The 56024-nt window shown below is 66.0% G+C and carries 48 protein-coding genes and 1 pseudogene; 26 read left to right on the top strand and 23 right to left on the bottom strand.

Features of this window, described 5'->3' with window-relative positions:
• The first annotated feature begins 185 nt into the window (after nucleotides 1-185).
• A complete protein-coding gene (locus EV652_RS43255) occupies nucleotides 186-1358 on the top strand; it encodes an alcohol dehydrogenase catalytic domain-containing protein (RefSeq protein ID WP_132217075.1) in 1173 nt (390 codons plus the stop codon).
• A gap of 6 nt (nucleotides 1359-1364) precedes the next feature.
• Here the strand turns inward: EV652_RS43255 and EV652_RS43250 are convergent, their stop codons facing one another.
• The 4 genes from EV652_RS43250 to EV652_RS43230 all read right to left on the bottom strand — a co-directional run bounded on the left by EV652_RS43250 (nucleotide 1365) and on the right by EV652_RS43230 (nucleotide 4135).
• On the bottom strand, nucleotides 1365-1580 hold the full coding sequence (locus tag EV652_RS43250; protein WP_132217073.1) for a hypothetical protein: 216 nt from the start codon (nucleotides 1578-1580) through the stop codon (nucleotides 1365-1367).
• Nucleotides 1577-2650, bottom strand: coding sequence for a fatty acid desaturase family protein (locus EV652_RS43245; protein ID WP_132217071.1), 1074 nt, complete (start codon nucleotides 2648-2650; stop codon nucleotides 1577-1579). The genes EV652_RS43250 and EV652_RS43245 overlap by 4 nt, the downstream gene beginning before the upstream one ends.
• Before the next feature lie 722 nt (nucleotides 2651-3372).
• Nucleotides 3373-3861, bottom strand: a complete 489-nt coding sequence (locus EV652_RS43235; RefSeq protein ID WP_132217067.1) for an SRPBCC family protein — start codon at nucleotides 3859-3861, stop codon at nucleotides 3373-3375.
• Between the two features lie 40 nt (nucleotides 3862-3901).
• Complete coding sequence (locus tag EV652_RS43230; RefSeq protein WP_206752116.1) at nucleotides 3902-4135, bottom strand: hypothetical protein; 234 nt, start codon at nucleotides 4133-4135, stop codon at nucleotides 3902-3904.
• Nucleotides 4136-4313: 178 nt separating this feature from the next.
• On the opposite strand from EV652_RS43230, the gene EV652_RS43225 reads away from it, so the two are divergent.
• From EV652_RS43225 to EV652_RS43190, 8 genes are all read left to right on the top strand, one after another.
• The gene (locus tag EV652_RS43225) at nucleotides 4314-4730 is read left to right on the top strand and encodes a CBS domain-containing protein (protein ID WP_132217063.1); all 417 of its coding nucleotides are present in this window, start codon (nucleotides 4314-4316) and stop codon (nucleotides 4728-4730) included.
• A gap of 247 nt (nucleotides 4731-4977) precedes the next feature.
• On the top strand, nucleotides 4978-5727 hold the full coding sequence (locus EV652_RS43220; RefSeq protein WP_132217061.1) for an ANTAR domain-containing protein: 750 nt from the start codon (nucleotides 4978-4980) through the stop codon (nucleotides 5725-5727).
• Nucleotides 5728-5964: 237 nt separating this feature from the next.
• Entirely contained in the window at nucleotides 5965-6933 is a 969-nt protein-coding gene (locus tag EV652_RS43215; protein WP_132217059.1) for an NAD-dependent epimerase/dehydratase family protein, read from the top strand.
• Complete coding sequence (locus tag EV652_RS43210) at nucleotides 6930-7874, top strand: RNA polymerase sigma-70 factor (RefSeq protein WP_242002361.1); 945 nt, start codon at nucleotides 6930-6932, stop codon at nucleotides 7872-7874. The genes EV652_RS43215 and EV652_RS43210 overlap by 4 nt, the downstream gene beginning before the upstream one ends.
• Nucleotides 7875-8314: 440 nt before the next feature.
• Complete coding sequence (locus EV652_RS43205; RefSeq protein WP_132217055.1) at nucleotides 8315-8686, top strand: VOC family protein; 372 nt, start codon at nucleotides 8315-8317, stop codon at nucleotides 8684-8686.
• Between the two features lie 176 nt (nucleotides 8687-8862).
• A complete protein-coding gene (locus tag EV652_RS43200; protein ID WP_132217053.1) occupies nucleotides 8863-9732 on the top strand; it encodes an EamA family transporter in 870 nt (289 codons plus the stop codon).
• Nucleotides 9733-9864: 132 nt separating this feature from the next.
• Complete coding sequence (locus EV652_RS43195) at nucleotides 9865-10167, top strand: SDR family NAD(P)-dependent oxidoreductase (protein WP_242002360.1); 303 nt, start codon at nucleotides 9865-9867, stop codon at nucleotides 10165-10167.
• A gap of 391 nt (nucleotides 10168-10558) precedes the next feature.
• Entirely contained in the window at nucleotides 10559-11488 is a 930-nt protein-coding gene (locus tag EV652_RS43190) for a PLP-dependent cysteine synthase family protein (RefSeq protein ID WP_132217051.1), read from the top strand.
• Nucleotides 11489-11508: 20 nt separating this feature from the next.
• On the opposite strand, the gene EV652_RS43185 is transcribed toward EV652_RS43190, so the two are convergent.
• A complete protein-coding gene (locus EV652_RS43185) occupies nucleotides 11509-12204 on the bottom strand; it encodes a winged helix-turn-helix transcriptional regulator (RefSeq protein ID WP_132217049.1) in 696 nt (231 codons plus the stop codon).
• Nucleotides 12205-12332: 128 nt separating this feature from the next.
• A pseudogene (locus EV652_RS46440) lies at nucleotides 12333-12560 on the bottom strand (hypothetical protein); the annotation flags it as partial.
• A 58-nt stretch (nucleotides 12561-12618) separates the two neighbouring features.
• On the opposite strand from EV652_RS46440, the gene EV652_RS43175 reads away from it, so the two are divergent.
• A complete protein-coding gene (locus tag EV652_RS43175; RefSeq protein WP_242002359.1) occupies nucleotides 12619-13338 on the top strand; it encodes a DinB family protein in 720 nt (239 codons plus the stop codon).
• A 116-nt stretch (nucleotides 13339-13454) separates the two neighbouring features.
• On the opposite strand, the gene EV652_RS45655 is transcribed toward EV652_RS43175, so the two are convergent.
• From EV652_RS45655 to EV652_RS43145, 6 genes are all read right to left on the bottom strand, one after another.
• Nucleotides 13455-13625 (bottom strand): hypothetical protein, encoded by a 171-nt coding sequence (locus tag EV652_RS45655; protein ID WP_242002358.1) that lies wholly within the window; start codon nucleotides 13623-13625, stop codon nucleotides 13455-13457.
• A gap of 12 nt (nucleotides 13626-13637) precedes the next feature.
• The gene (locus EV652_RS43165) at nucleotides 13638-14408 is read right to left on the bottom strand and encodes a P-loop nucleotide/nucleoside kinase family protein (protein ID WP_132217045.1); all 771 of its coding nucleotides are present in this window, start codon (nucleotides 14406-14408) and stop codon (nucleotides 13638-13640) included.
• A gap of 45 nt (nucleotides 14409-14453) precedes the next feature.
• Nucleotides 14454-15560, bottom strand: a complete 1107-nt coding sequence (locus EV652_RS43160; RefSeq protein ID WP_132217043.1) for a nucleoside hydrolase — start codon at nucleotides 15558-15560, stop codon at nucleotides 14454-14456.
• Nucleotides 15561-15742: 182 nt separating this feature from the next.
• Entirely contained in the window at nucleotides 15743-17764 is a 2022-nt protein-coding gene (locus EV652_RS43155; RefSeq protein ID WP_132217041.1) for an alpha-galactosidase, read from the bottom strand.
• Nucleotides 17765-17774: 10 nt separating this feature from the next.
• Nucleotides 17775-18560, bottom strand: a complete 786-nt coding sequence (locus EV652_RS43150; protein ID WP_132217039.1) for a FadR/GntR family transcriptional regulator — start codon at nucleotides 18558-18560, stop codon at nucleotides 17775-17777.
• Entirely contained in the window at nucleotides 18557-19876 is a 1320-nt protein-coding gene (locus EV652_RS43145; protein WP_132217037.1) for an L-fuconate dehydratase, read from the bottom strand. The genes EV652_RS43150 and EV652_RS43145 overlap by 4 nt, the downstream gene beginning before the upstream one ends.
• 143 nt (nucleotides 19877-20019) lie before the next feature.
• Here EV652_RS43145 and EV652_RS43140 point away from each other — a divergent pair, with 143 nt between their 5' ends.
• The 7 genes from EV652_RS43140 (at nucleotide 20020) to EV652_RS43110 (ending at nucleotide 30457) form a co-directional block, all read left to right on the top strand.
• Entirely contained in the window at nucleotides 20020-22392 is a 2373-nt protein-coding gene (locus EV652_RS43140) for a glycoside hydrolase family 95 protein (RefSeq protein WP_158441574.1), read from the top strand.
• A gap of 27 nt (nucleotides 22393-22419) precedes the next feature.
• Entirely contained in the window at nucleotides 22420-23412 is a 993-nt protein-coding gene (locus tag EV652_RS43135; RefSeq protein ID WP_132217033.1) for an ABC transporter permease, read from the top strand.
• Nucleotides 23409-24359 carry a carbohydrate ABC transporter permease gene (locus tag EV652_RS43130; RefSeq protein ID WP_242002357.1) on the top strand — a complete coding sequence of 317 codons (951 nt, stop codon included), beginning with the start codon at nucleotides 23409-23411 and terminating at the stop codon, nucleotides 24357-24359. Before EV652_RS43135 ends, EV652_RS43130 begins: the two co-directional genes overlap by 4 nt.
• A gap of 35 nt (nucleotides 24360-24394) precedes the next feature.
• Nucleotides 24395-26077: a type 2 periplasmic-binding domain-containing protein gene (locus EV652_RS43125; protein ID WP_132217031.1), complete on the top strand. Its 1683-nt coding sequence runs from the start codon at nucleotides 24395-24397 to the stop codon at nucleotides 26075-26077.
• 66 nt (nucleotides 26078-26143) lie between these two features.
• Nucleotides 26144-27580 carry an alpha-L-fucosidase gene (locus EV652_RS43120; RefSeq protein ID WP_199238726.1) on the top strand — a complete coding sequence of 479 codons (1437 nt, stop codon included), beginning with the start codon at nucleotides 26144-26146 and terminating at the stop codon, nucleotides 27578-27580.
• Entirely contained in the window at nucleotides 27537-29486 is a 1950-nt protein-coding gene (locus EV652_RS43115; RefSeq protein WP_199238725.1) for a beta-L-arabinofuranosidase domain-containing protein, read from the top strand. Before EV652_RS43120 ends, EV652_RS43115 begins: the two co-directional genes overlap by 44 nt.
• A complete protein-coding gene (locus EV652_RS43110) occupies nucleotides 29483-30457 on the top strand; it encodes a glycoside hydrolase family 43 protein (protein WP_132217027.1) in 975 nt (324 codons plus the stop codon). Before EV652_RS43115 ends, EV652_RS43110 begins: the two co-directional genes overlap by 4 nt.
• A 71-nt stretch (nucleotides 30458-30528) precedes the next feature.
• Here EV652_RS43110 and EV652_RS43105 read toward each other — a convergent pair whose 3' ends face one another.
• From EV652_RS43105 to EV652_RS43090, 7 genes are all read right to left on the bottom strand, one after another.
• Nucleotides 30529-31476, bottom strand: a complete 948-nt coding sequence (locus EV652_RS43105; protein WP_242002356.1) for a hypothetical protein — start codon at nucleotides 31474-31476, stop codon at nucleotides 30529-30531.
• 69 nt (nucleotides 31477-31545) lie between these two features.
• Nucleotides 31546-31686, bottom strand: a complete 141-nt coding sequence (locus EV652_RS44410) for a hypothetical protein (protein WP_158441572.1) — start codon at nucleotides 31684-31686, stop codon at nucleotides 31546-31548.
• A 9-nt stretch (nucleotides 31687-31695) separates the two neighbouring features.
• Entirely contained in the window at nucleotides 31696-31854 is a 159-nt protein-coding gene (locus EV652_RS45650; RefSeq protein ID WP_242002355.1) for a hypothetical protein, read from the bottom strand.
• Complete coding sequence (locus EV652_RS43100; protein ID WP_242002354.1) at nucleotides 31851-32462, bottom strand: FAD-dependent monooxygenase; 612 nt, start codon at nucleotides 32460-32462, stop codon at nucleotides 31851-31853. The genes EV652_RS45650 and EV652_RS43100 overlap by 4 nt, the downstream gene beginning before the upstream one ends.
• Nucleotides 32463-32666: 204 nt before the next feature.
• Entirely contained in the window at nucleotides 32667-32837 is a 171-nt protein-coding gene (locus EV652_RS44405; protein WP_158441570.1) for a hypothetical protein, read from the bottom strand.
• Between the two features lie 127 nt (nucleotides 32838-32964).
• Nucleotides 32965-33624, bottom strand: coding sequence for a DUF2652 domain-containing protein (locus EV652_RS43095; protein WP_199238724.1), 660 nt, complete (start codon nucleotides 33622-33624; stop codon nucleotides 32965-32967).
• A 148-nt stretch (nucleotides 33625-33772) separates the two neighbouring features.
• Complete coding sequence (locus tag EV652_RS43090) at nucleotides 33773-35458, bottom strand: MFS transporter (protein ID WP_158441568.1); 1686 nt, start codon at nucleotides 35456-35458, stop codon at nucleotides 33773-33775.
• A gap of 148 nt (nucleotides 35459-35606) precedes the next feature.
• Here EV652_RS43090 and EV652_RS43085 point away from each other — a divergent pair, with 148 nt between their 5' ends.
• Complete coding sequence (locus EV652_RS43085) at nucleotides 35607-36041, top strand: VOC family protein (protein WP_132217021.1); 435 nt, start codon at nucleotides 35607-35609, stop codon at nucleotides 36039-36041.
• A 31-nt stretch (nucleotides 36042-36072) separates the two neighbouring features.
• On the opposite strand, the gene EV652_RS44400 is transcribed toward EV652_RS43085, so the two are convergent.
• Complete coding sequence (locus EV652_RS44400) at nucleotides 36073-36474, bottom strand: VOC family protein (RefSeq protein WP_158441566.1); 402 nt, start codon at nucleotides 36472-36474, stop codon at nucleotides 36073-36075.
• 123 nt (nucleotides 36475-36597) lie between these two features.
• On the opposite strand from EV652_RS44400, the gene EV652_RS44395 reads away from it, so the two are divergent.
• From EV652_RS44395 to EV652_RS43070, 3 genes are all read left to right on the top strand, one after another.
• A complete protein-coding gene (locus EV652_RS44395) occupies nucleotides 36598-37179 on the top strand; it encodes a winged helix-turn-helix domain-containing protein (RefSeq protein ID WP_158441564.1) in 582 nt (193 codons plus the stop codon).
• Between the two features lie 130 nt (nucleotides 37180-37309).
• Nucleotides 37310-38311, top strand: coding sequence for an aldo/keto reductase (locus EV652_RS43075; protein WP_132217017.1), 1002 nt, complete (start codon nucleotides 37310-37312; stop codon nucleotides 38309-38311).
• Nucleotides 38312-38503: 192 nt separating this feature from the next.
• Nucleotides 38504-39181: a hypothetical protein gene (locus EV652_RS43070; RefSeq protein WP_132217015.1), complete on the top strand. Its 678-nt coding sequence runs from the start codon at nucleotides 38504-38506 to the stop codon at nucleotides 39179-39181.
• Nucleotides 39182-39410: 229 nt separating this feature from the next.
• Here the strand turns inward: EV652_RS43070 and EV652_RS43065 are convergent, their stop codons facing one another.
• Nucleotides 39411-39764 (bottom strand): YciI family protein, encoded by a 354-nt coding sequence (locus EV652_RS43065; protein ID WP_132217013.1) that lies wholly within the window; start codon nucleotides 39762-39764, stop codon nucleotides 39411-39413.
• 133 nt (nucleotides 39765-39897) lie between these two features.
• Nucleotides 39898-40821, bottom strand: coding sequence for a phosphotransferase family protein (locus EV652_RS43060; protein WP_132217011.1), 924 nt, complete (start codon nucleotides 40819-40821; stop codon nucleotides 39898-39900).
• Between the two features lie 382 nt (nucleotides 40822-41203).
• On the opposite strand from EV652_RS43060, the gene EV652_RS43055 reads away from it, so the two are divergent.
• Nucleotides 41204-41791, top strand: a complete 588-nt coding sequence (locus EV652_RS43055; protein ID WP_132217009.1) for a dihydrofolate reductase family protein — start codon at nucleotides 41204-41206, stop codon at nucleotides 41789-41791.
• 82 nt (nucleotides 41792-41873) lie between these two features.
• The gene (locus EV652_RS44390) at nucleotides 41874-42029 is read left to right on the top strand and encodes a hypothetical protein (RefSeq protein ID WP_158441562.1); all 156 of its coding nucleotides are present in this window, start codon (nucleotides 41874-41876) and stop codon (nucleotides 42027-42029) included.
• A gap of 493 nt (nucleotides 42030-42522) precedes the next feature.
• On the opposite strand, the gene EV652_RS43045 is transcribed toward EV652_RS44390, so the two are convergent.
• Nucleotides 42523-44784, bottom strand: coding sequence for a N,N-dimethylformamidase beta subunit family domain-containing protein (locus tag EV652_RS43045; protein WP_132217007.1), 2262 nt, complete (start codon nucleotides 44782-44784; stop codon nucleotides 42523-42525).
• A gap of 372 nt (nucleotides 44785-45156) precedes the next feature.
• On the opposite strand from EV652_RS43045, the gene EV652_RS43040 reads away from it, so the two are divergent.
• From EV652_RS43040 to EV652_RS43030, 3 genes are all read left to right on the top strand, one after another.
• On the top strand, nucleotides 45157-53874 hold the full coding sequence (locus EV652_RS43040; protein ID WP_132217005.1) for a DNRLRE domain-containing protein: 8718 nt from the start codon (nucleotides 45157-45159) through the stop codon (nucleotides 53872-53874).
• 17 nt (nucleotides 53875-53891) lie between these two features.
• Entirely contained in the window at nucleotides 53892-54845 is a 954-nt protein-coding gene (locus EV652_RS43035) for a hypothetical protein (protein WP_132217003.1), read from the top strand.
• A gap of 273 nt (nucleotides 54846-55118) precedes the next feature.
• Nucleotides 55119-55967, top strand: a complete 849-nt coding sequence (locus tag EV652_RS43030) for an RHS repeat-associated core domain-containing protein (protein ID WP_158441560.1) — start codon at nucleotides 55119-55121, stop codon at nucleotides 55965-55967.
• Nucleotides 55968-56024 lie beyond the last annotated feature (57 nt).

Here is a 56024-nt window from a genome sequence, read left to right as displayed (position 1 = left end):
GCCCGAACCACAGAGAGACGGCGTCAGCGGGCAACCACCCCCATTTTCAGCCCGGAACGGGCCGCCCCGACAGGGAGGATCGGAGACTACTGCGGCAACTCGGGCAGCCGCACTTCGTCGTACCCGGTGACCAATGACCGGTGGCAAAGGGCGGTTCACCGGCGGCATTCGGGGTACCTGGGGCCATGAAAGCTTTGACGTGGCAGGGAAAGCGGAAGATCGAGTATTCAGACGTACCGGATCCGGTGATCCAGGAGCCGACGGACGCCATCATCGAGGTCACATCGACCGGGATCTGCGGATCGGATCTCCACCTGTACGAGGTGATGGGCCCGTACCTGGAGCCAGGTGACGTGCTGGGGCATGAGCCGATGGGCATCGTGGTCGAGACCGGCGCGGAGGTGACGAACCTGACGGCGGGCGACCGGGTGGTGATTCCCTTCGGCATCGCCTGCGGCCACTGCTACATGTGCGACCGTGGCTTGCAGTCGCAGTGCGAGACCACACAGGTGCGTGAGGAGGGGATGGGCGCGGCGCTCTTCGGCTACACGAGACTCTATGGACAGGTGCCGGGCGGTCAAGCCGAGTACCTGCGGGTGCCGCAGGCACAGTACGGGCCGATCGTGGTGCCTGCCGGGCCGGCTGACGATCGCTTTGTCTTCCTGTCCGACGTACTGCCGACCGCCTGGCAGGCAGTCGAGTACGCGGGCGTGCCGGATGGTGGAACGTTGGCGGTCATCGGTCTCGGACCGATCGGAGACATGGCGGCCAGGATCGGGCTGCATCGCGGGTATCGGGTCATCGGGATCGATCTGGTGCCTGAGCGACTCAAGCGCGCCCAGGACCGCGGCGTGAAGATCCTCGAGTACTCCGGCGAGGTGGCTGAGCAAGTGCGTCAGCTCACCGATGGTCGGGGTGCGGACTCCGTGATAGATGCCGTCGGCATGGAAGCGCACGGATCGCCGAAGGCACAGGCCGCGCACACGCTTGTCGGACTCCTCCCGGACGGGATCGCCGAGAAGTTGATGGAGACGGTGGGCGTTGACCGGCTTGCGGCGTTCTACCTCGCGATCGAGCTGGTCCGCCGCGGCGGCACGATTTCTTTGAGCGGCGTGTACGGCGGAGCGGCCGATCCGCTGCCGATGATGACGATGTTCGACAAGCAGATCCAGCTCCGGATGGGGCAGGGCAACGTGCGTCGGTGGGTCGACGACATCCTGCCGCTGTTGAGTGACGAGGACCCGCTAGGCGTCGACGGATTCGCGACGCATCGGCTTCCGCTCTCGGAGGGCCCGGCAGCCTACGAGATGTTCCAGAAGAAACAGGACGGTGCTGTGAAGGTGCTGTTGACGCCGTGACGCGAGTTATCGGTCGCCGCCGGGGACGATCTGTTCGGCGGCCATCCATGCGGTGACCTCGTTGTCGTGCTCGTCCTGGTACTGGACGAGGCCGTGCCAGCCGGACACCTGGTTGTCACAGGCAAGAAGCCATCCCGGCCGCCAGCCACCGTGCACCCACACACTCACGTGGGCCGGCAGCTGAAGGTGATCCAGTCGGTGGAGGTCGCGGTGCGCGCTCATGAGGCTTGCGTCGTTGCTGCCGAGACGGCGGTCGGGTGGCGTAGTTGCCGGCCGACTTCGTGCATGTGGCGCAGTCCCTGGGCGTAGGAGTCGATGATGCCTGTCGACAGGTAAGGAACTCCGACGTGCTGGCAATGGGCGCGGACGGCGCCTTGGGCATGCCGCAGGTTGGCGCGGGGCATGTTCGGAAACAGGTGATGCTCGATCTGGTAGTTCAGGCCGCCCATCATCCAGTCGGTGACTGGGTTGCCGTTGACGTTGCGGGAGGTGCGGACCTGCTTCTCGAGGTGTCCCCACCTGGTGTCACCGTCGGGCATCTCCATGCCCTTGTGGTTCGGGGCGAAGACGCTGCCGAGATGGAGCCCGAACAGGGCATGGTGGAGTACGGCGAAGACGATGGCTTTCTGGGGCGACATGATGAGCAGGAGCCCGCCGAAGTACACGGTCAGGTGTACGGCGATCAGGCCGAGCTCGAGGGCGGCTTCGCGACGGGGACGGCGCCCGAGCAGGTAGGTGATGCTGGAGATCTTCAGGCTGATCCCTTCGAGGGTGAGCAGCGGGAAGAAGATCCGGGCCTGGTTGCGGCTCAGCCAGCCGTGCAGGCCGGTGCGTCCCTCGGCCTGGTCGAGTGTCCAGACCAGTACTCCGGCGGCGACGTCGGGGTCCTTGTCAGTGTGGTTCGGGTTGGCGTGGTGGCGGTTGTGCTTGTCGTTCCACCAGCCGTAGCTCATTCCGAGCAACAGGTTTGCGTGCAGTTGCCCGACAGCGTCATGGAGGCGGCGGGACCGGCCGATCTGCTGGTGACCGGCGTCGTGGCCGAAGAACGCGGCCCGGGTCGTGAAGATCGCGGCCGGCACTGCGAGTAGTAGCACGAGCCATGAGTTGCCGAGCAGGATCAGGCCTGCCACGACAGCGGCCAGACAGAGCAGGTTGACGGCGATGGAGACCAAATACTGGCGGGTACGACGCTCCAGCAGGCCGGAGGTCTTGATCTCGCGCAGCAGCGGTGCGAAGTCGCTGCCCTTCGTGCGCTGGGGTTGGCGGTTCAAAACGGCGCCGGTGGATCCCATGGATATCCTCGAATCGTGACGGCTTGGTAGCCGAAAGTGGCTGGCACAGCGGCTGGGGGTGCGCTGGTTACCGGGAAGAGCAGCCCTGCAGGCCTGCTCTGGGTTACGCAGTTCCACCGCCGGAGATCCCTGCGCGGGTCTAGGCGCCGGTCACGACAACGAGAAACGTTGACTCAACAGGTACAACGCTGCGGCAGGGAAGGAAATTCCGGAGCGGCGCTCAGGCGCCCGTCTCAACGACGTACCTCCCGCCGCAACTGAGCGGAGTTCGCAATCCGTTTGATGGCGTTAGGGGACTAGTGCGGTACGGCGGCCGATGGCAAACTGCGGGGTGCCGGCTTGTTGAGCAGTCAGCAGCCGCAGGGGTGGTTCGGGCTGGCTGGAGGATCGATGACAGTCGGTGGCGTTGATACGTACTACGACTACGACGAGAAGCAGTGGAAGAGCCGGAAACTCGGTGGGGGACCGGTGCGTCGTGGGCCCGTCTGTCCGGCGCCGAGGACGGCGTCGCAGGAAAACCACGGCGCCGACACGGCCACCCGTGGTGGACCCGGCCGCACGACGAAGCCGGCAGCGCGCTCGACGGCTTAGCCGGCGCGCACTGCGATTTCGGTCTCCATCCGCCAGGTCAGTCGTCCGCTCTCGGCTATCGGCGTCGCCTTGCCATCACCGGTGCGTCACGGCCGGCGCCAGTCATCTTCTTTGACCTGGGTGGAGAACCACTAGGCCTGCGGTGTGTCGCCGGGCGTCGTGGGTGGCTGCTCGACGGTGGCTTTGATGGTTTCGAGGGCGTGGTGCAGGTAGTCGTCGATGTCCTGGTCGGGGGTGTGGGTGGTGTGGAGGCGGACGGTGAGTCGTGACGTGCCGTCCGCAACGAAGTCGATGTCGAGTTCGCCGTGGTAGTCCTGCTCGCCGGGCGCGCCCCAGCGCAGGCTGCGGTTCTCCTCGACGATGTCGATCCACGCCTCGCTGTGCACCGTCTGATCCGGCTCTCCACCGGCGGGCACGTGAGCGGTCACCTCGACCTCTTCGTGCACCGGCTGCTGGGGTCGACGGGCTTCCATGCCCTGGGCTTCCGCGGGCCGCGGCGCCGCCCGATGTACGTCGGTCAGCCAGGGCAGGTAATCGGGCAGGTGCTCGATGTCGGACAGATAGTCGAACAGGACGTTCGCCGCGACGTCTACCGTCGTCGATGCCTCATGATCTGCCATCCCAGTCGTCCTCCTTCGAACTGTTCGGACACAGCCGCAGTCAGTCGGGCGGTTCGACCGGTCGGCCCTCGGCCCCGGTGGTGACGTCTTGCTCTCGCGGCGGACGTCGTACGGCGTTGGGCTCAGGACCAGACGATCGTTCGCCTTCGTGGTGCTCGACCTCGTCGAAGTCCAGGCCGCCCGTCTCGAGTTCGTCGTTCTCCAACGCCTCGTTCACCTCGGTATCGCTGACGGTCTTGTGCTTGTCGTCCAGACCAGGTCGATCGAAACTCATCATCGCCTCCAGGTTCGGTGGGCATCCCGGTAACCCGCCTGCCGCCTGTCCAATCGGACTCCATCGACGCAGGGCGGGACGGTCGGCGGGTGACAGCGGCATGTGAGCGAATGCGGCGTGGGTGGTGGGGCACCGGGCATCCGATCCACACGGGTCCAGGCAGATGAGGAGTCCGAACATGACGACAGCGCGTGAGTTGATGACGGCCGGCGCCGAGTGCGTCGGTGAGCACGAGACCCTGGTCGACGCCGCCCGCAAGATGAGGGACCTGGACGTTGGAGCATTGCCGATCTGCGGCGAGGACAACCGGCTCAAGGGGATGCTGACCGACCGCGACATCGTGGTGAAGTGCATCGCCGAAGCCGGCGACCCGGCCTCGGCGACGGCGGGACAGTTCGGGGAGGGCAAGCTGGTCACGATCGGTGCCGACGACAGCGCCGAAGAAGCGCTCAAGACGATGAGCGAACACCAGGTCCGCCGGTTGCCGGTGATCGACGGCCACGACCTCGTCGGCATGCTGGCCTTGGCCGACGTCGCGCGCAACATGGGCACGTCCGACACCGGTGACGTCGTACAGGACATCTCGCAACCCTGACAACCAACGAATGGCACTGGTTCCTCGGACTGCTCATCGGCTCGTGGCGCGGCGGCGTCGCGGGCTGGATGCTGACGTTGGTCGTCGCGTTCACCGTGTCGCGGGCGGCTGTTACCTCTGGAAGCCTTCGCTCTGGGTTTCCTCGGTGGCGACCCTTCGAGCCATCCGGTCGTGCCAATTACGCCAGTACCCGTTGGCGATAGAAACGAACCTGCCGACCAAGCGGCGCTGGGGGCATTATTGGTGCATGGAAGAGGCTGCACAGGTGACGCCGGTGGGTGGCGATGCTGGTGTGGACCCGGCTGGGGTCAGGCCAGACGACGCTGCGGGTGCGATGGCTGAAGTGTTCGCGCGGCTCGCGCTCGAGCTGCACGATTCCGGTGGTGTCGGTGAGACCGTGGAGGCAGTGGTGCAGTTCGCGCTGCACGCGCTGAACTGCTCCCATGCGGGCATCGCGTTGGCTGCGCGGGGTCGGCCCGAGGTGCCGGCGGCGACTGATCCCATGGTGGCTGAGATCTACCGGTGGCAGATGGTCGGCGGCTGCGGACCGCTGGTAGAGGCCATGCGCGGCCACGAAACGGTGCGAGTCCGCGACACCGCGGCTGAAGAGCGTTGGCCGGACTGGGCGGCGAAGGTGCTGTCCCTTGGGGTCCGCAGTGTGCTCGACGTTCCACTCACGACGGCAGCTGGAAGCGTCGGTGTCCTCGGGCTCTACAGTGTCGTCCCCAACGCGTTCAGTGCCGACGACGAGGCGATCGCGGCCATCCTCGCCCGGCATGCCTCCGTCGCCGTCGCGACCGCGCGCAACGAACAGAACATGGCCCAGGCGGTCGATGCGCGCAAGCTGGTCGGACAGGCGATGGGCATCCTGATGGAGCGGTACGACGTCGACTCCGACCAGGCGTTCGCCATCCTGAGGCGGTACTCCCAGGACACCAACACCAAGTTGCGCGACGTCGCCGAGCGGTTGATCAACACCCGCCGGCTACCGCACTGAACCAGCCGGCGCGCTACTGCACGGCCTGCCCCGAGGAGTCGCGGGGGATTCAACACAGCGAACGGTCGGTCGACCAGCAGTGACCTGAACCGGCGACCTGCCGGTGGAGTGCGGCGGGGTCGATCACGCTCCGCTTCGGGCATGGATCGGCCGGGTTAGCATCGGACCTGTCACAGCGGGATGTGCTGTCTCGTCTCAGGCTCGTCAGTGAAGCCTCAGAAGTACGGAGATAGTGAGATGCGAGTTTTCGTGGCAGGGGCCGCCGGTGCGATCGGTCGCCGGCTGATCCCGCAGTTGGTTGCGCGTGGCCACCAGGTGACGGCGTCGACACGTGGTTCGGCCAGGCTGGAGCAGTTGCGTCGACTGGGGGCCGAGCCGGTGGTCGTTGACGGGTTGGACGCGGCGGCCGTCGGCGAGGCGATCGCGCGTTCGGAGCCGGACGTGATCGTGCATCAGATGACCGCGCTGGCGGGCAAGGCGAACCTGCGGAACTTCGACAAGTGGTTCGCGACGACGAACAAGCTGCGGACTGCCGGTACCGAGCACCTGCTCGCGGCCGCCGAGGCCGCCGGTGTCAGCAAGTTCGTCGCCCAGAGTTACACCGGGTGGTCGAACATCCGTGAGGGTGGCGCGGTCAAGACCGAGGACGACCCGTACGACCCGGATCCGGCCAGGTTCCAGACCGAGTCGATCAACGGACTGCAGTTCCTGGACAAGGTCGTCCCTGCCGCGCCGCTCGAGGGCATGGTGCTGCGCTACGGCAACTTCTATGGTCCCGGCGGGTCGGAGTCCCTGGTCGAGCTGGTCCGCAAGCGGCAGATGCCGATCATCGGTGACGGTGCCGGGGTCTGGTCGTGGATCCATCTCGACGATGCCGCCGCGGCGACGGTCGCAGCCATCGAGCGAGGCCGGCGTGGGATCTACAACATCACCGACGACGAACCGGCCGCGGTCGCCGAATGGTTGCCGTATCTGGCCGAGGTGGTCGGCGCCAAGAAGCCGCTGCGGGTGCCGGTCTGGCTAGGTCGGCTGGCCGCGGGTGACGTCACGGTGCGCTGGATGACCGAGGGCCGTGGCGCGTCCAACGCCAAGGCCAAGCGCGAGCTCGACTGGCAACCCAGGTGGAGCACCTGGCGGGATGGGTTCCGCCATGGTCTGACCGACTCCGGTTCGGCCCAGGCCGGCGAGCGGCAGGAGACGGCGTGACGCGAAAGGTCGACGGGCGCGGTGACTCAGAGACGTTCGAGGAGCTGCGCCCGTTGATGTTCTCGATCGCCTACCGGATGCTCGCGAGCGTGACGGAGGCGGAGGACGTCGTACAGGAGGCCTTCGTCCGTCATCAGCAGGCACTCGATCAGGGCGTCGACATCGCTTCACCGAAGGCATACCTGTCCACAGTGGTCACCAGGCTGTCCATCGACCTGCTGCGGTCGGCGGTGAAGCGACGGGAGTCGTACGTCGGCCAGTGGCTGCCCGAGCCGCTGTTGACCGACGACGACGCGGACCCGCAAGCGCATGCTGAGCAGGCCGACTCGCTGTCGATGGCCTTCCTGCTCGTGCTCGAGCGGCTGAACCCGGTCGAGCGTGCGGTGTTCCTGCTCCACGACGTCTTCGGCTACGGGTACGACGAGATCGCGGCGGTCGTCGGTAAGAGTGAGACGAACTGCCGGCAGCTCGCCGCCCGGGCTCGCAGGCACGTCAAGGCGGAGAAGCCGCGCTTCCAAGCTTCCGCCGAACAGGGTGACGCCCTGGCCGCCCGGTTCTTTGCCGCCTTCACCCAGGGCGATCTCGACGGCCTGGTCGGGATGCTCGCCAAGGACGCCGTCGCGTACGGCGATGGTGGCGGGAAGGCGCCGCAGTGGAGCTTGCCGGTCGTCGGTGCGGATCGCGTCGCGCGGCTGTTCGCCGGCATGAGCCGAGAGGTCAGGACGCACCGGATCACGGTCGAGCTGCATCAGGTGAACGGTCAGCCTGGCGCCGTTCTGCGCACTCCGGACGGCCAGTTGGTGAACGTCTTCGTCCTCGACATCGTTGACGGAGTGGTGCAGACGGTCCGCTCCGTCATCAACCCGGACAAGCTGCGCCACCTCGGTCCGGTGGCCGATGTCCGTGCCATCCGCGATGAGCACCGAGTGCGCCGCGACTGACCTTCATCAGGAATCCAAGGAGCTTCCTGGCCGGCCCCGACGCCCGGTGGGTCACCGGCCAGAACATCGCCGCCGGCGGCGGCGTCTTCTGATCCCGGCTACTGTCGTCAGCGCCTGCCACGACGTCGGTCGCCCGGTGGCTGCTGGTCAGTATCTCGTCCGCACCGACGGACGGCCGGTACGAGATCCACGTACGGGACCGCGGCGGCGCACTGCGCACCGTCGGCACCTGCCAGTTGAAGGACCGCTCCGCCACAACCGGGTACCGGCTCGACATCGCGGTGGCACACGTCGCTGAGATACAGCTCACCCAGGACAACCAGGTCCGCCTCACAGCAACGATCCCGAACTGAGCGAGCCGGCATCGACCTCGAGTGTGGTGGAGCCGTGACGATGAAAATGGCCAAACGAGCGGTGGCGCCGACGATACCGTTGACGACATGCCTGTCTCTCTCCACCACATTGTCATCGATACCCATGACTTGCCGACACTCGCTCGGTTCTGGGCAGAAGTGTTGGACTGGCGCATCCTGTCCGAACGCCCACGTGAGGTCGTCATCGGCCCGGAGGAGTCAGCGCCGGTCGGCATCTGCTTCATGCCGGTCGGGGATGCCAAGATGGTCAAGAACCGCCTCCACCTCGATCTGACTTGTGGTCCCGAGGATCGAGAGGCGGAGATCGACCGCATCCTGAGCCTCGGCGGCCGTCGCGTCGACATCGGCCAGTCCGGGACGGAGTCGTGGACTGTGCTCGCAGACCCCGAGGGAAACGAGTTCTGCGTAGTCCGGCCGAAGCAGACACTCGTGTCCTGACCACGCCGCCCTACCCCCCGTTGGCTCTATCGCAGCAGCTTCCTCGGGGACGTCGATCACGGATTTGTCGTTCCGAAAGTGTTTTGCCCTCCACCAGTGGATTCCGAAGGCAGCAGTCCTCCGTTTGCTCCGGTTCGGCATGGCGGAGGTTGGACCTGCATTCCTAGGGTGAATCCATGACTTCGCCGGTGAGGCGATCGGCGCTGGACGCCGTGCCGGCGCATGCCTTTTTCGTCGTCAGTGCTGTGTTCCACTATCTCGGCCCGGCGCTCGCGGTGTTGCTGTTCGCCGCAGTGGAACCGCTTGGTGTGGCTTGGTTGCGGATCGCGTTGGCGGCTCTGGTGTTCTGGCTGTGGCGGAGGCCGCTGAGGGTCTGGCGCGCCTTGGACAATGGCGCCCGATGGTTGTTGGCCGGGTGGGCGGCTGTGCTGGCCGCGATGAACTGCTGCTTCTATCTCGCGATCGATCGGCTGCCACTCGGCACCGTGGCGGCGATCGAGTTCGCCCCCGTCATCTTGCTCGCGGCAGTCGCCGTGAGGACCCTGCGCAACCTGGCGGCGCTCCTACTGGCCGTCGGCGGGGTGTACATCCTCACCGATGTGCGACTGTCTGGCGACTGGCTCGGCCTGCTCTTCACCGCGCTCAACGCGACGCTGTTTGCCGGCTACGTGATTCTTGGCCACAGGGTCTCGCAGCGACCGGGTCAGAGCCGTATCGACGGCCTCGCCCTCGCGATGGGTATGGCCGCGCTGCTGTCGCTCCCTGTCGGGATCGGGGCGGCTTGGCGCGCCCTGACCGATCCTGTCCTGTTGGCCGCCGCGGCGGCGGTCGCAATCTGCTCATCGGTCATTCCGTACGTGTGTGACCAGTTGGCGATGGCTCGGCTGACCCGCGGCGCGTTCGCCCTGTTGCTGTCGTTGCTTCCGGCAACTGCCTCCGTGATCGGGGCGATCGTGCTCGACCAGCGGCCAACTGCCGCAGAGGTGCTGGCCGTTGCACTGGTTGTTGTTGCCACTGGCCTCCACCGCGAAGAGGGCAGATCGTAAGGGAGGAGGAGACGACCTGGAGCATGTTCGCTTGGGCTCAGCTGGTCTGATGGTGTCCCGGATTCGCCCGGGCATGATGAGTTACGCGCTTGTGAGTACTGACGAACCCCAACCGATCACTGCGATTAGGAGATGACCGTGCTGCTGGAGAACAAGGTTGCTGTGATCTATGGCGGTGGGGGAGCGGTGGGCGGTGCGGTGGCACGCGCGTTTGCTCGGGAGGGCGCGCGGCTCTTTCTCGCGGGACGTACGCCGGGCCCGCTGGAGGCCGTGGCCAATGACGTGTCCATCGCCGGCGGCTCTGTCGAGGTAGGCAGGGTTGACGTGCTGGACGCCGATGCCGTCGAGCGGCATGCTGCGCGCATCGTCGAGGAGGCGGGGCGACTCGACGTCTCGTTCAACCTGATCGGTTACGGCGATCCCGCCGCGCCATGACGGCATTGGTTGCCGACCGATGGCGACGTCGAAGGCCGCGATGGCCAGCTGCCTTCCGCGGTATGAGCAAGCATGCCCGCGTGGAGAAGTTCGCCGGATCCCTCCGAGACCCTCGCTGCCTGACTCGTCGACCCCGGCGATGTCAGCTCTTCAATTCCCATGGCCACAGATCCTTCCTAAGGGCCGGCTTGCAGATCGCACGGAGATGAATGAATTGCTCACGGCCCCGTTCCGTAAGACGCCCGTACTTGTTGATGTCGCTGCCGGGACGACGCCGGCACCCTCCCGATCAGCCCAACGCGACGACTGCACCTTCACGGCCGCGCCCGCCACCTGTCCAGTTCAAACTCTGAACTACACGTCCCCTGCTCAGAGGTCGAAACTTGCGGGCATGGACACGTCAGCTCCCGCGCCCCGTACTGTTCTGGATCGGATCGGAAATACCGCGTTGCTGCCCCTGCGCCGGCTCGGACCGCGCAACGGATCTCGGATCCTGCTCAAGCTGGAGGACGGCAATCCGACCGGAAGTATCAAGGATCGGATGGCGCTGGCGATGATCGAGGCTGCGGAAGCCGATGGCCGGCTGCAGCCGGGTGGCAGAGTGGTCGAGTACACCGGCGGCAGCACAGGTGTCTCGCTGGCCCTGATCTGCGCTGTCAAGGGATACCACCTCGACATCGTCAGCTCGGACGCGTTCGCGGCCGAGAAGCTCGCCCACATGCGGGCGCTCGGCGCCGAGGTGCATGTGATCGCCAGCGATCAGGGCCGCATGACGGAGAAGCTCACACGCGACATGATCGAAGCGGCCCGGGTCATCACGGCGGACAACGGCGGCGTGTGGACCGACCAACTCAACAACACCGACCAGTTGCAGGCTTACCACACGATGGCCGACGAGATCTGGGCTCAGACCGACGGTGAGCTGGATGCGTTCGTGCAGATCGTCGGTACAGCGGCCTCGCTACGGGGCACCGCCGAGAGGTTGCGGATGTACGACGACTCGATCGCCGTGGTCGCGATCGAACCGGCCGAGTCCGCTGTCCTGTCCGGTCGCCCGACCGGTGCCCACAAGATCGACGGCGTCGGTGCCGGCTTCGTCGTACCTCTGTGGCACGACAAGGTGGCCGACGCGATCGAGCTGGTGTCCACAGAGGAGGCGACGGCGATGGCGGTCCGGCTCGCTCAGCAGGAAGGGCTGTTCGCGGGTACGTCGACCGGAGCCAACGTCCTCGTCGCCCTGCGCATGGCCGAACGGCTTCCCCCGAACTCGACGATCGTCACGGTGATGTGTGACACGGGCATGAAATACCTGAGCAAATGAGCGCCCATGCCTTCCCTCTTCTAAGCAGAAGAGGGCTTCTGAGCAGAAGACGTCTGCGCGAGAGCGCTGCGGGTGAACGCGTACCGAAGGAACCAATGCTGCATCTGACGTTGCAGGGCGCGGTCGCCGTGGAGGGTGACTCCGGGGTGCTGCTGCAGCTGTGACCAGGTGAGGTCGCCGAGCCACCAATGGATGACCTCGGCGGTCGGCGCCCAGAGCCAGAGATCCACCGGCGCACCGGTGTCCTCCCGGCAGAGGTTGACGTTCGCTTTGGACAGATGCAGCCAGAAGTACCGATCGCGCGGCGGTCGGTCGGTGAACTCGAGAGCGAGAACCACGGTGTCCCCGGGGAGAGCATTGACATCGACTCTGCGTTGCATGTCCCACGTGAGCGCCGCGGTGTCGAGGTCTTCCTCGGACAAGGCGGCGCTCTCGGTTGTCATCGCCCACCGGGCCAGTTCGCGGACGATCGGAGCGAGGGACAGCCCGGATTCGGTGAGCTGGTAGAGGCGGTCGGACACCTCGACGATGCCGGCGGCGCGAAGAGAGCGCAATCTGCTGGTCAGCGTGGCCGGTGGGATGCGGGGGATGCCGCGACGGATGGAGCCGAATGTGACCGGACCGGAGAGCATTTCGCGCACAATCAGCAGGGTCCACCGCTCGCCGACCACATCCAGTGCTCGTGCGACCGCGCAGAACTGCCCATACCCGTTCATCGATCCAGGTTAGCTACACGGGGATCTGCTTCAAATCCTGACGTTACACGCACGTCGACTGTGCGGGCGCCTGGCGAGTTCGCCCGTCTCGTCAACCACCTTGAAGCTCTGGTACGCCCGCGTGCCCGTCATGATTGCCTTCGGCAAATTTGGCGCCGGGCTCGGACCGGCCTGTCGCGCCGCCGACGTCGAGAACGGCCCACCTTCAGGGCCGACCCCACGGCCATCCTGGCTATGACGGTCTCATTTGGCGCCGGCTTGCGCGGGTCGGTGAAGGTCTTGGTCCATCCGGAGAAGGATTCGTTGGAGGCGATCGCGACGCTGTTGCGTTCTTCGCGCTCGGTCAGGACCTGGAAAGAGGCCAAATCAAGCCGGGTGGCCGGCTTGTCGGTGCTCGGCCCTAGTATGCGGAGCATGACGCGGTATGTGGACGAGGATCTGCACGGTGCGGAGTTCCGCGAGTGCGATCTGACCGGGGCACGCCTGATCGGCGTCGTCATGCAGGATGCCGTGATCGACGGGCTCGTCACCAACCTCGTGGTGAACGGTGTCGAGGTCACCGAGTACGTCGAGGCAGAGCTCGACCGGCGTCATCCGGTGCGGGTGCTGATCCGCTCCGAGGACCCTGCCGATCTGCGCGAGGCATCGCGTCAGCTCCATGCCGGCTGGGCCGCCACGATCGAGCGAATCCGCCGTACGCCCGGTATCGGGCGCCGCAGCGTGAACGACGAGTGGTCGGCGGTGCAGACGATGCGCCACCTGGTCTTCGTCCACGACTCGTGGTTCCGCCGCTGCTGCCTGGGCTCGACGGAGCTGTTCACGCCGATGGGCATCGGGACGACCGTCGAGCCCTACCGTGGAGCGCACGGGCTTGACCTCTCGCTCGATCCGGCCCTCGACGAGATCGTGAGCGTGCGTGACGCACAGGCCGCCGAGCTCGAGGCCTGGCTCGACGAGGTCACCGCTGTGCAGCTCGCAGCGCGCGCGCCGGTGCCCGACGATGATGTCTGGCCGCCGTACGCCCGGGGCCGCTCGGTGCGGCAATGCCTCGGCACGGTGCTCAACGAGACCTTCGAGCACCACGGCTTCTGCGTCCGCGACCTCGACCTGATCGAGGCACAGGACGCTGAGTAGGGCCGGCCACGGGCTCAGCATCTTGCGGATGCGGGCATCGCTGACCGTCTGCGCGGTGCCGAGCTGCTGGGCCCAGAGCTGGACGCGGTACTTCTCGAGCATCCGGCGGGCCTGACCTAGGTGCTGGCCGGGCGGGCGGCCGTCGGGAGCGCGGCGAGCTGGTGGAGGTGCGCCGCCTGAAGGTCGGCGATGCGGTCCATCAGTGCGCGATCGGCGGTGATGGTCGTGTCCAGCTCGCGGCGCCGCTCGACGACGCCCTGAGGTAGACCGGGTAGCGCTCCTGTCAAGCCTCTTCAGGCTCAGTTGGAGTGTTCAGGTGAGGCAATTGATGGGGGCGCCTGAGCGAGCAAAGTTGGCATCTGCTCGACGGCAAGCTCGACAACCTCATTACAGTTCGTCTGTGCGCACTCGCAATCGAATACGCGAACCGCGTGGTGTCGATTCTCCTTGTTGCGCCCCAACCGCAGTCTTTCGGTCGCCTGGTCAGCGAGTTGGCGATTACTGATACGAATCAGAGATTGCCGCTCATAGGTGGTGCGCGCTGCGGGGCACGATCCCAAGATTGCGCCGAACCTCTGCTCGACCGCCATGAGCGTTTGCTCGACAGTCTGACCGTCGACTACGACGACGCTTGCGCTGGTTCCCTCGAGTTGGCTCCGCACCAGATCCCAGCCCCAGACATGATCTTTGTGCACACCGCCTGGATGCCTGCGTTCCAGTCGTGCGAGTTGTTCCTCTCTTGAGGGCATCAGCCACACTGCGTTCTCGGCAACCCCAGCCATCCTGGGAGTGACGAATGCACCTTCGACAACAACCGATGTATCCACGGACAGTGAGCGGATATCTTCCATAATCATCGGCCGGCGATCAAAGTCTCCCGGACCGGTACCCATCACATGAAGCCCGGCCGCAGCTGCGCGCTTCTCGTGAGCGAATGCGTAGGCATCTACGCTGTACCAGAGAAATCCGTGCTTTCGCGCGAGTAGACGGCTCACCGTGGTCTTGCCCGCCGCCGCCGGACCACCCACCCAGAATATACCCGCGCGCTCGTAGTTCGGTTCTTCACTCATATGACGAAAGTCTAACCTCAGCCCTTCATCGGTCACCGTTGTGGACTACCGGCCGCCGTTGAGGATTGACGTGAATGCGTCCTCGAATCGTGCGCCGTCGGCGGTGTATCCGACCAGTTGCGGTGTGCCGTCCGGTGCGTCGATCGTGCGTCCGGACGAAGCGCCGTCGAGGACGACGGAGACAGTCCGCAGCCGGTAGCTGACGAGGTCGTCGCGCGGCCCCAGGACGAGCGAGGTGGCGGCGAGCGCGTCCCACCAGAACATGATGTCGAGCTCGATGAGCGGAGGCAGGTCCGGCTGCGTCAGGATCGCGTGCACAAGCCGCGCCTCGACTGTACGGGCGGAGGCGCCGAGCCGGTCGACGTACGCCTGGGTGATCATGACGTGGTTCGTAGCGTCCAGCGGGACGATCCGGACCCGGCCGGCGGGCATCGCACGGAACACGTGATCGGCGGCGTTCGGGTCGATCCAGAGGTTGACCTCCTGGGTGTTGTCGAACCCGCCGGTGGTCGAACCGAAGAGATTGCCCGGTACGTCGAACGCTCCACCCATCACGTAGAGCGACTCGATCCTCTGCGCCACGTCTCGGTGTTCGCGCAACGCCGCGGCTACGTTGCTGAGCGGGCCGGTAGCCAGCACCGTCACGGGCTCACGCGAACTCAGGACCGACTGGGCGATCAGCTGTGCCGCTGTCACCGACGACGGCTGGTCAGGTCGGTCGGCGTCGTCGAGTGCTCCGGTCAGGACGCGCTCGAAGGTCTCCCTCGCCTCTGGTGGTGCCAGGTGCACACCGGTCGGTGAACCATCGGCCACTGGAACGCGCGGCAGGCCACACTTTTCGAGAATCGTCCGTGCATGCGTCAACGACCGGCCCGCCGTACCGATGCCGTTGTTCACCACCGTGACGGCGCGCAGCTCGATACGGCCTTGCTTGTGCGCCTGACAGAGCAACGCCAACGTCGACGCGTCATCGAAGTCCAGATCACTGTCGTAAACAACCGGAACAGGCCGGTGCCCCACCGGCCCGGCCGCGGTGGCCGGCGCCACTCCGACGGAGGCGATGCTCAGTGCCGCCCCGGCGACCAGCGCGGCAACAGTCTTCAGGAACCGCGACGTCTGTACGCCGACACTGATTCGCGTGGCTCGTGTCATCCCCAACTCCAAGGTCGAACCGATCGTGGCGCGAGTCTCCCCGACGCCACTTTCAAACCCCTTTCAGGACGGCCGAAGCCTCGACTCCCGGATCACGCTGGCGCTCTCGAGCCGCTGGCTGGCCGAGCCGGGTGAGTCGCTGACGGCCGAAAAGCTCGCCGCGAGCCAGCTCAGATCACCCGTCAGCCTCTGGAGTGAGCGAGTTCGATGACGCGGGCGGAGGGCTCTGGTGTGTTGGCCGTGATGGTCAGGGTGTTGCCGTTCCAGTCGTAGGTCCAGCCGTCGGGCCGAGCCGGGAAGAGGCTCTTGACCTCGCAACGAGTCAGTGACAAGTCGACCTGGGACGGTTCGGCAGAGCGGTGCCACAGCGTGAGGTACGACGTCGATGGTCCCTGGAGCCCGAGTGCCACCCATTCGTCGGTCCAGGCGGGCAGGCCCAGCGGCCAGAAGGGAACCAGTTGCGGCAGGTGGGGCAGCACGGCCCGGTGGGCGGCCAGAGCTGAGCGGACCAGGTCGAGCTCGGGTGGTGTCATGCAGTCCAGGTGGCCGGACAGGTACATCCGGCCGAGAATGCCGTTGACCAGGCAGAGAGTCAACTCCTCGGGCGACATCCCGCTCTGGGGATAGGCCCAGTTACCCGCTTGTTCGGGCAGTACGGACGCCGGCGCCGCGGCCGCGATTGTTGCGTAGAGCAAGGGATCCTGCTGGTCGGAGGTCGACTGCAGGTGCAGCCGGGACAGCATCGCGTAGTCCATCCGCAACGCGCCGGACCCACAGTTTTCGAGCAGCAGCCGGGGATGTCGCGCCTGGACGCCGTCCAGCCAGTCGAGCAGTGCTCGCTGGTGCTCCAGCAGACCCTGGCCGAGCGACTTTCCGTCGGAGTCGGTGCCCGGTCCGGTCATCGTGTTGTAGTCCAGTTTGAAGAACCCGATCCCGTACTCGGCCACCAGTCGGTCGACCGTGTCGTCGAGGTGCCGCCGGGCCGCGGGGGAGCGTAGGTCCAGGAGGTGCCGGCCGTTCTCTGTGACCCGGATACCGCGTCGGCTGAGGAAGGCGTCGTCCGGCAGGTCATGTGCCAGCGGCGAGTCGACGCCGACCACCTCGGGTTCGAGCCAGAGTCCGGGCACCATGCCGTGGTGGTGGATGCGGTCGGTGACCTCACCGAGCCCGCCAGGGAAACGCGTGGTTGACGCCTGCCAGGCGCCCACCGTGCTCCACCAATTGCCCTCGGCGTACCATCCCGCATCGATACAGAAGTACTCCGCCCCGACCGCGGCCGCAGCGTCGATCAACGGCAGCAACCGGTCGGTGGTCGGATCCCCCATCAGGGTGTTCATGTAGTCGTTGAAGATGACTGGAAGCTTGTCGTCGGCGGGGCGGTGCCGCCGGATGGCACGGCGTTGCCGGGTCAGCGCGGCGAAGGCGCTGTCGCGGTCAGTTGCCGCGACGAGCGACACCGGCACGGTCGTGAACGGGCGGTCCGCGGTGATGGTCGCCGTCCACTGGTGCTCCTGATCGGTTGGTCCGGTGAGGAGCAGGTAGCCGCCGCGCAGGGTTTCACCGATCTCGTAGTACCAAGGCCCGTTGTGCTCGATCTGCCAGCCGAGTGCGTACCCGTCTCGCATCAGAACACCGGTGGGAAGGTGCTCGCCGGTCGACCATGAGCCCCGACTCGTCACCGCGTGCACGGTGCGCGGTGGCGGGTGGTGCGGCGGGCGCTGAATGTCGGGCAGTCCGATCTCGCGCAGTGGCCGGGCGGACCACCTGCTCTCGGCCATCCAGTCGTTGTCGCCGGAGATCAGGTCGAAGTCGACCGAGTCGATCGCGACGACGACCGATGACAGGCTGGTCAACTCGAGGCTGCCGGGGCCGGTCAGCCGGGCCTCTGTCCAGACGCGTACTCCGTCCATCGCTTCGAAGAAGCTGGTGATCTGAAGCCCTGTCACCGCGTCCTGCTGAACGATGCGGAGGCTGGTGTCGGTGGCTTCGTGGCTGGTGTATCGCAGCCGGTTGCCGAGGACCGTGCCGACGTGGCGATGGGTGCTGACCGAGCGGCCATGACCGAGCGCGGACACCTCCACGAGTGGCTGGTCGACCGGACCGGCGGAGGCCTCGGGATCCCAGTGGACGGATTCCAACCGGACGGGGCCGTCGTCGAGGCAGAACGTCAGCGTCAGGTTCGCAGTGCGCCACAGGAAGGGCATCGAGCGGTCCTCAGAGATCGGGGATGGGGTCGTCGCCGGGTGGTCGTTGGCGGAGGTAGTCCTCGACGCCGAACAGGTGGACGGCCATGCGGATGCGAGCCCGGTCGGGGTCGCGACCGGCCAGGGCGTCGAGGATCGCCCGGTGCTCGCCGTGCGTTGCTTCGTCGGCGCCTTCCTGACTGATCGAGCGCCACAGCCGGTCCCGGGTGGTCCGTCCGCCGAGGGCCTCGATCAGGGCCGCGAGCACCGGGTTGCCGGCCGCTTGGGCGATGACGCGGTGGAACGCGATGTCGTTGTCGATCAGGGCCTCGTGGTCCGGCACGCCGTCAGTCAGTTCGGCCTCGGTTCGGCGCAGCAGCTCGTCCGCCGCCGCGAGCGCTTCGTCGCTGATCAGGGTCGCCGCCAGTCCGGCAGCCTGAGTCTCCAGCATTCGTCGTACGGCGTGCAGGTGGCGCGCACCGCTGTGGTCCTGCAGGTCCACCACGAACCCCATCGGGGCCAGCAGCAACGAAGGGTCGAGGGCCGTGACGTAGGTGCCGTCGCCCTGCCGGGTCTCCAGCACGCCCATCATGGACAGCGCGCGGACGCCCTCGCGCAGCGGACCGCGGGAGACTCCCAGTGCCTCGGCGAGGTCCTTCTCGACCGGCAGGCGGTCACCCGGCCGGAGCGCACGGTCGATGATCATCTTCTTGATGCCTTGTACGACGACGTCGGTCTGCGAAACACCGATTCGAGCCGAGCGACCGTTGTCCGCCAGGGTGCTCGGTTCCCGGCCAGGCCCGACGCCGGCCGTCATGCCACCGACTCCGCGCTGCCTCGCGATGCCCAGTAGGACCCGGTCGGGAAGGTGTACGTCGCGAGTGACGGTCTGCGCAGCTCGGCGCTGTAGCCGGGGAGGGACGGAAGCCGGTAGGCCCCGTTCTTGACGATGCAGGGGTCGGTGAAGTGCTCGTGCAGATGGTCGACGTACTCGGTGACACGACCGTCCAATGAGCCGGAGACCGCCACATAGTCGAAGATCGCGAGATGCTGGACCAGCTCGCACAGGCCGACTCCGCCGGCGTGCGGACACACCGGGACGTCGAACGAGGCGGCCAGGAGGTACACGGCGAGGACTTCGTTGACGCTGCCCAGCCGAGCGGCATCGAGCTGGCAGTAGTCGATCGCGCCGGCCTGGAACAACTGCTTGAACAGCACCCGGTTCATGCCGTGCTCGCCGGTGGCGACGCCGATCGGCGCGACCGCACGCCGGATCGCAGCGTGTCCGAGAACGTCGTCGGGATGTGTCGGCTCCTCGATCCACAACGGATTGAACGGCGCCAGCGCCCGGACCCAGGCGATCGCTTCCGGCACGTCCCAGACCTGGTTCGCGTCGATCATCAGGTGCCCGTCCGGGCCGAGCACGTCGCGGGCGATACCGCACCTGCGAATGTCGTCGGTCAGGTCGGCGCCAACCTTGAGCTTGACGTGTTTGTAGCCGGCGGCAACGGCCTCTTCGCAGAGCCGACGCAACTTGTCGTCGGAGTACCCGAGCCAGCCGGCGGACGTGGTGTAGCACGGGTACCCGCCGGCCTCGAGCTCCTTGATCCGCTGCGCCCGGCCCGGCTCGCGGTCGGCGAGGAGCGCGACCGCCTGCTCGGGGGTGAGCACGTCCGACAGGTACCGCAGGTCGGCGGCCGCGACGAGCTCCTCAGGTGACATGTCGGCCAGGAGTCGCCACAGCGGCTTGCCGGCTCGCCGGGCGGCCAGGTCCCAGACGGCGTTCATGACGGCCGCCAGCGCCAGATGTACGACGCCTTTGTCCGGCCCGAGCCAGCGCAGTTGCGTGTCCGACTGCAGCTCCCGGTAGATCCCACCCAGGTCGGCGCAGAGATCGTCGACCTCGCGCCCGACCAGGGGCCGGCCGCGTTGGGCCGCCGCCGCGGCGCACAGGTCGTTGCCGCGCCCGATCGTGAAGGTGAAGCCGTGCCCCGTCAGCGCCGGGTCGTCGGTGTGCAGGACGACGTACGCCGCCGAGTAGTCGCCGTCCTTGTTCATCGCGTCGGAGCCGTCGCTGGTGAGCGAGGTCGGGAAACGAACGTCGATGACCTCCACCGACGTGATGCGTGGCATGAGACCCCCTGTTGCTCCGATAGATAAGACGATTTTACGTTCACACCCGCCCAAGTATGGACCACTTGCCGCCGTGGCGCTACGATCCACAGAATTCATATGATGATTCTCCTCACCATCACACTCGATGGAGGTGCCTGGGAATGAGCGACCTGGTGGGCTCGGACCGGACGGATGAAACGTGTCTGAGCTACGACCGGCCCGCCGGAACCTGGCTGGAGGCACTGCCGCTGGGCAACGGCCGGATCGGGGCGATGTGCTTCGGAGGTGTCGGAGCCGACCGGATCGGTTTGAACGACGAGACCTGCTGGTCGGGCGGTCCGGAGACGGCGCGGATGCTGTCGGAGCCGCTCGGTGCCGTCGGAGCCGAGGCCGTGCGAGCAGTCCGCACGGCTCTGGCCGACGGTGACATCCGGCGCGCACATGAGCTGGCCGGTGGATTCCATTCCGGCTACTCCCAGGCCTATCTGCCGCTCGGCGATCTGCTGCTGGACGTCACGGTCGACGGCTCCACGCCGGCTGCCGGGGATGCAGCGAAGTACCGCAGGAGGCTCGATCTCGACACCGCGACGGCGTCGGCGGAGTACGAGATCGGGGGAGTGGCCGTCCGGCAGGAAGTGTTCGTGAGCGCGCCGGCCGGGGTGCTCGTCCTGCGCATGACCGCGTCGAAGCCGGGTGCACTCGGCGTCACCGCGCGGCTGACCTCGCAATTACGTTCGCGGCCGCACGTGGTCGGCGAGGGCGTTGGGCTGCTGCTGCAGGCCCCGGCAGATGTGGCACCACCGCATCGCCACGTACCGGAGCCGATCCGGTACTCCGACGGCCCGGATCGCGGGATGGCGGCGGCGATCGCACTCCGGGCGCGGACCGACGGTGAGGTGACCGCCGACGAGACCGGTCTCACCGTCCGGGGAGCCGGCGAGCTGACTCTGATCCTCTCCACAGCGACCGGGTACGACGGTCCGTCAGCCGTGCCGACCCGGACGGCGGAGGAATGCTGGACGGCCGCCGACGAGAAGGTGCGCGCCGCGCTCGGCCGTGAGTACGGCGAACTCCTCACCGAGCACACCGAGGATCACCAGGGATTGTTCCGCCGCGCGTCGCTCGAGCTGGCCGGTTCTCCGGACGTGGCGGATCTGCCCACCGACGTGCGGTTGACCCAGCACGGCGACGACCCAGCGCTGGCGGCGCTGGTGTTCAACTACGGGCGCTACCTGATGATCGCGAGTTCGCGCCCTGGAGGGCTGCCGACCAACCTGCAGGGGATCTGGAACGACATCCTCCGGCCGCCCTGGAGCTCGAACTTCACGGTCAACATCAACACCGAGATGAACTACTGGCCGGCCGAGACCACGAGTCTTCCCGAGTGCCACGAACCGCTGCTCGACTTCCTCGGCCACCTCGCCGAGGCAGGTCGCCGTACCGCGGAGGAGCGCTACGGCTGCGGTGGCTGGACGGCTCATCACAACGCGGACGCGTGGTGCTGGACGCTTCCCGTCGAGGGAGACCCGCGGTGGTCCAACTGGCCGATGGCCGGTGCCTGGCTGGTCCGCCACCTGTGGGATCACTACGCGTTCACTGGCGACCTGGAGTTCCTCGGCCGTGCGTGGCCGGTGCTGCGAGGCGCCGCGGAATTCTGCCTCGACTGGCTGGTCGAGCTGCCGGACGGGAGTCTGGGTACGTCGCCATCGACCTCGCCGGAGAACGACTACCTGACCGATGACGGCAAGCCCGCGTCGGTGACAGTCTCGGCGACGATGGACCTGGCTCTGATCGCGGATCTGTTCGACCGGTGTGCGCAGACCGCCGGACTCCTGGGGTTGATCGATCCACTGGTCGAGCGCCTCGTCCTGGCCCGCAAGCGGATCCCGGATCCGCCGATCGGTAGCCGTGGGCAACTTCAGGAGTGGGCCGCGGATCTGCCCGAGGAGGACCCGCACCACCGGCACATGTCGCATCTGGTCGGCCTTCACCCCGGCGATGCGATCACTCCGGACGGCACTCCGGCCCTCGCGGCGGCGGCCGCACGCACGCTTGACCTGCGTGGCGATCAGGCCACCGGCTGGTCCCTGGCGTGGAAGATCAACCTGCGGGCCCGGCTGCGCGACGCGGCCGCGGCGCATCGGCTGGTGCGCGCCTTCCTGAGCCCGGCCGACGACACCTCGACGGACTACGTGGGCAGTGGCGCGGGTGTCTACCCGAACCTGTTCTGCGCCCATCCGCCGTTCCAGATCGACGGCAACTTCGGAGCGACCGCGGGAATCGCGGAGATGCTGCTGCAGAGCCACACCGGCGAGATCGAGGCGCTGCCGGCCCGCCCGGACGACTGGCCGACCGGCCGGGTGACGGGTCTCCGCGCCCGGGGCGGCGTCACCGTGGACATCGCGTGGCGCGCGGACGGCATCGACGTGGTGCTCACCGCGGATCGGGACCAGGAACGCGTCGTCCGCCACGGTGACGAGCGGATCGCCGTCCAGCTGACAGCCCACACAGCCCACCGTCTGAGCTTGAGCTGACCCGGCCCGAGGAAGGAGGAGACCCTGATGGCAGTCCTGACAAGCATCCCGCCGCCCGTCGGCGAAGCACCGGCCCCACAGCGACGTCGGCGGCGGCGTGAACGCGTCACCATCACCCGTCTGCGGCGGAGTCTTGAGCGGCATTGGACGCTGTATTTGTTGATGACCGTGCCGCTGGTGTGGTTCGTGGTGTTCAAGTACATCCCGATGGCCAACGCCGTGCTCGCGTTCAAGAACTACAACGTGGTCAGGGGCATCTGGGGCAGTCCGTGGATCGGCTGGCAGAACTTCGAGCTGTTCTTCGCCAACCCGGTGTTCTGGACGCTGGTCAAGAACACGTTCCTGCTGTCGGTGTACACGGTCGCGGCGAGTTTCCCGCTGGCGATCATCCTGGCGCTGGCGCTGAACGAGGTCCGCCTGGGTCTGTTCAAGAAGACGGTCCAGCTGGTGACGTACGCGCCGTACTTCATCTCGACGGTGGTCGTGGTGTCGATGACGATCCTGATGCTGTCGCCGCGGCTGGGCCTCGTCAACGATGCCATCGGATTCTTCGGCGTGCCGGCGATCGACTTCCTCGGCAACCCGGACTACTTCCGGCACATCTATGTCTGGTCGGACGTCTGGCAGACCACCGGGTACTCGGCGGTGATCTACCTCGCGGCGCTGGCCGGCGTCGACCCGGCGTTGCACGAGTCGGCCAGGATCGACGGCGCGACCCGGCTGCAGCGGATCCGGCACGTGGATCTGCCAGGCATCATGCCGACCGCGGTGATCATCCTGGTCCTTGCTGTCGGCAACATCATGGCGATCGGCTTCGAGAAGGCGTTCCTGCTGCAGAACCCGCTGAATCTCAGCGAATCCGAGATCATCGCCACCTATGTGTACAAGACCGGCCTGCTGAACGCCGACTTCAGCCTGGCCACCGCTGTCGGTCTGTTCAACTCCGTCATCAACCTGGTCCTGCTGCTGGCGGTCAACACGATCGCCAAGCGGATCACCGGAAACGGACTGTGGTCATGAGCGTCCAAAGCGAAGTACGAACGATGCCGAGCAAGCAGTCCGAGCGCCGGGCGGCGCGGGCGCGGCGGATCCGGGATTCGCGCACGGACCGATGGTTCATGTTCTGCGTCTACCTGCTGCTGTCGGTGTTTCTGGCGGTCGTTCTGCTGCCGCTGATCTACATCGTGGCGAGTTCGTTCAGCAGCCCCGAGGCGGTGTCGTCCGGGCGGGTGCTTTTCTGGCCGGTGGAGTTCTCGCTGCGTGGATACAAGGCGGTGTTCGAGAACCCGCAGATCATCCAGGGCTACGCCAACTCGTTGTTCTACACGGTGGTCGGCACGGTCGTCAGTGTCGTGATGACGATCGCGATCGCCTATCCGATGTCGCGCCGTACGCTCGTCGGGCGGAACCTGGTGATGAGCGTGATCCTGTTCACCATGCTGTTCACCGGCGGGCTGATCCCGACGTACCTGGTGGTCCAGCAGGTCGGATTGCTGGACACCCGGTGGGCACTGATCGTCCCGCAGGCGATCGGGGTCTGGCAGGTGATCATCGCGCGGACGTATTTCCGCACCGTGATCCCCGATGAACTGGCCGAGGCCGCGCAGCTCGACGGTTGCGGCGACCTGCGGTTCCTCTGGTCGGTGGTGATCCCGCTGGCCAAGCCGATGATCGCCGTCATCGCGCTGATGTACGCGATCTACCAGTGGAACTCCTACTTCGACGCGCTGATCTACCTGAAGAACCCCGACCTGTTCCCGCTGCAGATCGTGCTGCGCAACATCCTGATCCTCAACACCTACAGCGGCGGCGCGATCGACGCTTCCGTCGTCCTCCAACGCCAGCAACTGGCCGATCTGCTCAAGTACTCGCTGATCGTCGTGGCCAGTGTGCCGGTGCTGCTCATCTACCCGTTCGTGGCGCGCTATTTCACCAAGGGAATCATGATCGGCGCCGTCAAGGGCTGATCCTTCGCACCATCTCTACCCCTGTGAGGGACAACATGACAACTCAGCTCAGGAGAACCAAGTCCGCGGCGGTCGCCGGGCTCTGCGCGCTGGCACTCGGTTTGGCCGCGTGCAGCGGGTCTGACACGACCGCGGACGAGAGCAAGCCGCTGCCCACCGTGACCGGCAACCCGGCCGTCACACTGGACGTCTTCGCACCCCAGGCCGCTGACTGGAACCTGTCCACGAACGACTTCACCAAGAAGGTGAAGCAGCAATTCAACATGAGTTTCAAGTGGCAGACCACCACGTTCGACGGCGGGCCGGCCAAGGAGAAGCGGCAGATCTCGCTAGCCAGCGGTGACTACCCGGACCTGTATCTGCTCATCCCGTGGGTCGACCAGTTCACCCCGGCCGAGCTGCTCAAGCTGGGCAACCAGGGTGTCCTCGTACCGCTGAACCAGCTGATCGACCAGTACGGGCCGAACATCAAGAAGGCCCTCGACGCGGAGCCGGAGTGGAAGGCGATGGCGACCGCGCCGGACGGCAAGATCTACGGCATGCCGCAGTGGGTCGACTGCTACCACTGCACGTACCAGGGCAAGCTGTGGATGAACAGCACCTGGCTGAAGAAACTCGGGCTCGAGCAGCCGAAGACCACCGAAGACATGCGCAACGTGCTGCGGGCCTTCAAGACCCAGGACCCGAACGGGAACGGGAAGGCTGACGAGATCCCGCTCAGCGCGAGCGTGCGAGACGCACTGATCCCGTACTTCATGAACGCCTTCATCTACGACCCGCAGGGCACCAGCGGCAACAACAACTCGACCCTGGTCCTGAAGGACGGCAAGGTCGACCTGCAGGCCAACAAGGACGGCTGGCGTGAGGGTCTGGCGTACCTGAACTCGCTCTACAAGGAGGGCCTGATCGACAAGGGCGCCTTCACCCAGAACCCGGACGCGCTGCAGCAACAGGGTGACAGTGGCAAGGTGCCTCTCCTCGGCTCGGCCGCCGTGCTGCACTTCGGCATCGCGATGAGCGACTTGCCTGACGGTCGGCAGAAGCAGTACGACGCCGTTCCGCCGCTCACCGGACCGAAGGGAGTGAACCACACCGGGTACAACTTCCCGAGCGCGCCGGGTGCGACGTTCGTGCTGACGAACAAGGCCACCCAGGAGGAGCAGATCCAGGCGATCAAGCTGCTCGACTACATCTTCACCGACGAAGGGCAGATGAACGCCTTCTGGGGCACCGAGGGCAAGACCTGGAAGAGGGCAGAGCCCGGAGACGTCGCGCTCGACAAGTCACTGAAGCCGACGTACAAGACGATCCCGCAGCCGGAGGGTGGTACTCCGCCGAACTCCGGGTGGCAGGCGCTGGCGCAGTACAACAACACCGAGAAGTACCGCAACTCCGAGGCGATCGGGACCGACATCTACAGCCCGGCCGGGTACGAGCGGCGGTTGTTCGAGGCAACCAAGCTGTACGAGGGCAAGGAGGACAAGTCGCTGATCTACCCGTACTGGAAGGTATGGATCGACCCGTCCCTGGCCGGTGAGGTCGCCACCTTGCAGACCAACATCGAGAACTACGTGCAGCAGAACGCGCTGCAGTTCATCACCGGCTCGAAGAACATCGACAGTGAGTGGGACGCCTATGTCAAGGGCCTGGAGGGTCTCGGCCTGAAGCGCTACCTCGAGATCCAGCAAACCGCTTACGACAAGATGCCCAACAAGTAGGTCAACCCTGGACCGGCCGGAGGACGCCGGCCGGTCCACACCCAGATCACCGATGAGGAGCCATCAGTGCCGTTCGATGCAACCTTCGAGTCCCTGGCCACGTTCGAATGCCCTGACTGGTTCCGCGACGCGAAGCTCGGCATCTGGTCGCACTGGGGACCACAGTCGGTGCCAAGGTACGGCGACTGGTACGCACGCAACATGTACCGGGAGGGCAGCGATCAGTACCGCTACCACCTGCGCACGTACGGACACCCGTCGGAGTTCGGATACAAGGACGTCGTCCGGCAGTGGAAGGCGGAGCGGTTCGATCCGGACGCCTTGATCGACCAGTTCGTGGCGGCCGGTGCACGGTACTTCGTGGCGCAGGCCGTCCATCACGACAACTTCTTCAACTACGAGTCGTCAGTGAATCGCTGGAACTCCGTGAAGATCGGGCCGGGTCAGGACATCCTGGCCTCCTGGAAGGGCGCCGCGGACGAGCGCGGACTGCCGTTCGGGATCACCGAGCATCTCGGTGCCGCGTTGGGCTGGATGGCGGTCAACAAGGGCAGCGACACGGTCGGGCCGCTCGCCGGCGTGCCGTACGACGGAGCCGATCCCGTCAACCGGGACCTGTACCTCGACAACAGCCGGTTCCTGCCCACACAGGACGTGGAGGTTCCGGACCCGTGGTACGTCAAGGATCCCGAGTGGCACAGGTACTGGCTCGAGGCGGTGACCGAGATGATCGACCGGTACCAGCCCGACTTGCTGTATTCCGACGGGCCGCTGCCGTTCGGTGACGTCGGCTACGCACCGGGGCTCAGCGCGGTCGCCCATCTCTACAACACCAGTGCGCGGATTCACGGGGCGAACCGTGCTGTCTACCAGCAGAAGGATCGTCGACCTGAGGTGAGCGCGGTCGGTGTGCTGGACATCGAGCGCAGCCAGACTCCCGGCATCCACCCTGCGCCATGGCAGACCGACACCTCGGTCGGCGACTGGTTCTACAACGTCCGCGACAGCTACAAGACCGCACCACATGTGATCGAGATGCTCGTCGACATCGTGTCGAAGAACGGCAACCTCCTGCTCAACGTTCCGCAGTTGCCGGACGGCACGCTCGACCTCGAATGTTCGCAAGTGCTCGACGACCTCGGTGCCTGGATCCACGTTTGCGGCGAAGGCATCTACGGCACGAGACCGTTCCGGGTATTCGGTGAGGGACCTTCGAGCGTGATCATCGACGGCTTCACCGAAGACCGCGTGAACTGGACGAGTTCCGACTTCCGGTTCACCCGCCGGGACAACACTGTGTACGTATTCCAGTTGGCCTGGCCTGCCGACGGTCGCGCCGTGATTCGCAGCCTCGCAGACCATGAGGTGGCGAGCGGCGTCCGGCTGCTCGGCCACGGCCCCGTTCCCTTCGAGCAGGCGCACGGAATTCTGGTCGTCCGGCTCCCCGAGGCCCCTCCGGTTGACGTCGCGAACTGCCTTGCTGTCGACCTCCGCGCCGGCTGACATGCTGCGCACGGTCCGCGCGTCGGGCGGTCGAACGACGCTGTCGGACGGTCCGGCCAGGCATCGATGGTTGCTCAACGCTCGCTACCTTCGAAGCCTCAGCGCCGACAACCTGCTGCGGCCCTACCGGGCCGAGGCTGGTCTGTGGAGCTACTCCGGCTCGTGGGGCACGACGGTGGGCGTCGTGTCGCCGGACGGCCCGGAGACCTGGCACTGGGGATGGGAGTCGCCGACCTGCGATCTGCGGGGCCACATCCTCGGGCATTGGCTGTCGGCCGCGGCGCGGGTCGGCGAGGACGACGGCGAGGTGGCGGCACGAGCCGGGCGGATCGTCGCCGAGCTCGCCGCATGTCAGCAGGCCAACGGAGGGGAGTGGGCCGGGTCGATCCCGCCGGTGTACTTCGACCGGCTGGCCACGGGGCGGCCGGTGTGGGCGCCTCAGTACGTGGTTCACAAAACGCTGATGGGGCTGGTCGACCAGTACCGGATCGCCCGCAACGGACAGGCGCTCGAGGTCGCCTCGGCGTTCGCCCGGTGGTTCCATCGGTGGTCCGGCCGGCTGTCTCGCGACGAGTTCGACGACGTACTCGACCACGAGACCGGAGGACTGCTCGAGGTCTTCGCGGACCTCTACGACATCACCGGCGATCAGGCAGTTGCTGAGCTGATCGAACGGTACGACCGCCGCCGGTTCTTCGAGCCACTACTCGCCGGTGCCGATGTGCTGACCAACAAGCACGCCAACACGCAGATCGCGGAGATCCTGGGCGCGGCCAGGGCATGGGAGGTCACCGGAGAACAGCGGTGGCGCGACATCGTCGAAGCCTTCTGGGACTCCGCTGTGGACTCACGCGGAACCTACTGCACCGGTGGTAGTAGCTGCGGTGAGGTGTGGCAGCCGGCCGGCGAGCAGTCCGCACGTCTGCACGCGGTCCAGGAGCATTGCCTCGTCTACAACCTGATGCGCCTTGCCGCCGTGCTGTTCCGGTGGACGGGAGATCACCGCTACGGGGACTACTGGGAACGCAATCTGGTCAACGGGATCTGGGCCCAGCAACATCCGGACACCGGCATGCCGGCGTACTTCTTGCCTTTAGCAACTGCAAGCCGCAAACGGTGGGGGCGGCCGACCGAGGACTTCTGGTGCTGTCACGGCACTCTGCTCCAAGCACACGCCTCGATCGACGAGGCCGCGGTGTACGTCGACGACACCGGGATCTCGATCTGCCAGTACCTGGATTCGGTCGTGTCCTGGACCGACCTGTTCGGTGGTCGCGTCGAACTCGCGATCGCCGCGGACACCGACCATGGGGTCGCTCTCGGACAACGGCAGACCTTCCACGGCGCCGCCGGAATCCAGGAGCTGTCGTCACGGCCGCTGCCGGACCGACGGCCGAACGACCGGGTCTACGTCGTCGACGTACGGTGTGAGCGACCGTCCGCCTTCGAGGTCCGGCTTCGGGTCCCGCTCTGGGCTGCCGGTTCGCCGGTGCTCGAGGTTGACGGGAAGCCATGTCCGGTCGAGGTCCGGAACGGCTGGATTGTGTTGTCGCGGACGTGGAGCTCACAACGCATCCGGCTGACGGTGCCGTCAGGACTGACCACAGTACCGTTGCCCGACCGACCGGACATGGTGGCTGTGCTCGACGGCCCGATCGTCCTGGCCGGGCTGACCGAGCAGGAGACCATGCTGTACGGCGATCCGGCGAATCCGACGTCGTTCCTGACACCTGACCAGGAGCGACACCACAGCTGGTGGCGGACCGGGACATACCGAACCGTTGGCCAGACCAGCGGTCTGCGCTTCATGCCACTCGCCGAGATCCGCGACGAGCCGTACACCGTGTACTTCCCGGTGCGGCGTTCGCACCAACCCGCGACCCAGAAGGATGATTCAGTCCGATGACAGCCGACGGAAAGCAGCCTGAATATGTGGGCTACCTCTACGCCCACTTCAAGCGCGAATCAGCCGACGGTGAACAGATCTACTTCGCCTTGAGCGACGGCAACGACCCGCTGCATTTCGACGACCTCAACGGTGGCACGCCGGTCCTGCACTCCACCTTGGGCGAATGCGGTGTCCGCGACCCGCACATCGTCCGTTCCCCGCAAGGCGATCGGTTCTACCTGGTCGCGACCGACCTGCGCCTGTACGCCAACCGCGATTGGGACCGGCACCAGCGCCGGGGCAGCCGCTCGATCATGGTGTGGGAGTCCGCGGATCTGGTGAACTGGGGTGAGGGCCGACTCGTCGAGGTCGCACCGCCAGAGGCCGGCAACACCTGGGCCCCCGAGGCGCTCTGGGACCCCGAGCAGGATGCCTACCTCGTCCACTGGTCCTCGACGCTCTACGACAACGCCGGACACGAGGGGGAGAGCTACAACCGGATCATGTACGCGACGACCCGCGACTTCCGGGAGTTCTCCGAGCCGCGGGTGTGGATCGACCGAGGATGGCACACGATCGATACCACCGTGATCGACCACGAGGGCGTCTACTACCGCTTCCTGAAGGATGAACGCAGCCGCAGCGGCGATGTGCCGTTCGGCAAGTCGGTGTTCTGCGAAACCTCGACCTCGCTGACGGCCGCCGAGTGGAAGCCGGTAGCCGAAGGCATCGGCCTGGACACGATCATCCAGGGGGAGGGCCCGCTGGTGTACAAGTCGAACACCGAGGACAAGTGGTATCTCTGGATCGACGAGTTCACGTCCGACCGCCGGTACGTCCCCTTCGAGACGACCGACCTCGCCGGCGGTGAGTGGATCCCCGCCAAGGAACACCGCCTGCCGGAAGACCCCTGTCACGGCGTCGTGCTGCCGGTGACGGCCGAAGAATACGAGCGACTCAAGGACGCTTGGAGACCCCGAACCCGCTGATTTGAGTGGCGCTTGCCGCTGACTCGCCATGTACCCGTCACCTGAGGATCCTCCCGTCGGCGAGAACCGGGTCACTCCCCGAACAGCATCTGGGCGTCGCCCTGCCTGAGCTGGCGCCGGAAGTACACCGGATCGGCGAATGTGGCCGGCACCTTGCCGAGCCCCTGGATCACGGTGGCCGTGCCGTTCGCGTGGCCGACGGCGTACGCGTACGCGGACTTGGTGTCCTTGTCGATGCCGACCAGCATCGTGCCGTACTGACCGCACTTCTCGGCCACGAGCGCGTCGAACGCCTGCCAGGTCGAGGCGCGCACCTTCTTGACGATCGGCTTCATCGGTGAGGTGCGGGGGACGCGGATCGTGTAGAGCGCGCCGCCGCGGGTGTTGGCCAGGAAGGTGTCGTAGGTCAGGGTCTGGCTGATCAGCGCCATCGTCTTCACCGCGGCGAACCCGCTCGCGGACTGCTTGTTCGCCCACTTCACCGTGCTGTTGGCGTTGTTGTATTGCATGTCCCAACGGCTCAGGGTCCCGTCGGCCCGCAGTTGGTACTGCCTGATCAGGTTCGGCAGTTTGGGGTAGTCCCAGAAGCGGGTGGTCTCGAAGAAGGTCGTGTCACCCCAGCCGCCACCGACCAGGTAGGTGGTCGGCCTGGTCCGGTCGACGTCCCCCTCCAGGGTGATGTAGTAGGAGGTGGAGTACATGGACGAGCCCAGCACGGTGTACCCGCCGATCCACGCGCCGTACCCGATGATGTCCGGATCCGCTTCCAGCGACCCGCTGACCCGGACCGCGCCGTCCGGGTAGACACCGGTGTCCAACCGGTCGGACGGCGCTGCGCCGACGGTGACCATCTTGCCCGAGTGATCACCCCCGGCGGTCACGGATCCGACATGGACGTAACAACCAGCCGACGCCTGCGCTGTCGCAGACGTCCCCGCACCCACCGCTTGCGCGGCCCCAGGGGTGACTCCCACTACCAGGAGCGCGGCAACCGCCGCCTTGCTCAGTCGACCGGACATGACCAACCTCTCGGGTCGCAGTACGAAGTACTAATCCTGCCTACTTCGATACCCGGCGGACCCGAAAAGTTACGCCGGCTTCTCGCTCGGTGGCTCCCACCCGCACTCAGTACCGCTGGCGGACGACCTGCTGAACGATCCGAGGATCATCTCCAGCCCTGAGAGCTCCGGTACGACGTTCGCCGTACCCACGGTCAGCTTGTCAACCATTTTCGTTGCTCAGGCGATATCAGTTGGCAACTGCTGTTTGAAATCCTCGAGGGTGGGCGCTTTCGCGCGATCGTCGCTGACTCCCGCGACGGGGACTACGACGCGATAGACCCCTTCGCCGAAGGGCCCGAGACTGAAAGTCTTGTTGGTCTCGCGGGCTTCGGTCACCTTGGCGGCGATCTCCTCCTGCGGCGCACCACTTCCATCTCGCCCATCAGCGTCTCGGTCCGCGAGGGCTCGCCGGGGAAGCCGACGCCGAGCAGTTTGCGCACCGTACTGCGCCCGCCGTCACAGCCGACGAGATAGCGCGAACGCAGCTGTTCTCCGTCGGCCAGCTCGACGGTCACACCCTCGTCGTCCTGCTCGAAATCGGCCACCGAACAACCGCGCCGTACCTGCGCACCCAGTTCGATCGCATGTTCTTCGAGCAGGTCAACGATGACCGGCTGCGGGATGTCCAGCAAATAGGCGTGCGCGGAATCCAGGCCCTCGGGCGCGGGTTTGGTGATGGCGGCAAAGAATCCGCCGGCCGGACGCTGCCTCCCGCGTGCGAGAAGGCGATCGAGCAGTCCGCGCATCGCCATCAGCTCGATACTGCGAATGTGCAGACCGACGATGCGGACGAACGACACGGGCTCGGTTTCCTTCTCCAGAACGAGGACCCGCACATCGTGCAGCCGTAGTTCGGCGGCCAGCATCGCGCCAGTCGGCCCGCACCCGGCAATGATCACGTCGAACATGAGGGGCGGCTCGGCGGTGAACTGCGGCGAGTGCATAGGTGTTGCCTTTCGGGAGTGCCCTTGTTGGCGAGGCGCTCCCGGCGACACCTACCTCAATCGCCCGACCATGACGGGAAGGGGGAGCACCCACATCGATACAGCGCTCATGGGTCTCACCTCCTCGGGCGGTGTCACGGTCCACTGCAAGCTACAAGCCCGAGCATCACCCGCCCAACCCTCCCGCCACGGCGTTCGGGGCCGTCATGGCGCGGCGGTAGGCCGGAGGGCGTGGCGAGCCCGTCGCGGCTGGGGCCGGCCGGCCTGCTCCGGGCGCTCCCGGCGGCGCGCGAACCAGAACGCACGCTTGGTCCGCTCCAGCCGGTAGGCCGTCTCCGCCTTGATCGAGTCTGGTGTCAACGGTGCTCCGAACATGGTTCGTCTCCTGTGGTTCGTGGCGCCCCGCGTGGGCGGCCGCTCACCCCTTCTACGAACACCTCTGACCGGATCCGACACCGCCTCCGGAATTTTCGAGGACTTCCGGGTACGGACTCGGCAGACGTCAAAAAGCGGAGGCGGTACGACGTCGGCGGCGTAGGCCCAGCATGTGCGGCAGGCCGGAGCCGGCGACGGCCAAGGTCCGCCCGACGCGTCCGAGCAAGGATGGTTCCGGCAGGGGAGGAAGCGAACCCGGGACGCCCGCCAAGTCCACGAAGTACGCCCGGACCGGGCCGATCCCTTCGAGGTCCTGAGACACCTCGTGCGCGGGATCAGGCATCGGGGTGCTTGTGGTGTGGTAGAGCTCGTCGGAGAGGAGCAGGTACTCGGGGACCTTGACAGGGTTCTTCAGCAGCCGATGGACGAGGATGACGTCGATCCCAACGAGCTTGCGCCGCTGCCTGATGGTCTGGGTGGCGACCTCGCCGATGTGCGCGACGAACTTGAGCTTCAGGTTGTTCGCCTGGGTGCAACTGCTGCACGGGCACAGGTTGGTCGCGACATAGTGCCGCTCGAGGTGGAACGCCTGGTGCATGGCCATTGCGGCCTGGAGGGTCAGGGCGACCGTTGCGTCACTGTCCAACGTGTCGGCCTGACGAGCGAGAAAGGCTGCGTCACCTTCGATTTCGATCAGGTCGAAGTCGGGCGCGGCATCGATCACCTTCTCCAGAAGCCGCGCGGTGTTGACCTCGGCATGAGCAAGGCTCATTCGATGGGATCGCATGTACTCGGTGTAGCCGCCGATGTCGGCGATAAGGAGAAGCGAACGCCCAGACGTCATACAAGACCGTACCAATACCCCGGACTGTCGACGTGGAGTCGAACGCATCGGGAACCGCTCTTAGACCGGCCCGCGGGACTCTGAGCTCCGGCTATTGAGGCGGTTGCTCAGGGTCGTCACGGGGCGTGAAGCGGTCGAGCATCGAGTCAACCACCACCCCCGCCTCGCGGGCACTCGGTGTGTAGCCGAGCACGACTGGGAGGAAGTGGTCGGAGCGCAGCGCCTTCAGTCGGAGCTCGCTGGTGGCTCGCACGGTGGCGGTCCGGCGGATCCGCCGGAGCAGGGCGATCTCTCCGAACCCCATCCCCGGACCGAGCGTTGCAACGACCTGTCCGTCCCCGATCACATCGGCCTCGCCCGACTCGATCACGAAGTAGCGGTCCCCGACGTCGCCCTGAAGGAAGACGACGTGACCAGCGGGCACGACCACCGGTTCCAGGCCGCGAGCGAGCTGCTCGATGGCGGGCAAGGGCAGGACGTTCAACATGGCCACCCTGTGCAACAAGTCGATGTCGTCGTCTCGCACGCCGATGGACCGGTCCATTCCTCGCAGCCGCCGCCATGACGCCACGGCAAGGACCGGACAGAGCAGACCGACAGTCACGAGCGCAGGACGTACGCCGGCCCCGTCGACCACCAGCGAGGCGACGAGCGCTCCAACCCCGATGGACAGGGCGACCAAGCTCTCCAACACTCCGAAGACCCGCGCCAGCACTTCGTCTGCGGCCAGTCTGGCCAGGAGCGTGAAACCTCCGAGATCGATCAGCGAGTTTCCTACGCCGACACAGGCCAGCAGGCCCAAGGCCGCGACCTGCTGTGGGAAGACGCCGATCAGCGTGACCGGCAGACCCCAGAGGGCCACCCCAACGGCGAACCACGCGCCGAGGCGCCGAGTGCCGACCAGCAACGACGCGGCGAGTGAACCTAGGACTGCACCCGCCCCGATGGCAGCGGTGAGGATGCCCACGCCGGGTTCGCCGGTCCCCAGCAGTTCGATGGCGACCACCACGGTGAGTACGGTCAGCGCCCCTCGGGTAAATGACTGCGCCGCTGCAAGGCCCATGATGAGTGCAAGGTCGCGGTTCCGGCTGACGACTCGTATGCCTTCGACGGCTGACCTCGTCCAGTTGGTCTCTCTCGGAGCAGATGGCCGCGGAGGTGCGTCGTAGTTCAGCCGCAACAGTAAGGCTGCAGCCCACAACGAGGCGCCCGCAGCCACAGCGAATACCACGGTCACGCTGGTGAACTGCAGCAGCAACGCTGCCAGCAGCGGACCCATCAACGTCGCGGCGGCATCCAGCAGCCCACGGACCACATTGGCGCTGGCGAGCTCGTATCCGTTGTGGCAGAGCGACGGGAGCAATGCGGAGTGCGCGGGTCGGTAGAGCGTGGCAGCGATGGTCGACAACACCGCCAGCACATACACGATCTGCAGCGGTCCGCCCACGCCCACGACGACCGCGGCCGCACCGGTGGCGACACCACGCAGCACGGAGACCAGGATCAGTACGCGCTCCCTGCGGCCCTTGTCGGCCAGCGGCGACAACAAGGGGGTCAGCATCGCGGACGGGGCCATGCGAAGGAGTCCCACCAGCCCGACGGCTGTCGCACCACCGTCTCGGTAAGCCACGATCCCGAGCCCCACGGTGAACGCCCACTCCGCCGTCCAGGCTCCGAGGAAGCTGAGCTGGGCGCGCCGTAGGTTCGGGTTTCGGGCGTTGCTGGTGAACGCGCCCGCGGCATTGCCCAGCCTGCCCCGGAATCCCTTACCCGCCATCCGGCGACGATACCGTTCTGTGCCTGGCATCGCGCGACGCAAACGCACTCACATACCGCTATCCGCGCGCTCTGCCGATGACAGCGTGTTCGGGTCCTCCGCTCCGCGCCTGCAGCTTGGCGCCGCGGCTACGTCTAGGCTGGCGGTTGTGTTGACCAATCGCTCGGCGCCACCGGCCACCGTGACACCAGTGCTTGTCTACCCCGATGTCCGCGCCGCGGTTGCCTGGCTGGCAACGGCGTTCGGCTTCGAGGAGAGAGTCCGCATCGGCGAGGCGCACCGGGCTCAACTGCGGGTTGGCGGGGACGGTGCCGTCGTCGTCGCGGACGCCGGCGGCCAGCAGGTCCCACCCAGCGCGGTAAGTGTCACCCACGTGATCAAGATCCGTGTGCCCGACGTGGACGCCGCCTTTGCTCGAGCCCGCCAGGCTGGGGCGCTGGTGATTGAAGAACCGACGAGCCATGCGTACGGCGAGCGCTCCTGCATGCTGGAGGACCTTGCCGGTCACCGCTGGGAGCTGACCCAGACCGTGCGCGATGTCGAGCCGGAGGCTTGGGGTGGCGTCACCGTCGCTCCCTGGTGACACCCGCAAGAACCCTCACCCGCAATGCGTGCTACCTGCCGTCGGACGCGGGCGACTCAGCTGGCGGATGTGACGTCCACATGCCGAAGGAAACGCCGGCCGGATCGATGGCCGTGGCGAACCACCGGTCATCGCCGCCCAATGCGGTACGGGTCCGCTCCACCTGACCGCCGCGGGCCTCGACCTCCCTGAGAACCTCCTCAAGATCGCCTACCTCCACGTACAGTCGAGTACCCGCATGGGGACGGGCGTTGCTAGCGGAGCGTTGGAGCCCACCGATGCTCTTGTCACCGACCTTGATGATCCAGTAGTCGGCGTCAAGCTCGCTGTTCAGAAAGGCCGGCTCGAAGGCCCAGCCCCACATCGCGCCGTGGAAACGCTGGAAGAGATCGATCTCAGGTGTCTCGATCTCCCACCAAACGATCTGCGACATACGGCGAGCATCCCACTTTCCGATCTCGCCTGTTCTCCGCCCGCGGCAATCGGTCAGCTCGCGCTCGGTAGACCGACCTTAAGACCCGGCCCGACAGCCTCTGGATGTGCGACGCTTGCGCGCATGACGCAGGTAGAGGTGAACGAGGTCGGGGACATGGTGCTCACCGAGGCGGCCGCGATGCGCGCGCTGGCCGATCCAGTGCGGCTCGCGCTGATGGATCGATTGACTCGGCACGGTACGGCGACCACCGCAGAGTTGGCGGCACATGCCGGGATCGAGGCTGAGGCAGCCAGCGGCCACGTCGAGAAGCTCGTCGAGGTGGGGCTGGTCCTGTCCGATGGCGACGGCTGGCGGGCATTGGGCCGTGGGATCTACTTCGAGGTGCCGGAGTCCGGCACCAAAGAGGTCCAGGTCGCCGCCCGGGAACTGGCCAACGCGATGTTGCTGAGCAACGAGCGGTTGCCGCGCGACTGGGTCGAAGGTACCGAGCCGCGACTGGAGCTGGAGTGGGCTCGCGCGGCCGGCCTGTTCAATGCCGGACTTTCGGTGACGGCGGACGAGCTGAACACCATCCAGGCGGATCTGGAGACCCTGCTGACGCCGTACCTGAACCGCACCGATCCGCCGGCCGATAGCAGGCGGGTCCGGATCCTGGCCTACTTCCTGCCGTCGGACGGCCAGCATCCCGCGAAGCACCGATGACGCTTGCTGGGAACTCCTTGTCCTCGCACGAGCCCGGTCCTTCTAGCCCAGCGGGCAACTCACTTGACGTAGAGCGGACTCCAGGTTCTAACGTCAAAACCTCGTGATCTCATCAGAGAGGTTGGTTGTGATGGAATACCGCAATCTGGGGAAGACCGGACTGAAGGTCAGTGAGTTGTGCCTGGGGGCGATGCACTTCGGTGGTCCGGCCGATGAGCAGACCAGCGTTCGGATTCTCGACGAATTCGTCGAGGCCGGCGGTACGTTCATCGACACGGCCGACGTGTACAACGCGGGCGAGTCGGAGTCTGTCGTCGGCCGGTGGCTGAAGGGGCGCGACCGCGACGCGATGGTGATCGCCACCAAGGTGTACGGCGCCATGGGGGACGGGCCGAATGACGGCGGGTTGAGCCGCAAGCACATCCTCGCTGCTGTGGAGGCGAGTTTGCGCCGCCTCGGCACCGACTACATCGACCTGTACTACACGCACGTGTGGGACACGGCCACGCCGATCGAGGAGACGCTGTCCACGCTGGACACCCTGGTGACGTCAGGCAAGGTTCGCTACCTGGGAGCCAGCAACGTCACAGGTTGGCAGCTGCAGAAGTCCGTCGATGTGGCGCAGCGGGCCGGAATCAACGGGTACAGCGCGCTGCAGCCGCTGTACAACCTGCTCGACCGTGAGGCCGAGTGGGAACTGCTGGCTGTCTGCCGCAACGAGGGCCTCGGCGTGATGCCGTGGAGCCCGTTGCGCGCAGGATGGCTGGCGGGCCGGTTCCACCGGGGTATGGACGCGCCGCCGGAGGGCACGCGGGTGGCAGCGGCGGCCGGGCTTGGGCTTTTGGAGTCGTGGGAGTACTACGACAACGAGCGTACCTGGGCGGTTCTCGACGCGCTGCACGCCATTGCGGGCGACGTCGGGCACAGTGTCGCGCAGGTGGCGCTGCGATGGCTGATCCAGACCGATCCCGTCACCGCCCCGATCATCGGTCCGCGCACCCTCGAGCACTACACCGACAACATCGGCGCAGCTGGCTGGTCGCTCAGTGATGACCAGCTCGCCCAGCTGACGACCGTCAGCGAGAAGCCGTCCGTCTACCCCTACGACCTCCTCCGCGGCTTCAACCGCTGACCACCTCCGGTGCCAGGTCGGTCCCGGCATCAAGCCGGACACCTCGGGCGACACCCCGGACGGCGGCCGCACGGTTGTCCTGACCGGATGTCACGGAGTGATCGCTTCGCAGATTTCCCGGCAACCAAGTGGGGCAGAACGCGGTCCCACGGTTGCAGAGAGCGAAGCAAACACAATGGAGGAATCGAGACGATGAAGAATCTGCGCAAGGGCTGGAAGGCCGCCGCGGCGGGACTCACCACCATCGGACTGGCGGCAGTTGCCTACGGCAATCTTCCGGCCGCGAACGCCGAGCAGACCTCAAGGCAGGCGGCCACGGCGGCGAGCGGAACAGTTCTCAGCCGGGCGAAGCACATGGTCACCGTTGCCGAGGTCAGGAAGGCCGACCCGAAGACGCCGTGGTCAGTGCAGATCGACATGGGCCTACTGTCGCGCACGTACTGCGGCGTCTACTCGACCGAGGGCAAGAACGTAGCGTCCCGGCTGGCCCGTGCGTACACCGACGACATGGCGAACTACGGCCGCCAGCACGTGACGGCGTACCGGACCCCTGCCGCGGCCAAGGCGGCGTACTACTCGATCGTGAAGACCGTGCTGACCTGCACCGCGAGCAAGCCGGCGCCGACGCACGCCCGGAAGATCACCGAGAACCGCGTGGTCAAGGGCGCGGCCGGCCCGACCCGGGTGATCCGCTGGTACGACTACCCGCTGCCGAACGACCCGGGCAGCGAGGCCGGTGGTTTCCCGTATGCGATCACGCTCCGGGGGACCACCGTTTCGGTCCTGGCCTTCAGAGGCTACGGTCCGGGCATGTCGGCGCCAAGTTTCGACAGGCTGGCCCGCATGGCAGCGGCGAAGTTGCCGCGCTGAATTGGCGCAAGGGACCGTCGCCTCGCTTTTGCTAACGCGATTGCTAACAGGAGGGCTGGACGACCATGGACACGGGACGACGATCCGGGCCGATCGAGCCGACCCCACCCCTGTCCCGGGCCAGCCCCACCCCTGTCCCGGGACACTATGGCTGCACAGGTCAGGGCCTCGTCGTACGAGGCGGGGACGTGCATGGACAGCAGGTCCTGCGTCGACGTCGTCAGTTCGATCAGACGCCGGCTGGGCCGCGGAACTTGCGGACATCTTGCGCACAGCGGCAGGCGACCGCGACCTTTGCGGCCCACTCCAGCGCCGCCTCCCGGGTGGGTACGTCGACGACGAAGATGCCGCCGATGAGCTCCTTGCTCTCCGGGTACGGGCCGTCAGTGACCATCCCGTCAACTGCCACCACGGCGTGCTCCACGTCGCCGTCGTCGTAACTCAGACCATCGGAGAAGACGAACACGCCGGCATCCTCGGCCTCCTGGCACACCGCGCTGGCGGCCTTGGTCACCTCAGGGAAGTCCTCCTCGCGGATATGGTCCATCGCGTCCTTCTCGAACGAGATCAGGTATCGCGGCATCTCATCACTCCTTGTTCTGGCGGCCCGTCTCCGGCCGCCTCTCACCCCTGCTACGAACGCCGCACTCTGGATCCGACAGGCCACCGGCAGGAATTCTCACGCGACCTCCGCCCTCAGCGGCCGCGGGTCACTGTCACACGAGCAGCGTCTCGAGCTCTGGAAGTCGGCCGAACATGTCGGGTAGGCCGCGCACGCCGTTGCGCACGGACTCGTGCGACAGCGCGAGGTCAGGGCCTGTGCTCGCCTCGACACCGGCCAGGCAACGGAGGATGTTCCACCTTGTGTGCCCCAGCCAGCCGCCGATCATGAACACGAACCAGCTTGGACCGGACGGCGGCAGCGCTCCGCCCCCTGCGACGTAGCCGTCGAGGACCGAGCGGAAGATGGCGGGCTCGATGTTGTCGAAGCCAGGTCCCTTCGCGAGGCTCAGCGCGGTCGAGCCGAGCTCACCGGCCAGGTCGAGCATCCCCGAGAGCTCCCAGTCGAGCACTACCGGCCGCCCGTCTCGAGCGAGCAGGTTCCACGGTTGGATGTCCTTGTGGGTCAGTACAACGGGGCCTGGCCGTTCGCAGGTGTCGACGAAGTGGGCAATCGCGAGGAGCGTCTCGACCTGGGAGGCGAGTTCGTCGGCCCACGGCTGTCCGGTCGACGCCGCCCGCTCGGCGAGCTCGGGCCAGTCCCGTGACGCCGGGTCCTCGATCGACACGTGGGTCCACTCGACGTCGAGCGCGTGGATGCGCGCGAGGATCTCACCGATCTCGAACGCGTACGCCTCCGACACTGGTGCTTCGGGCATCTTCTTTCCCTCGACCCACCGGTGGACGATCGTGTGGTCGCTCGCCGAGATCGGCTCCGGCATCGGAACGCCGGCGGCGAAGGCCGCCCGCTCGAACCTGAACACCTCCTCGATGCGGTAGGTCCAGCGGCGGTCGACGAGGTTCAACTCCTTCACCGCGAACGACCCCTGGTCGGTGTCGAGCCGGTACGTCCGGTTGGCGAACCCACCGTGGACGCGGATCATCGGCCTGATCGGCGCACCGAGATGCGAAAGATTCACCCTACGCACTCTAGGACTCGGAGTTCATCGATGCACCGGAATTGCCCGGAGTCCATGCAGCCTGCGCGGTCAGCACGACCAGCCCGCCTGCAATACCGCCTGATCGACTTCGGCGACGCTGCCTGGATGACCCCTTCCTTTCGCTGATCATGGTGATCATCGAGTGTCGCCACCGATGGTCGGTGCCAGATGTCCCCAACGTGCTGAACCTCGATCATCCGGTACTTCATCAGGCCCCCACCCTGGCTGCCGCACTCAACCAGCGACAGCCGCTCGGAGCTCCGATTGGTCCGCTTTGCGGTCTCCCGATTGGTCCTTCAGACAAGACCGATCGTCGTCGAGGATCGAGGAACCGACAAACGAGACCAGCAGGAGACCCCCGATGACCACCGCACTTCCGGACACCGAACCGCGGACCGCCTCAGGCAAGGTCCTCTGGCACTTCACGATGTCGCTCGACGGATTCATCGCCGGCCCGAACCACGCCATGGGCTGGATGAACGGCATCACCAATTCGCGTCCCAACATCATCCAGGAGTACATCGAAACAACCGGCGCCGTCCTCGGCGGCCGAGACGGTTTCGACGCCTTCCCCGACGCCGACTCCACCTACGACGGCACCTGGCACGGAACCGTGTTCATACTCACCCACCATCCCGAAGACGCCCCACCCACACCCAGTACGACGTTCCTGAACTGCGACGTGGCCGAAGCGGTCCGGATCGGCCTCGAAGCTGCCGGTGGCAAGAACCTGGAGGTCCTCTCCGCCTCGATCGGCAGGCAACTCCTCGAACTCGGCCTGATCGATGAGATCGACCTACACATCGCGCCCGTCCTCCTCGGCGACGGAATCCGCCTGTTCGACAATCCCGGCGGCTCTCCCGTCCGTCTGGAGCTGCTCAACGGTGACAATCCCTCGACCGAGATCAACGTCCGCTACCGCCCGATCCCAACCGACCGACACTCATAAGAAGGAGCCCAGGTGGCCGCGCCCGAAGACGCAGCCGATTCCGCCCGGGAAATCGCGCCCGCCATGTGTGTCGCTTGGGCGCGTGCTGGACGACGCTGGGGCTGTAGGCAACTTTCCGCCCCATCTCACCGGACCGGTCGCGCTCGAACTCGCCAAGGCGGTCGACCACCTGCCCGGCGAGCACGGCATGCCCGGCGGATCCCGCTTCGAGTGGAAGTGGGACGGGTTCATTCACTGAAGGCTGTCAACTCGTCGTCTCACGAGGGGTCCGTCTCCGAGTCGCGCAAGCCTCTGTCGACGCGCTATCTGCAGCGGCGGGGCCGCTGAGCGGGAGGACGAACTGCGGACGGGGACGGCTGCGAGGCTGCGGGCCGGGGTGCGTGGAGCACGCGAGTGGGTGATCAGTCGCGGGTGGCATCGCCTGCCAGTTGCGGGGCGGCTGCTGCAGTGGATCGATCGGCACCTGCCCCAGCCGCGACCCGGTCAGTCTGCGAGTAGCGGCTGGAACAGGCGGGTTCCGAGGTCCTCAGCTTCGGTCTGGTTGAGGATCTGCCCGGGAACTCCTGGGCGGCTGTCGGACCAGGCTTCGGCGGCGGTCTGGCCGGCGCGCCTTACGGCTGGGTGGGTGCGTGCTTGGAGCGGTTCGGTGAGGTGGAGCGATCGACCGGCATCAGCATGCCCGCCCACTTCATCGGCCTCCTATGGGCTGATGAAGTGGGCGGGGAAGTCGATTAGGGCTGTTCGGTTTGCAGCTTGTACTTCGGCGGCGCTACGCGGGCCCGTGCGACCGTGGTGTCGGCCGGGACCTGGATCGTGCCGTTGCTGACCCATTCGGCGATGTTGGCGACCATCGTCCCGACCGCCTGCTGGGACGCGGCCGACGGTGCGGGCACGGTCCAGTTGGACGGGCAGCGCCCGACCAGGAAGCAGCCGTAGGCGAACGTCGACCCGTTGAGCACTCGCGCACCCGACGGTGCGGTGTATGCCGTGGTGTGCATCGGTACGGCGTTGCCGTTCGAGCGGCAGTTCCCGGTTCCGCTCGCGACCGTGGTCAGGCCCGGGTGCTTGTACAGCCCCGGCCAGACGTAGTCGATCTCGCCGGCGATGAACCCTGGTACGGCGGTGCCGGCAGGAATGCCGTCGAACATCCAGCTCGTCCCGGTGGTCAAGGTGTTCCCCAAGACCGGGCAGATGTACTCCGCGCCGAGCAGCGGCTGCGATGCGTAGGCGTCGCCGAGATAGCGCCAGGTCGTGGAGTTGTAGCCGTCGGTGTAGCGGTCGATGTCCCAGGACCGCCGGCCGTCGTCGGTGAATGTGATCTTCCGGTATGCGGTGTTGGCGCCGAGGTTCGCCACGTTCACACCCTGGCTGATCGCCTGGCTCAAGGCCGCGCGCATCCGCAGCGAGTAGTACTCGTCGTGCCCCGGCAGGAAGATCGTCCTTGCTCGCGCGGCCAGCTGACCACCGAACTCGTCCAGGTCGTTGTTGGTCCAGTAGGTGACGTCGAGCCCCTTCGACTCCGCCCAGAACACCAGCCCCTGCTCGAGTGAGAGGAACTGCCCGGAGCCCTGGCCCTCGTTGTACGGGCGGTCGAACGTCAACCGGCCGGAGCCTCCGGTCACACCACCGGAGTAGAAGCCCACGCCGCCGTAGGTGTTGTAGGCCTGCCAGGTCGTGGTCGCCTGCTGGATCATCAGGTCGTGTTTGGTCCCGGTGTCGTCGCGGACCGTGAGCGGCGCGTAGGAGGCGTAGGTGCCGTCGCTGACCTTGATCAGATACGTGCCCGGGATCCAGTCCTTGTCGACCGGAATGCTCAGTGTCTTGGTCCAGTGCGCCGCGGACGTCATCCGCAGGTCCTTGCCGTCGGCGGTGCCGCCCGTGACCGGAGCCTGCTGCACGACGGTCGGTACGCCGTCCTGCCGCCAGACCTCACGGGCGCCGAGTCCGGCGTAGTACCCCATCCGATAGGCGACCACGTTGACCGGGTTGCCCGAGGTGACCTTGAGGTCGACGGTGTCTCCACAGGTCGCCGAGACCTCGGTGAGGTACGCCGCGAGCGGCCCGTTCATCGAGGTCGGGATCACCCAGTCGCCGGTGCCGGGCTTCGCGTTCTCCGTGGACGTGGACGGCCAGTTCGAGGGGCAGCCGGTCGGGATGGTCGCGAAGCCGGTGGCCGAGATCGCCGGCATCGGAGCCGGCGGCGCGATCAGCGAAAGGGTTCCGGTGCCGGACGTCAGCAGGACGCCGGTCGATGTGCTGGCGGACATCGCCAGCGTCAGAACGCCGCCGTACTTGGACAGTTGGACGCCGTTGATCGGGATCCCCAGCCGGGCGCCGGCCGCGACGCTGATCGGGGCGTAGGGCTTCCAGGTCGCGTAGCCCTGCGAGGTCGTCAGGGTTCCGTTGATGGTCGTCACCGCGCCGGTCGCTCCGGCGGGCAGTTGCATCCGTACGGCGGACAACACGCCGGCCTTGGTCACCGTGGCGGCGTACACCACGTTCGTCTTCTGACCCGGGATCGGATTGCTCGCCGTGATCGCCACGTTGGGGGTGTAGGTCTTCAAGGGCTGCAGGACTCCGGTGCCGGACGTCAGGATCGCGCCGGTCGTGCCGGTGGCTTTGAAGCTGAGCGTCCACGGCCCGCCGGCCGGCAACCGCAGCCCGTACAGGGGGATGGAGAACCGGGCGCCGACGGCGACGATCACGGTCTTGGCCGGCCGCCACCGCAGGACGCCGGGTGACACCGTGCTCACCGTGCCGTTGACCGAGGTGATGGCACCGGTCGATCCGGACGGGATCGAGAAGACGATGTCGCGCACCGTCCCGGCCCGCAGCACGGTCGCCCGGTACGTCAAGGTCGTCGTACCGTTCGAGGCGGCCGTGGCCGTGATCGTCACCTCGGCGCCGGCTGCATCCGCGGACCGTACGACGAACAGCGTGGTAGCGACCGCCACCACGACGACAGCAGCTACCGCGATCAGCTTGCGGATCATGTATGCCCTTCCGACTTACTCAGCAGTCCCCGGGCTCAGTGATTCCGCGCACGCCGACACCCGGGCCGCAGCCCGACGTCGACAGGTCGATTCCCCACCCGATTCCGCGAGCCTTATCGGTCCAGACCACGCCGGCGTTACAGCTGAAGCGAAATCTTTTCCCGATGCAGAGGTGGGAGCGCGGAACCAGGCACCGGAGGCGATGCCACTCACACCTCACCGCGTACCGTTTCGCCTTGTAGGTAAGGGCTTCCTTAGTTTGCAACTTGCTGCAACCGGGTTGCGCCGGAGAGTGTTGGAAGGATAAAACTCTTCCTGACTTCGCCGGTGTTGCTCGGGGCGCGCCGGATTCCGCCCAGTTTTGGAGTGTCGATGCGCCGCGCCCGCATGCTGCTGACGTCTGCCCTCGTGCTGTCCCTTCCCGCCTCAGTTGCGGTGCCTGCTGGCGCGCTGGCGCATCCACAGCGGGCTGTTGCACAGGCTGCCGTACCGCAAGCGCGGCAGGCGGCGGCCGGACCGCTTGCGCCGCCGGCGCCTGCTCGGCTGGCGAAGACCTCGGCGTCAGCGGCCGCGGTCGGTGGAAAGCCGACGCGCGTACGCGAGCTCGACTCGAAGCGGACGGCGTCGTCCAAGAGCTACCGGATGTCCGACGGCACGACGCAGGTCGAGCTGTCGACGGACCCGGTGCACTTCAAGGACTCCAAGGGCAAGTGGCAGGACATCGACACCAAGGTCACGGCCGGCGCCGGTGAGGACTCGTTCGAGAACGCGAAGAACGCCTTCCGCACGCGGTTCGGCAAGTCGAGCGATCGGTTGCTGACGTTCGAGGCTGATGGGGAGTCGATCAGTCTCGGTGCGGCGGGGGAGAAGCGGCAGTTGACGCCGCTGGTGAAGGACTCGTCGGTGGCGTTCCCGGATGTGTTCGGTACGGCGGACGTGCGCTACTACGTGTCCCGCACCGGCGTGAAGGAGACCGTCGTACTGACGGCTGCCGCAGACGCGGCGAGCGAGTACACGTTCGAGCTGCGCGCCAGCGGTCTCACCGCGAAGGCGCAGCCGGACGGGTCGATCGGGTTCTTCAAGAAGAGCGACGACAAGCTGCCGAAGTACGTGATCCCGGCGCCGAACATGTACGACTCGTCGGCGCAGAACCGGCTCGGGCAGCCGGGCTACTCGGACAAGATCACCCAGACGATCAGCCAGCAAGGCGGCAAGACGCTGCTGACGTTGAAGCCGGATCAATCGTGGCTGGCGGCGAAGGAGCGCGTGTTCCCGATCGTCCTGGACCCGACGATCGTGGTGGTGCCGGACCCGGACGCCGCCCAGGATGCGTCGATCTCCGAGCAGAACTCGGGCACCAATTACGGGGCGATCCCGACGATGCTGGCCGGTGATGATGCGTCGCGGAACACGTGGCGTGGTCTGTTGAAGTTCGACACGTCGATGATCCCGACGACTACGACGATCCGGTCGGCGGATTTGAACCTGCATTACGGTGCGACGTTCGGTGCTGATGTGAAGGTGCCGTTCTCCGCGGTGAGGGTGACGAAGGCGTGGTCGGAGCTGACGGCGACGTGGGCGTCGATGAGCACGTCGTTCGACGGGACGTATGCGGCCAACACGGTGTTGGTGGACGATCAGGACACGTTGTCGGCGTCGTACGAGGGGTCGTGGAAGTACCAGAGCAACGACAGCGCCATCAACAAGTCGTTCTCGTATGCGCCGACGGGGACGACGCCGGACAAGTTCACGTGGAACGCGCGGGTGCCGAGCGAGGGTGACTACCAGGTGCAGGGGCACTACTACCCGTCGAGTGTGCGGGGCATCCTGCCGACGACGCTCGTCGGGGCGACCCCTGGAGGTGTGCCGACCTCACAGACCGTCCCGTGGAACCAGACCGCCGGTACGCCGGGACCCGGAGGCGACCTGTGGTACACGCTGGGGACGATTCATGCGCGCCCCGGCAACACGACCCAGGTGACGGCGCAGCGTCAGGCGGGGCCGACGCTGACGATCCCGATCGCGGATGCGATGAAGTGGACGAAGTACTCCACCGCGACGAAGCAGGCCGGTGACCGTGACGGGTGGCATTCGTTCGGTCTGGGCAGCTATGTGCAGTCGTGGGTGAACAACCCTACGCAGAACTTCGGGGTGATGCTGAAGGGTGTCGACGAGACCGCCTCCAGCCCGGCCGGGGGCCTGTACTACAGCGCAAGTGAGGCGACGTACGGCGGGGAGACCGCGGCCCGCCCGAACCTGGTGGTCACCTATGACGAGCCCGGTGTGACGCTGAACCCGCCGTCGACGATCCACGCTTCGGGTGCGGAGCTGTCGTGGGGCAAGTACGTCGATCCGACGCCGGCCGACGACGACGACCTGATCGAGTACCAGATCTTCCGTGGCTGCCGCGCGCTGCCGGTCGACCCTTGCGCGACGCCGGTGGGTGACTACTTCTCGACGACCACGCCGGCCGCGCTCACGTTGGTCGGGACCGTCCCGCCCGAGGTGACGTCGTTCACCGACACGACTGCGAAGCCGTCGAGTGCAACTGAGCCGGCGACGTACAGCTACTGGGTTGTGGCGCGGACAGTGGGTGACGGTACCTTCAACGGCAAGGCCGCGTCGAACGTGCAGACGGTGACGATGCCGCGCGAGGGCCGCATCATGCGGTCGTTCGGCGGCGACATCTCCGACACCACGCTGGGTGCGGATCCGGACTACCAGAGCGTGAACCTGTCGCGCCCCGATGGCCCTGCGGGTACCACGCGGTACTGGGTGCAGGTCGGCAACAACCACCCGACGTACGGCGTCGAGCGTGGGGTGTTCAAGTTCGACACTGCGGCGATCAAGCAGGGGACGAAGGTCACCGACGCGCGGGTGGAGCTGTTCTCGAACTACGGTTCCGGCAGCGGCCGGGCGGACTTCGACCTGTACGGGCTGACCAAGGACTTCATCGAGGACCAGGCGACGTGGAAGCAGGCGCAGTCCACGATCAACTGGACGGCTCCGGGTGGGGACTACGACCCGACGATGCTGGCATCGGTCCGGCCCGACGGCAACGCGCAGCGGCTGACGTTCGTCGATGTGCCCGAGACGCAGCAGACGCCCCTGAAGCTGATCCCGAAGGTGCAGTCGTGGGTCGACAACCCGGGGGACAATCATGGCCTGTTGCTGCGGACACGTGATGAGGCCCCTGCCGCGGCGGGTCAGCAGTTGGTGAGCATCACGAACGGCGAGTCTCCGGACAAGTTGTTCCGGCCCAGGTTGTGGATCGAGCATCTGGCCAAGAACGAGGCCGAGACCTATCAGGCCGACCAGATCCCGGAGCGGTTCCAGCCGAACACCACGGTCACGACACCTGTCACGGTGACCAACACCACGAAGGCCGGCTGGCCTGGCGATTTGGTGGTGTCGTACCGGTGGACTGATCCGGGCAGCCTGGTCGACCTGACGACCGAGGGCGAGCGTCTCAGCGTCCCGCTCGAGCGGGCTTTGGCGCCTGGGGAGTCGACGACGGTGAAGCTGCCGATGAAGGCGCCGATCAACGCCGATTCGGGGTCGAAACGGAAGTCGTACGATCTGCATCTGGACCTGCGGAGGCCGGACAAGACCTGGTTCGACGGGGACAACGCAGTATCCCCGCCGCCCAGACCGAGCCAGGGCTGCGTGATGGAGACGGCCGGCCTGTTGTGTGTGGACCGGTATGTGGAGGACGCGACGTCGGACCAGTTGGGTCTGGAGAAGTTCTTGTCGTATGCCGGTGAGGAGACCGGTGGCGGCGCGCAGCTGCTGACGAACCTGTCCAACGGCAACGTCGTGTGGTCCTACGACGCGCTGTCGAACCCGTCGATCGGCCCGTCCGCGTTCGTCCGGTTGGCGTACAACAGCCAGGACGACACGGCGACGACGTCGTCGTCGACGGGGTACGGGTTCTCCGTGCAGCCGGCGACGCTGGCACGGCTCGGCGAGGGGCTGACGATCGTCAACGCCAACGTCATGGCGTTCGTGGACGGCGATGGCACGACGCATTACTACAGGATGGGCACGCAGGACCCGGAGAAACCGCAGGAGATCGTGTATACGCGGCCGGCGGGTGTGGCGCTTGATCTGAAGCGCGATAAGGCCGCTGTCGCGGACCGTGAGTGGGAGCTCAGCCGCCCGGACGGGACCCGGTTCTTCTTCAACTCCACCACGCGCCTGCAGACGTCGGTCGTTGACCGCAACGGCAACACGATGTCGTTCAGCTATGACGCGAATGACCGCCTGGTGTCTGTCCGGGACGCGAGCCATACCGATCCCGTGCTGACGCTGGAATATGTCACCCCCACCGACAAGCACGTCGCCTGGATCCGGGACATCTCGGGGCGCGCGTTGAAGTTCACCTACAACAGCTCGTTCCAGCTGACCAGGCTCGAGGACGGCGGCCCGTTCAACGCGGGCACGTTCGACCCAGGTGCGGCGGTGAAGTCGTTCCAGTTCGCCTACACCGACACCTCGAACAACAGCAACACGAAGCTGATCTCGGTCAAGGATCCGCGCAACCCCCAGACCGGCGCGGAGACCAGGATCGAGTACTACACGCCGAACGAGACCTCGACGTACGCGCTGTGGCCCAAGAGCTACACCGACCGCCGGGGCAACAACACCACGTTCTCGTACGCCCAGCCGAACCCGTCCGCGCAGGACAGGCTGGCCACGGTGACCGATGTCAACGGCTCCACGCCGTCGGTCACGACCTACCGGATGGATGCGTTCGGCCGTACGACGAGCATCGTGGATGCGAACCAGAACGCCGTCGGCGGTGACAAGTCGACGCTGCTTGCCTGGGACCGGGACCACAACGTCATCCGTCTCCAAGAGCCGAACGACGCCGTCTCGACCTGGGAGTACGACTCCAAGACGGGCTATCCGCTGGTCGTGAAGGATGCGATGGCGGTCAAGAACGGATCGCCGGGGGTCGTGCTGACGTACCAGACGCTGACCACCGGAGCGAAGCCGACGGTGTTGTTGTCGAAGAAGAGCGCTGCCGGTCGCATGAACACGTTCACCTATGACGCGAACGGCAACGTGAAGACGGTGAAGAACGGTCGCGGGTTCGGGCCGACGTACACCTACAACTCGAACGGCACACTCGTGACGGCCACCGACGCCCGGGGTAACGCGACCCAGTACCCGACGTACGACCCGAGCGGCTACCCGACCAAGATCACCGATCCGCTGCTGACACCGACGGAGTTCACCTACGACGCCCGCGGCAACGTGACCCGCGTCGCCGAGGACTTGGTGGGCACCGAGTACCAGCGGTTAACGATCGCGGAGTACGACGCGTTCGGCCGGCCGACCAAGATCACCGAGCCGTACGACGCGACCCAGACCCCCGCGGTGACCCGGACGACGGCGACCGAGTACGACCTGAACGACAACGTGACCAAGGAGACCGCGCCGAACGGTGCACAGTCGGTGTCGACGTACGACGCGGGCGACAACTTGCTGACCAAGACGTTGCCGGACAACAACACGACCGGCCGGCAGCTCGCCTACACCTACGACGTGCTCGGCCGCAAGGTCACCGAGACCGCGCCGAAGGGCGTCGCGACCACAACCGACCCGAACGACTACGTCACCAAGTACAGCTACGACCGGATCGGTCAGGTCCTGAAGGCGGAGACGCCGTTCGTAGAGAACGGGGTCGCGAAGACGCCGACCACGACCTTTGAGTACGACCTGGTCGGCAACCAGACCACCGTGATCGACCCGCTCCGGAACGCGTCCCCGGCCACGGACTACACGTCGAAGACGGTCTACGACCTGAACCACCGCCCGACCGCGGTCACGGATGCGGCGGGTTACACGTCCAAGACGGTGTACGACGCCGACGGTCTGGTCACCGCGGAGATCAACCAGACCGGGCACACCAAGACGACCAAGTACGACGAGGCCGGTCAGCCGATCGAGATCCACGTCCCGCACACGCCGATCGGGGGGCACCAGGAGGACCGGGTCACCAAACTGACCTACGACGAGGCCGGCAACGTGACCCGGCAGACGCGCCCGACCAACGACGACCGGCCGACTCCGCTGTACTCCGAGACCGTCTATGACAAGAACAACCGTCCGGTGCAGAAGAAGTCCGCGTTCGACACGGCGACCACTCTCTACAAGACGCCGTCGAGCACGTTCATCCAGTACTACCCGACCGGCGAGATCAAGGCCCAGTCCGAACCCACCTTCACCGCCACGGCACCACCGGCGTCGCAGTGGACCAACTTCACCTACTACGACTCCGGTGACATCAAGACGTCCACCGATCCGTGGGAGATCGCGACAACCTACGCGTACAACGAGATCGGTCAGCAGAAGTTGCGCACGATGACGGTGCCTGGCGACGACGCCAAGCGCACGCAGTCGTGGGGCTACTACCCCGACGGCGCTCTGCAGGCCCGCTCCGACACCGCCGCGCAGCAACCGGTCGACATCGTCGACAACGCCGACACCTGGCAAACCACCTCAACCGGCACCTGGGCCACAGTCCCGGGCGGCACCAACACCCAAGGCGCCGACTACCGCTTCCACGCTGCAGCTGCGGTCGGTACGCCGGCGGCGAGCGATACGTTCAACTGGCGGGTGCTGCCGGACGTCGCGGGTTCGTTCGACGTGTACGCCTCCTGCCCGGTGCGCACCGACGCCAGTACTGCGGCGACGTACACGATCAACCACTCCGGTGGTGCTGCGTCGAAGACGGTCGATCAGAAGGCCTGCACCGCGGCGACCCCATGGGTCAGTCTCGGGAACTATTCGTTCCCGAACGGTGTCGCCAAGACCATCACCTTGAAGCCGTCGGCGACCGGTGTGGTGGTCGCGGACGCGATCAAGCTGGTCTCGACCAGCCCGGTCGAGACCCGCTCGTTCACCTACACCTACGACCTGAACGGGCAACAGACCGAGGTCAAGGACACCAACCCGAACGCCGCGATCGACACGTTCAAGGTCACCACCGACGGCCTGGCCCGCACGACCCAGGTCGAGGAGTTGAAGGCTGGCATCAGGAAGTCGACGACCGACTACACCTACGACCTCGACTCCAACGTGCTGTCCACCAACGCCCAGCGCGCGGCGGACGCCGGCACCGGCAGTCCCGCGGTCGGCCGTTACACCGGCTACACGTGGGATGTCCGCAACCTGGTCGACACCGTCAAGGCCGGCTCCTCGCCAACAGGCACGTTGGACACGTGGAGCTACACCTACGACGGGCGTGGCCTGCGTTCCACGATCACGAAACCGAACGGGAACCTGGCGACGTTCACGTATCACGAGGACGGCCTGCCTCGGATCCAGACCGAGAAGCATGGGCAGCAGCTGATCTCGTCGCATTCGCTGCGGTACAACCCTGATGGTGACCGGTCGCAGGACGTCGAGAAGGTCCTGAAGGCGAACTCGTCGGTCTATCTGGACCAGGCCTCGAACTACACCTACACCCCCGCCCGGCAGCTCGCGGCAGTCGGCAAGACCGGTGTCGAGAAGGGCGACAACGAGTCCTACGAGTACGACGCCGCGGGCAACACGAAAAAGCAGACCATCGGCGCCACGGTGTCGACGATGACCTACGACCGCAACCGGCTCATCAAAACGGTCACCGGTGCGACGACACTGAACCAGCGCTACGACCCATTCGGTCGCGCCACCACGTCGGATGTCGGGTCGCAGGTGGTGGAGCAGAACGCCTACGACGGCTACGACCGGCTGATCCGCCAACAGAAGTTCGACTCGGCCGGAACCCCGACGTTCACCCGGAACCAGACCTACGACCCGTTCGACCGGGTCACGAACCAGTCCGAAAAGGTCGGCACCGCCCAGTCAATCTCCACGCGGTACACGTTCATCGGTCTCGCGGACCAGGTGGCGACCGAGGAGGAGAAAGACACCTCCGGTGCCTGGAAGGTGTCCAAGTCCTACGCCTACGGCGCGAGCGGCGAGAACCTGTCCTTGGTCGACACCCCGGTCAACGGCACGACCTCGAAGAAGTCGTTCTACGGCGTCAACCCGCACGGCGACGTCGAAACGCTGACCGACGCGTCGACGGGCACGACCACGTCGACGTACCGCTACACCGCCTACGGCCAGCCGGACAAGGTCGGCACGACCGGTGACGACGAGTTCAAGGACATCGCGGCCGACGACGCCGACATCGTCAACCCCTACCGCTTCAACAGCAAACGCTTCAACGGCGCCACCAACACCTACGACATGGGCTTCCGCGAATACGACCCAGGGTTGAACCGGTTCCTGAGCCGTGACTACTACGCCGGCGCCCTGAGCGACATGGCCCTGGGCACCGACCTGTGGAACACCAACCGCTACATGTTCGCCGGCGGCAACCCCGTCAGCCGCATCGAACTCGACGGCCACTACGCCATCGACGAGCAAGGCCAGATCCCCGAAGAGCCGGAAAAGTGGTGGAAGGTCTGGAATGACCGGCATGACACCGCGGTCGACGCGACAGCGGACGCCATCCGTAACATGCCGACCTACCAAGGTGGGAATGTGACGACCTCGCGCAAGGACAATCTGATCGCTGGGGGATCGTCGGTCAGTCCCGGTGACGAGAACGGGTACGCGGATGTCATCGCGTATGGGGTCCTTCCGTCCAAGGAGCAGCGTCGCAGCGGTGCCAAGCAAATGGTCTGGATCTGGGAGATCAAGCATGGTGGCGGCGAGGCAGAAAAGACAGCGAAGGATCAGGTCGACAACTATGTCGAACATCTCCAAATGCAGCTTGGTGCCGACTATGACGTACAGGCTGGTTATCCCATGCCGTTGAGATCCAAACCGAATAGAGCGAAACCGAGCGAATTGATTACCGTCGCATCGAAACTGAGTGAACGCGGTGTCGAGCTATACGATTACGGGGATGAAGACCCGTTCCAGGTGAGGATTCGAACTTCGCCGGATGAGGAGTCGGAACGTCGGGAATTCCGGTTTGACATTGACGGCAGGCTGGTCGGAACTACGGTAGGCGCTGCAGTTGTCGGTGGGGTTCTAGCGAGCATGTTCAACCCGTGTAACCTATTGACGGCCGGCAGTTGCTCGTGAGAGGAGACGTACTCATTGTGACCCAGGGTGATCTGCATGCGTTGGCGCTGAGTTCGCCTCGTGGGCTTGAGTTGGAGCTCAACTATCACCTACCGCCTGGGGTGTCCGATGCCGGTGAGCGCGTGGCCGGATGGTTCACTGCGGCAGTGGATTCGCTCGCTGGTGAATTTATCCTCGAGTTTCCAGCTGATGGTCTGCCTGCTGCCGGTCTGCGGGATCCCGCCGGTGGCCCGTTCGGGCCGCCGGACTCGCGATGGTGCTCGCTGTTTGTCCTGGCCGGCAGTGCTGGTAAGCGGCAGTCGAAGTCCCTGCGGCAGTGGACACCTCGGAATTGGCAGCAGTTCTTGGGTAAGGCGTCGGATCTGTCGATCGAGATGTCCGCCAAATTCTCGACCCTGAACTCGTTCGGTCACAGTGGCGAGCCAAGCCTCACGATCTCGGCCCATCGTCATCGAAAGTTGAAGGATTGGGTCAGTCTCTCGGCGGTGTACGTGGTTGGTGACATGCGGTCCCCGGCGCTGCCTGGGGATGTCCCGGCTTTGTGGCGAGATTTCTTGTACAGCTATGTCGAGCAGTGGCCGCCAGCGTTTGGGTACCTAGCCGATGATTCGATCGCGGCAGGCGCTACGCGGACGCCATTGGAGGCGCGGACGCAGACTTTCCCGACGGACACTCTGCCCCAGACCGATTCCTTCTTGCGCGGCTACTCGTGGATCACCGTGACATCTGCACAGGTCGCCGAGCGTGCTGGAGGGATTGGTGCGCTTCAGCGTACCGGGGCGTTCGCTCGAATTGCCGAACTTCCGACCGGTGGGCTGGTTTTGCAAGCGACGCCGTTGATGTCGGAGTATGGGGGCAGCGCTGTGCGCAGAGTCTTCGAAGCGCTCCGTGCCGTGTTGCCGGATCAGACGCCGATCCCCGATCCGATGATCCCCTTCTTCAAGCTGATTTATGAATCACCGCGGAGATAGCCGGCCGGAAGGGCGCGCAGCGCAAATTGGATGTGTTGTTGTAGACGATGAAGTGGCTCGGTTGGGATCCGCGCCTAGGTTTGTGTCGGGCTGGACGATCTGCTGTCGAGTGGTTCTGTCGGGGTAGGGCGGACGGCATTACTTCTCCCGACTGCGCGAAACTCGTTCGCGCGACCGTTCTACGGCACCGAACGTCTGGTCCGGCAGCAGAAGATCGACTCTGCCGGTACGCCGACGTTCACGCGTAACCAGACCTATGATCCGTTCGATCGGGTGTCGTTCCAGTCCGAAAAGGTCGGCACCGCCCAGTCAATCTCCACGCGGTACACGTTCATCGGTCTCGCGGACCAGGTAGCGGCCGAGGAGGAGAAAGACACCTCCGGTGCCTGGAAGGTGTCCAAGTCCTACGCCTACGGCGCGAGCGGCGAGAACCTGTCCTTGGTCGACACCCCGGTCAACGGCACGACCTCGAAGAAGTCGTTCTACGGCGTCAACCCGCACGGCGACGTCGAAACGCTGACCGACGCGTCGACGGGCACGACCACGTCGACGTACCGCTACACCGCCTACGGCCAGCCGGACAAGGTCGGCACGACCGGTGACGACGAGTTCAAGGACATCGCGGCCGACGACGCCGACATCGTCAACCCTTACCGCTTCAACAGCAAACGCTTCAACGGCGCCACCAACACCTACGACATGGGCTTCCGCGAATACAACCCCGGCCTCAACAGGTTCCTGTCCCGTGACTACTACGACGGCGCCCTCAAAGACATGGCCCTGGGGTTCGACCCCTGGAACACCAACCGCTACATGTTCGCCGGCGGCAACCCCATCACCGGCATCGAACTCGACGGCCACTACGCCATCCTCGAGAACGGGGATCGGGCCCGCTACTTGGATATCTGGAACGAACGCCATGACACCGCCGTTGACGCGACGGCCGACCAAATCCGGTTGGAGCGTCCCGAGCGGGGAGTGGTTACGACCTCTCGGCAGGACAACTCGATCCCGGGTGGCTCGTTCAGGAATCCCGGTGATAAGAACGGATACGCAGATGTGATGCAGGTAGGCCCGGCGAGGACGGGACTGCCCCCGGTTCGGTTGACTCCTGACCTGTGAGGACTAGGTCCTCGCTGGAAGGATGCCTGTCATGCCGAAAGCGTTTCCGTTGGAGTT

Origin of the sequence: Kribbella steppae, from assembly GCF_004342025.1 — a bacterium.
Lineage (GTDB): Bacteria > Actinomycetota > Actinomycetes > Propionibacteriales > Kribbellaceae > Kribbella > Kribbella steppae.
This window is presented reverse-complemented; position numbering and strand designations above follow the sequence as displayed.

Bases quoted from the DNA above. Each gene is read 5' to 3' on its own strand.
- EV652_RS43255 (WP_132217075.1), top strand. From the start codon at position 186: ATGAAAGCTTTGACGTGGCAGGGAAAGCGGAAGATCGAGTATTCAGAC.
- EV652_RS43250 (WP_132217073.1), bottom strand. From the start codon at position 1,580: ATGAGCGCGCACCGCGACCTCCACCGACTGGATCACCTTCAGCTGCCG.
- EV652_RS43245 (WP_132217071.1), bottom strand. From the start codon at position 2,650: ATGGGATCCACCGGCGCCGTTTTGAACCGCCAACCCCAGCGCACGAAG.
- EV652_RS43235 (WP_132217067.1), bottom strand. From the start codon at position 3,861: ATGGCAGATCATGAGGCATCGACGACGGTAGACGTCGCGGCGAACGTC.
- EV652_RS43230 (WP_206752116.1), bottom strand. From the start codon at position 4,135: ATGAGTTTCGATCGACCTGGTCTGGACGACAAGCACAAGACCGTCAGC.
- EV652_RS43225 (WP_132217063.1), top strand. From the start codon at position 4,314: ATGACGACAGCGCGTGAGTTGATGACGGCCGGCGCCGAGTGCGTCGGT.
- EV652_RS43220 (WP_132217061.1), top strand. From the start codon at position 4,978: ATGGAAGAGGCTGCACAGGTGACGCCGGTGGGTGGCGATGCTGGTGTG.
- EV652_RS43215 (WP_132217059.1), top strand. From the start codon at position 5,965: ATGCGAGTTTTCGTGGCAGGGGCCGCCGGTGCGATCGGTCGCCGGCTG.
- EV652_RS43205 (WP_132217055.1), top strand. From the start codon at position 8,315: ATGCCTGTCTCTCTCCACCACATTGTCATCGATACCCATGACTTGCCG.
- EV652_RS43200 (WP_132217053.1), top strand. From the start codon at position 8,863: ATGACTTCGCCGGTGAGGCGATCGGCGCTGGACGCCGTGCCGGCGCAT.
- EV652_RS43195 (WP_242002360.1), top strand. From the start codon at position 9,865: ATGACCGTGCTGCTGGAGAACAAGGTTGCTGTGATCTATGGCGGTGGG.
- EV652_RS43190 (WP_132217051.1), top strand. From the start codon at position 10,559: ATGGACACGTCAGCTCCCGCGCCCCGTACTGTTCTGGATCGGATCGGA.
- EV652_RS43185 (WP_132217049.1), bottom strand. From the start codon at position 12,204: ATGAACGGGTATGGGCAGTTCTGCGCGGTCGCACGAGCACTGGATGTG.
- EV652_RS43175 (WP_242002359.1), top strand. From the start codon at position 12,619: ATGACGCGGTATGTGGACGAGGATCTGCACGGTGCGGAGTTCCGCGAG.
- EV652_RS43165 (WP_132217045.1), bottom strand. From the start codon at position 14,408: ATGAGTGAAGAACCGAACTACGAGCGCGCGGGTATATTCTGGGTGGGT.
- EV652_RS43160 (WP_132217043.1), bottom strand. From the start codon at position 15,560: ATGACACGAGCCACGCGAATCAGTGTCGGCGTACAGACGTCGCGGTTC.
- EV652_RS43155 (WP_132217041.1), bottom strand. From the start codon at position 17,764: ATGCCCTTCCTGTGGCGCACTGCGAACCTGACGCTGACGTTCTGCCTC.
- EV652_RS43150 (WP_132217039.1), bottom strand. From the start codon at position 18,560: ATGACGGCCGGCGTCGGGCCTGGCCGGGAACCGAGCACCCTGGCGGAC.
- EV652_RS43145 (WP_132217037.1), bottom strand. From the start codon at position 19,876: ATGCCACGCATCACGTCGGTGGAGGTCATCGACGTTCGTTTCCCGACC.
- EV652_RS43140 (WP_158441574.1), top strand. From the start codon at position 20,020: ATGAGCGACCTGGTGGGCTCGGACCGGACGGATGAAACGTGTCTGAGC.
- EV652_RS43135 (WP_132217033.1), top strand. From the start codon at position 22,420: ATGGCAGTCCTGACAAGCATCCCGCCGCCCGTCGGCGAAGCACCGGCC.
- EV652_RS43130 (WP_242002357.1), top strand. From the start codon at position 23,409: ATGAGCGTCCAAAGCGAAGTACGAACGATGCCGAGCAAGCAGTCCGAG.
- EV652_RS43125 (WP_132217031.1), top strand. From the start codon at position 24,395: ATGACAACTCAGCTCAGGAGAACCAAGTCCGCGGCGGTCGCCGGGCTC.
- EV652_RS43110 (WP_132217027.1), top strand. From the start codon at position 29,483: ATGACAGCCGACGGAAAGCAGCCTGAATATGTGGGCTACCTCTACGCC.
- EV652_RS43105 (WP_242002356.1), bottom strand. From the start codon at position 31,476: ATGTCCGGTCGACTGAGCAAGGCGGCGGTTGCCGCGCTCCTGGTAGTG.
- EV652_RS44410 (WP_158441572.1), bottom strand. From the start codon at position 31,686: ATGGTTGACAAGCTGACCGTGGGTACGGCGAACGTCGTACCGGAGCTC.
- EV652_RS43100 (WP_242002354.1), bottom strand. From the start codon at position 32,462: ATGCACTCGCCGCAGTTCACCGCCGAGCCGCCCCTCATGTTCGACGTG.
- EV652_RS44405 (WP_158441570.1), bottom strand. From the start codon at position 32,837: ATGTTCGGAGCACCGTTGACACCAGACTCGATCAAGGCGGAGACGGCC.
- EV652_RS43095 (WP_199238724.1), bottom strand. From the start codon at position 33,624: ATGCGATCCCATCGAATGAGCCTTGCTCATGCCGAGGTCAACACCGCG.
- EV652_RS43090 (WP_158441568.1), bottom strand. From the start codon at position 35,458: ATGGCGGGTAAGGGATTCCGGGGCAGGCTGGGCAATGCCGCGGGCGCG.
- EV652_RS44400 (WP_158441566.1), bottom strand. From the start codon at position 36,474: ATGTCGCAGATCGTTTGGTGGGAGATCGAGACACCTGAGATCGATCTC.
- EV652_RS44395 (WP_158441564.1), top strand. From the start codon at position 36,598: ATGACGCAGGTAGAGGTGAACGAGGTCGGGGACATGGTGCTCACCGAG.
- EV652_RS43075 (WP_132217017.1), top strand. From the start codon at position 37,310: ATGGAATACCGCAATCTGGGGAAGACCGGACTGAAGGTCAGTGAGTTG.
- EV652_RS43070 (WP_132217015.1), top strand. From the start codon at position 38,504: ATGAAGAATCTGCGCAAGGGCTGGAAGGCCGCCGCGGCGGGACTCACC.
- EV652_RS43065 (WP_132217013.1), bottom strand. From the start codon at position 39,764: ATGCCGCGATACCTGATCTCGTTCGAGAAGGACGCGATGGACCATATC.
- EV652_RS43055 (WP_132217009.1), top strand. From the start codon at position 41,204: ATGACCACCGCACTTCCGGACACCGAACCGCGGACCGCCTCAGGCAAG.
- EV652_RS43045 (WP_132217007.1), bottom strand. From the start codon at position 44,784: ATGATCCGCAAGCTGATCGCGGTAGCTGCTGTCGTCGTGGTGGCGGTC.
- EV652_RS43040 (WP_132217005.1), top strand. From the start codon at position 45,157: ATGCGCCGCGCCCGCATGCTGCTGACGTCTGCCCTCGTGCTGTCCCTT.